The following is a 57671-nucleotide window of genomic DNA, read 5'->3' as shown; positions in this document are numbered from 1 at the left end:
TGGAAATTGTATGATGGGAAGGAATGCCGTATTCAAATTTACCATATTTTTTTAACCAAACCATTCGCTCATTGCCGAAGTCTTCAATTTCTTCCCAGCCTTCGCAACCTGCAATGACTGCACAAATGACTAAGAGCAGAATATCAGCAAGTTTATGATCTATTTTCCATTGCTGACGTGCGTCATAAATAACAGATAGCCTATTCATTAAATCAAATGCATTCATTTTCAGAACATCCAAATCTTTTTATATAAGACACTGGATGTGTATTTTGCTCTATAAGGGGATGTCCTTATAGCCATTGAGCCCAATGGCTTCGGGGGCTTTCATGATTTTTTCCTAAAGAAAGATTAACTACTTATCACTTACAATGTGTCAGAAGTGATCTCTTAAGCTAGCGCCATTTAGATCATAAATACTTTTTATTCACACATTAACAGGCAGAGCACCCTTGATTAGAGCGCAGCCACTGCAATAACTCTCTCTGACTCTCACTTAACCGCCCGACCTTGCCTGAGAGATTGTTTTCAAGTCTCTTGAGATCTTCAGCCGCGTCCACATCCTGCTCCTTTGGCAAGTAGTGAATATCCCTGCCTTCCAAACGAGAGACCAGTTCGTTAAATGTTGTGTCCTTGCTGTAGGTTACGCTTTCCCAGACTTTCCTGAGTACGGGGCGTCCGGTGCCGAAGAAGTAAAAACCTCCATCCTCCGCTGGTCCAACTACGCATAAATCTGGATCATGCCTCATCTGTGCAATGGCACTGACCAGGTGCCCGCTGCAAAGTTGAGGGCTGTCCGATCCAATCATCACAACGCCATCATAGTCATCGAACAGTCTCTCAGAGATCGTCGCGAGCCTTGCTCCAAGATCACCCTCCCCCGTCCACAATGCGGGATACCCCCGTCCATCAAACTGCACTGGTCCATCTTCTTCAGCGAGCGCCCAATGCGGAAACACCTCGACTTTGCTGGTCGCTACAACAGACAACATCATGTCGTGAGTACAGGCAATGCTCCGCGAGTAGAATGCTTCAGCCAACTCCACGCCGACAGTTGAGGCAAGCCGCGACTTAACCGGCGAGAGGCCAATCGTCTTGGCAAAAATAGCAACGGCTATTTTCATCGGAATACTCGCATCAGCTGCCGCCGTTTCAGCTCCAGCCAATTGGGCACAGCCTGCACAATGGTCAGCCAGACGTGCTTCACCGTAACAGATAACCAGCCACCCTTCTGGTACTTGCGAGCTGACGTGTAAACCGGTGCAGGGAGCCGAATAACCGGGTATCCCTCCTGCCTTACCTTCCAGACAAAGACGTGGTCTTCGCCATAAGCCAAGTCTTCACGATATCCGCCCAGCTTGGAAAAGAGAACCTTCGGTATTAAGAACCCCTGATCACCAAACGGAATCTTCATCCACCCTGCTCTCCAGCGAACCGCCCTTTCATTCCAGCCCATTGCTTTCGGTCCATCATCCAGGAACTTCAGATCAAAGAAGTAGAGGGCTTCGGCTTTCCTGGCTATCCCATGACCAAGTTGCTTAAGTGTTTCCTGATTAATCCGCGAATCCCCATGCAAAAACCAGATCATGTCGTGTGTTGCCATATGAACGCCCGCATTCATCTGCCCCGCCCGTCCTTGCCCTTCGCGGCAAACAGTGAGCCTGACGTTTTCGGAAATACCAGATACATCCGGGTTAAAATTCTGTTCGCCAGGACAAATAACAATCTCGCTATTTTCCGGCAATTGAAGCTGCGGAATGAGGTCGGCCCAGGCATCATCACTGGGAGCAACTGGGATGATGACCGAAACGGGCATATCTGAAACTAAGCTCGCAGGACTTCCAGCATTGCCAGCTGCTCTTCATTCAATGCGCTGTCAGGGGTGAGCACCGCCATTTCAAGTGCTTTACGGTAGTCTTCATCAATGGTCGGCAAGGGCAAAGCCAACAGCGCCATCAGCAGTTCCCTGGCCTTCGCAAGGCTTGCGTTAAACCGTTCTATCACCGCCTGAACCGTCACATGTTGATCAGGATCATCAAGCCAGCAATCATAATCGGTGGCGATGCAGATGGTTGCGTAAGAGAGCTGCGCCTCACGGGCGAGGAACACTTCCGGAACATTGGTCATGCCGACAAGATCGCATCCAGCTCGCCGCATGAAAAAGCTCTCGGCCTTTGTACCAAGGCGCGGCCCCTCAACGCAGGCGTAGGTCTTATCCATATGCAACTTGACGGCTTTTTCCTGTGCTACCTGCTTCACCCAGCCGGACAGTGCAGGGCACGTTGGTACCGCAGTGGAAACGTGCGCAGCAATGCCATTACCGAAGAAGGTACCCTCGCGCTTACCTTTGGTAAGGTCGAGATATTGAGAGGGAATGGAAAAATCACCAGGCGCAATTTCTTCGCGCAGACTGCCAACCGCTGAGAACCCCAATACCATTCGCGCACCGGCCTGCTTTAGCGCATACATATTTGCCCGGTAATTGATCTCGTGGGGCAGGAAGGAATGCCCCTTACCATGGCGAGGTAAGAACAGAATTTCCCGGTCGCCTGTTTTCAGTGTGCAAAGCGGGGCAGATGGCGTGCCGAACGGTGTATCGACTTCTTCTTCTGATACCAGTTCCAGACCTTCAACGTCGTAAAGACCTGTTCCCCCAATAATTGCCAGCATTTGTCAGTTACCCGAGAATTTCTAATCTTTTACGCTGCAAGCGCCGCCGCCGAGCACGCAGAACTTTGCGCAGAACACATGATTGAGCGAAACCGGTTTCGACGCTTCTACAAGCGTTGGTCCCAGATCAAACTGCCGGTCATAGGCAAGTAGTGTACACGACTGAACCGTTGGGCGATCATCGCCCTTGTGCTTCACTACCATGCGGGAGGATGAGCACATCATGTCGGACGGATCGACATTCAAAATGCCCCAGCAATCGGTGGTGATCTCGGGAACATCCTCAGCAGGTTCCATTTCAGGAAACAGGACCAGTTGCTTGCGATCGAACGCATTGATCTTGATGTTGTTGTTGGCAAAGAACCTGGCAAATCCAGACCTTAGTTTCTCTTCTTCCTCGCCCCAGCGGGTGCGTCCGCCAATATCGATGGTAAACTCGTTGTCAGACAGCCATTTAAGCCCCAGCATCATTGGCTTCCAGCTGTTTTTGCCGCGCTCATCCTCATGCAGTTCCGGTTGGAAATGATCGACCGAAACCCGCAGTGTCATCTTCGCTCCGAATTTATGATTAAGCCGTAGCAGATCATCTGCGCATTTCATCATCGGCCTCATGGCATTGGTCAGTACCAGCAACGCAAAGCCTCGCTCCAGCACACTCTCCATGATCGGAATGATGTCCGGGTTCATGAAAGGCTCGCCGCCGGTGATGCCAATTTCGGTCGTGCCTAAATCCTGATCCCTGATCTCGTTGAGATAGGTGACCACTTCCGCATGGGAGATGTAAACCAGCCGGTCATTCCTGGGCGTGGATTCAATATAGCAATTCTTGCATGCCAGATTGCATAGGGTTCCGGTATTGAACCATAAGGTCGACAAGTGCTTCAGGCCGACTTTGGCACGGGGCTCGCCTTTTTCTGTCCAGTCAGGGTTTGAAAACTTGCCCGACTTTTCAAGCGCTTCTTTATTGATAATCAAGTTCATGCAGTTCATTCCGGTTGGCGAGACGCCTTAGCCCCTCATAAACCCAGCCCAGGCTGATTTTCAAATAGCGCTTTTTGCCTGGTCATTCGTGAACCAAATAACCATATTTGCGCCTCAGGGTCTGCCTGATATATCACCTTTCTAATAGCGTTTTGCTCTTCGGTCGTGAGTCTCAATGTTGTCTAATCTAATTTAGAAACGCTGTGAAGAGACAGTGCAGGTCTTTTATTTTTCATAATCAATGTCGTTTAATCACTAACCAGGCCTGACCCCTTGTCTGGCAATCTCATGAATGGCCAGCGCTTCATGCCGGGTATCATGAATCAGAACATCCACTTTCAATTCACATTACTCTATAATACGGATATAACTCTTCAAAGCCTCTTCCTGGGCGCTGGTCACCATGTCAATAAATCGCCCGTAGTCCTTTTGGGTATGCGCTTTATCCAGAGCCTCATAATAGGCCAGACGGTTTTCCTTGCGGATAATGACCGGCAAGTAACCACTGCCCATCAAATCAAAGTTCATTAACAGCCGGGCGGTTCGGCCATTGCCATCAACAAAGGGATGAATACCCACAAAATCCACATGCAGCCGGGCAGACCGCTCCAGGGGGTGACAGCTCTGCTGCTGGTACCATTCAACCAAATCATTCATCAGCTGCGGCAAGTGGTAATGCTCGGGAGGTGTGTGCTCGGCACCAGCAATAACAACATTCTCCTGCCGGTAGCGACCTGCATTGCCATCATCTATGTTTTTCAATACTAACTGGTGAATACTTTTTACCAGTCTTTCGCTGAATGGCTCATCCCTTTCTACTACCGACTCCACCCATTCAATAGCCTCACGGTGATTAATGGCCTCAAAATGCTCCCGAAGGGATTTACCGCCAACAGTAATACCCTCAAACACTACCTTCGTTTCTTTCAGGCTCAGGGTATTGCCCTCAATCGCATTTGAGTGGTAGGTCCATTCCAGTACCAGAGCCTCATGGAGTGACCGGACCGTTTCTTTCGGCAGAGGCCTTAAGGTATCAAGCTGGTGCTTAAGTGCATCAATCTTGTCAAATCGGTTTGTGTTATTCATTTGACCTCAGGCTCTGCCTGTTAAATCACCTTTCAGGACTAATCTATCTTTTGCTGGTTACAACGCTCAATGCTTCAGATTTGAAGACCTGGCAGAAACGTCGCTCTAAATTTCCGACTATATTGAGGAATTTTATAAGAGAGGCAGTAAAAAGAAAGGTAAACAGCAGTTTTATAAGTTGCTCAGCGATACAAACCAACCGAAAAGTACGCTACCGCCCATCGACTTAAGCATATGCCGAAACAGCTGCGCGGAAAACAACCAATCTACTCGAGCAAAAGTTGCATCAGCGTAAAATTTTTTGTGTGACTCCCTAACGTAATAAGGCCTGTTTAAGGCCTTATTGTTTTAGTAGCTTTACAAGAGAGGGGATTCTACACGACAGCCACGAAGTAATCACGACCGGAAAAGCACTTATTCGTAATTTTTTATGAGGGGCATGATCAAAGCACCAAATATCCGAGGATCACCAACCTGCCGGCAAACCCCGCTGTGATTGCAGCCTCACTGGCACCGCCAGAGCACCTGGTGGCTTGCACCTATGCCCTCACGAAAACTATCGGGAATACTGTGCCAGGCAAGTGCCTGCACAATAATGGGGATATTGGAGTCTCGCAAAGTTTCGAGAAACAGGCTCAACTGCTCATAGTCTGTCATCTTGTCCTGATCCGGGGGAAAGTGCACAACCAAATCCAGATCACTGGTGTCATGATTAGTCCCCTTGACCCGGCTACCGTATGCCCAGATTTCAGTGCCCGGGGCAAATATCTGTTCAGCAATAGCACAGATTGCCTTGCGGTCCTTATCCCTGAGATCAATCATTGTCCGCTTGCTCTGAATGCTGTTTTATGGATTTTTCCAGGGCCTGTGCATCCGCCATGAAGTCCGGCAATAATTTCAAGGTGTATTCTGCAAATTTTTTCCCATAGTCATGGGCGGTATTGTTGCGATTATCGCGGTAAGACAACCAGCGCTCTGCCTGTTCCAGTGACAGCAAATCATGCTGAGCAGCTTGCCGAAAGACCTCTTTGAATACCATTCGGTCAACCGCTTTGGGGCTATGCATATAATCCTTTAAACATTTACGCAACAACTTGCCAGCCTGTTCAAGGATGATCTCAAACTCTTTCACACAGGCAGATCGGTACATCTCATAATCGATACTGCCATCTTCAGCCTGGACAACTTTTTCATAGGCCATATCAAGAGTCTTGATACAGCGACTGAAGAACGTTGTATCTATTGTCATAAGTTTTCCTGAATTTGTCTCTACAGAAAGCCTCAAGCGTCACCTTAAGCCCGAGGCCTATTATGGAACATAGCGAACCAGTATACCCTCAAGCCCTAACTCTTTCATGATGGTAACCTTTAGCTGCTGAAGTTCATCCGGCCTTACTTCCGGCCCTATGTAGACCCGATAAAAAACCTTGCCTGTCTCTGTAGAAATTTTCTTCTGAAAAGCACTATACCCTTTAGTCTTTAGCTGTTTTTCCAGGTTGCGGGCATTGTTTTTATCCGCAAAGGTTGCCAACTGGAGAGACCAGGCTTTCAGGTGCCCTGATTCGTCCACACCTGTGGCTTTTTCAGTACGATCACTTTCTGGCTCGAACACAGTTTCAGTGGAGGAAGGCACCACTTCAACAACATCCGGGGGAATATCCAGCTGGTCAACAAATGCAGGCACTGGAGGGGATTCAAGCTTAGGGGCTTCCGGGGAAGGTCTGGAGGTGACCAGCGGATGAGTCTCCCCTCCCCTGAAAAGCGCGGGCGCGAGAATGATCAATAAGGCCAGCAATACCACAGCACCTATTAGTCTTTGCTTAAGTCCCTCGCCCAAGATACGCTCCATAATGATAGATAAACAGTGTTCATCCCTGCACAGATGGCGGGAAGTCAATTAAAGGTTAATTCCTGAAACTCATTGCATCTTAAGCGAATTCCAACTAAACCTACAACAATTAAGCGCGCAATACCGAAGGGACTTATCAGTATGACTGAACCATTATACGAAGCGGATTTTTACAGTTGGACACAGCAGCAGGCAGAACTTATTCGTCAGGGCAGACTGGGAGAACTGGATTTGGACAATATCCTTGAGGAAATTGAAAGCATGGGCAGAAGCGAATACCGGCAATTGAGTCACCGGCTGGATATTCTGCTGATGCATCTGCTTCAGTGGGTCTATCAACCTGGACACCGTAGCAGTAGCTGGCAGGGATCTATTGAAGAGCAGCGATTTCGCATTCGGAAATTGATTAAAGAAAGCCCTGGGTTAAAGCCAAAGATTAATGATGCGATGGTCGATGCCTATCCGGCGGCACGGATTTCTGCCTTTAAGGAAACCGGCATCAGCAAGGAACATTTTCCAGACTCATGCCCATGGACCTACGAACAGATTATGGATGAACAATTCTGGCCTGATATTTGAGCAATTACACTGAAACCTTGTACTCAGTGGCTGCTGGTCAAGGCAGCAGATACCGTCATAAACGATCCCGTAACCAGCACCCTGTCTCCAGAAGTTGAGCTTGCTAAAGCATGATGCAGTGCTTCAGCAACATTGTGATAGCGATTAACTGAATACCCTCGATCAACCAACTTCTGCGCCAGCTCTTGTTCAGGCAACGCCCTTGGAGACTCAAACTGAGCAACGTACCACTCATCGACATTGTCACTCACGCAGTCAACAACCGCCATATAATCCTTATCTTTACACATGGCAAACACTGCTCGTGTCTTACCTTCTGCCGGAGACTCATCCAGACGCTGCCCGAGCATTTCTGCAGCCTGAGGATTGTGGGCAACATCCAGCACCACATCGATTGACTCACCTGACGCATTTTCCATCATCAGCTTCTGGAACCGTCCGGTAACCGATACCTGTGACAAGCCTTTTCGAATAGCCTCAATGGCAATAGGTTCTGGCATAAATTGCAGCGCCTGCAATGCCGTCGCTGCATTATCAATCACCACATTGGGAACAGGCAGATTTTCCAGCTTTTGATTTTCACTACCTGACCAATGCCATGTATTACCCGACCTTGCCAGGTTAAACGCCTCTCCCCTGCAATACAGGGCACTACCAAGACGCTCAGCCATGTCAGTGATTGCCTGCGGCACTGGCCAATCCCCAAAAATTGCAGGTTTACCGGCACGAAATATTCCTGACTTCTCTTTGGCAATCGCTTCAATGCTAAAACCAAGGTATTCCTGATGATCGAGCGCCACCGTGGTAATTACCGACACATCCGGGTCAATCACATTGGTAGCATCCAGTCGCCCACCCAGGCCAACTTCCATCAGCGCCACATCCACCTCCGCCCTTTTAAAGCAGTCCACGGCGGCCAGGGTGGCAAATTCAAAATAGGTTAGCCATGTCGTTTTTCGACCTTCATTTATCTTCTCAAAAGCATCACATAGCCAGTCATCACTGACTTGTTCGCCATTAATGCGAATTCTTTCGTTAAACTTGAGAAAATGAGGTGATGTAAATAGACCTACCTTGTAACCAGCAGCCAGCAGAACAGCTTCAAGAACAGCCAGCGTCGAGCCTTTGCCATTGGTGCCGCCCACGGTAATAACGAACGGCGCGGGTTTGAGCAAATCCAATCGGTCACCCACCAGCCGAATCCGGTCCAGCCCAAAGTCGATTTCATGCTCCGGACGAGTTTCTTCCATCCAGGTTAACCACTGTGCAAGGCTTTTTTCTTTCTTTTCAACAGAGGACAACGTCACATCTCCAGACGTATGCATTCCCACGCAGGACCCTCAGGGCCTGACAGCGTGGGAATGAGAGAGATAAAAATAAGGTGGGATCAGGCAACTTCTTCTGCAGGATCAGCAAGTTCCACATCAGCATCCGGCCTGCCCTGCATTTTCCGGCAAAGCCTGGCGATAGTGGATCGCAAATCAGAACGGGAAACAATCATATCAATAGCACCGTGATCCAGCAGGAATTCACTGCGCTGGAAGCCTTCCGGCAGCTTTTCCCGGACGGTCTGTTCAATCACCCTGGGACCGGCAAAACCTATCAGGGCACCGGGCTCAGCCATATTGATATCACCGAGCATGGCCAGACTGGCAGAAACACCACCGTACACCGGATCAGTCATCACAGAGATATAAGGAATACCCGCCTGGCGCATTCTTTCCAGGGCCGCACTGGTTTTCGCCATCTGCATCAGGGAAAACAGGGCTTCCTGCATTCGTGCACCGCCACTGGCTGAAAAACAGATCAGCGGCATCTTCTCTGCCAGGCACAACTCGGCAGCACGGGCAAACTTTTCCCCGACCACCGACCCCATGGAGCCACCCATAAAAGAAAACTCAAAGGCAACGGCAGCAACCGGAATCTCCTCGACGGTACCACGCATGGCAACCAGGGCATCTTTTTCGCCGGTCTGCTTTTGCGCCGTTGCCAGTCGATCACGGTACTTTTTAGTGTCGCGAAACTTCAAGCGGTCATTGGGCTCAAGGTCAGCAAACAGCTCTGCCTTTCCTTCCTTGTCAAGAAAGTAATCCAGTCGCGTGCGGGCACTGATTCGCATATGATGCTGGCATTTGGGACAAACACCCAGGTTTCTATCCAACTCGGGGCGATAGAGAAAGGCCTCACACTTCACGCACTTGCGCCAAAGCCCTTCTGGCACACTGCTGCTTTTCTGCGCAATAGTAGCGCGTGATAACGATGGAATCAGTTTATCGACTAACCAGTTGCTCATTCATTCGTCCTGTCATCGTCCATAGCTGAGCGCATTTCGGCAATTCGGCTGGCAACGCGGTCAATGGAGGCCTGTCCCTCATTGCCATACTGAGCCAGCTCAGAGACCAGCACACTGCCCGCAATAACGCCGTCTGCCATTCGCCCAATGGCGGCAGCCGAGGCACCATCACGGATACCAAAGCCAACACACACCGGAACATCAGCAAAACGCCGGATGTGGTTGACCCGCTCTTCAACTTCTGCCGTATTCAAGGTTGCCGCACCGGTTACCCCTTTCAGGGATACATAATAGAGATAACCACTGGCAACTCGGCAGATCTTGGCAATTCGTTCATCGGATGTGGTCGGGGTAATCAGGTTGATCATGTCAATACCACGGTCATGCAGCATATCCAGTAAATCACCTGCGGCTTCCGGTGGCAGATCCACCATCAGCACACCGTCAACACCCGCCTGACTGGCCAACTCAACAAACCGCTGGTAGCCCATAATCTCTACCGGATTGAGATAGCCCATCAGGATAATCGGTGTGTCATTATCCCTTTCCCGGAATTCAGAAACCATTGCAAAAACGTCATGCAATGTAACACCTTGTGATACCGCCCGCTCATGGGCCTGGGCAATCACCGGTCCATCCGCCACCGGGTCCGAGAAGGGAAAGCCCAGCTCAATCATATCCGCCCCATGGTCCACCAGCTGGTGCATGACCTCGACGGTCTTGCCCGGAGGGTCACCGGCAAGAATGTAGGGTATCAGTGCTTTACGTTCACGCCCCTGCAAGGTTTCAAAGCGGGCTTTGATTCTGTTTATTTCACGACTCATGCTGTGCCCACCTTATACTTCGAGGCCACTTTCTATCCCGTCAAGGGCAGCAACCGTATGAATATCCTTATCACCACGACCAGACAGGTTACAGATAATGATCTGGTCTTTGTCCATCGTGGGTGCCAGTTTATCAATCCAGGCCAGGGCATGGGCACTTTCCAGCGCTGGCATAATGCCTTCCAGGCGGGTCAGCTTGCGAAAGGCCGCCAGGGCCTCTTCATCCGTTGCCGCCGGGTATTGTGCACGGCCGATATCTTTCAGGTAACTATGTTCTGGCCCAACCCCCGGATAGTCCAATCCGGCCGACACAGAGTGGCTCTCAATAATCTGGCCATGTTCGTTGGTCATCAGATAGGTTCTTGCGCCCTGCAGAACGCCCGGGCGGCCGGAACTCATCCGGGCCGCATGCTTATCGGTATCCACACCGTGCCCTGCCGCTTCAACACCGTACAGCTTAACGTCTGTATCCTGGATAAATTCGTGGAACAGCCCCATGGCATTGGAACCACCACCCACACAGGCAACCAGGGCATCCGGCAGGCGTCCTTCCTTTTCCAGAATCTGCCGACGGGCTTCCCGGCCAATAATACTCTGCAGATTACGCACCATTTCAGGATAGGGTGAAGGGCCACAAACTGTGCCCAACAGATAGAAGGTATCTTCAGGACGTGCTACCCAATCCCTGAGCGCTTCATTAATCGCGTCTTTCAGCGTCTGGGACCCGGTTTCTACCGGCACCACGGTAGCTCCCAAAAGTTTCATGCGATAGACGTTCAATGCCTGACGTTTTACGTCCTTGGCCCCCATATAAACCACACACTCCAACCCAAGGCGGGCGGCCACCGTCGCCGAGGCAACACCGTGCTGACCGGCACCGGTTTCGGCAATAATCCGGGTTTTCCCCATATGTTTGGCCAGCAGCGCCTGGCCAACCGCGTGATTGATTTTGTGGGCACCGGTATGATTGAGGTCTTCACGCTTCAGGTAGATCTTTGCGCCACCCAGCGCCTGAGTCCATCGCTCAGCAAAATAGAGCGGTGAAGGACGGCCAACAAAGTCAGCCAGGTCACGATCAAAATCTTCCTGAAAGGTCTTGTCCTGCCAGAGCTCACGCCAGGTGCGGTCAAGGTCTTCCAGCGCACCCATCAGGGTTTCGGCCACGAAACGTCCACCGTAACGGCCAAAATGCCCCATTAAATCCGGTTGATCGTACTTGTGTTCTTCAGAAGAAAGAACGGGGGACTCAGAAATTTCTTGATCGACCATCATCTTCCTGCCGCCTTGATAAAGGCTTTGATTTTATCGTGATCCTTAATGCCAGGCTGACTCTCTACGCCACTGCTGACATCAACTCCATAGGGTCGAACCCTGTTCACTGCCTGAGCAATATTGTCAGGACTCAGACCTCCGGCCAGCACCATCGGTTTATTCAGCTCATGGGGTATCAAATCCCAGTCAAAAGACTCACCGGTACCACCCACCTCCCCGGGCTTATAACTGTCCAGCAGGTAGCCACAGGCACTGGTATAGGGGGCCACCATGTCGGCCACGGCAATATCCGGACGAACACGGAAAGCCTTCATATAACGTACCCCCCAGCGGGCGCACTCGATTTCCGGTTCAGTGCCATGAAATTGCAGAAGTGAAAGAGGAACCGCGTCCAGAACCGATTGAATCAGCTCATCAGAGGCGTCGACAAACAGCCCAACCACTGAGACAAACGGCGGCAGAGCCCGGACAATCTCCACGGCCTGCTCAACCGTGACGCAACGACGGCTTTTCCGGTAAAACACCAGACCGATGGCATCCGCCCCGCTGTCAGCGGCGATCAGACCATCGTCAACACGGGTAATTCCGCAGATTTTTATACGAGGAGATACTTCCATTTCCCGGTGTTCTCTTTCCCACGCCCTGCGTCTGGAAACGAACACAGAGCCAACCACAGGGTAAGGGCTTGAAGGTGCTTTCACACTGTACTGCCGAAGATCAATGCGAAAGGATAGGCAACCCCTGAGCGATCGTTGATCTTATCAGAACATTTCGGTGATTACTGCACTTGATTCCGGAAAAGGTGCCAATTCACAACGGAATTAATGGCGCAATAAAGTGCGGGTTCGATTCACTGGCCGGCAGTCCAAACACCTTATCGTATCCGGCATCGACAAAATAAAGCCCACAGGGCGAAGCGGTTACCCCACCCTGGGCACGATCCCGGGCATCCAGCACCTCTTTTGCCCAGCCGGGCTCACGTTTGCCGCAACCCACCGCCATTAACACCCCGGCAAAATTACGAATCATATGATGCAAAAACGCATTGGCCTGCACATCAATAACAATCAGCGGTCCGTGCCGAGAGATATCCAGCCGGGTCACATGCCTGACCGGGTTCTTTGCCTGACACTGAATCGCACGATAAGAGGTAAAATCATGTTCGCCCACCAGGCACTCTGCCGCCGCCTTCATGCGCTCAACATCCAGCGGCCGATAGTTCCAGGTCACCCCTTTGGAGAGATGTGCTGGCCGAATGGGATGGTTATAAATAACGTAACGATAACGTCGCCACAGGGCAGAAAAGCGGGCATGAAAGTCATCAGAAACCGGCTTCACCCAGTTTACGGCCACGTCATCCGGCAAATTGGCATTAGCACCATAAGCCCAGCCCCGCTCTGTACGAACGGCATCCGTATCAAAATGAATAATCTGGTTACAGCCATGAACCCGGGCATCGGTTCTTCCTGCACAGACAACGGCAACAGGATGGTTAGCCACTTTTGACAGTGCAGCTTCTACAGCAGCCTGCACAGTAGGCAAACCGGTTTTAAGAATTTGCCAACCAAAAAAACGGGAGCCATCGTATTGAACACTGGCAGCATAACGGGGCATGAAAGAAAAACACCTATAGAAAAAAGTCAGACACAGGTTTTAAGCAGGTAGATTACCACCAAGAGATGCTACCGGGTTAGTACAGACATGCTCTGGTATAGATACACAGACACCTCGTCCCCAAGACTGTTATACAAATTCAGTCTTCTAAGGATTTGTTGCGAAATAACTTCCTCTTTTTGCCACGGAGACACGGAGTCACAGAGGAAAAGATTTTTTCTTTTCTCCGTGCCTCCGTGTCTCCGTGGCAAGGTTTTTCTCTTTACCGGGCAACATTGGAAATGTGGAAATTATTTCAGGACAATTCCTTAACCACTCCTGTCAGCCATTGAACACCGGCACTCTCCCCAACATGGAGAGAAAATGAAACGCAGCGGTTAACACCCCGAACGCCACGGTCAAATAAATCATCACTGAGCCTCCCGGTGCTTTATAGCCTGTGCCCTGCTCAAGTCTTTTCCGGGATTTATGCACCAGCAATGCCGGAATAATGCAAGTCCATACCGTTGCAGCAGCGCCAGCGTAGCCAATGGCAATCACAAAGCCAAAGGGAAACAACAGCGACAGCAGCAGGGGGGGGATAAAGGTCACCAGCCAGCTTTTCGTGCGCCCTGTGCTGGTATCCTCAAACCCGAAAAGATCTGCCAGAAAATCAAATAAACCAAGGCCAACGCCAACAAATGAAGAGATAATGGCCGCCATTGAGAAAACATTGAGGGCACTGGTGACGTTTTGGGAGACAGTCGCTGAGCCCAGGGCGTTTAACAGCACATCCACATTCCCGCCCTGTGCAATCACAGCACCGAAATCAGAGCGAAGCAAGTTGCCAAAAATGCTGATCAGCCAAAACACATAGAGCGCAAGGGCGATGGAGGTACCACCGAGAATGGCATATCCGGCCTTGCTCTCGTCACCATAATAGGCCCGTATGGACGACACCGAGTGATGATAACCAAAGGAAGTGAGGGCCACAGGCAGCAGGGCCATGGCGTAAGGGGCATAACGGTCATCTGTACCGAGTGAGTCAAAAAGAACGGCCATATCCACATTGGCAGCCAAGCCGGAAACCCCATAGGTAAAACTCAATACCATCAGTGTGACCAGGAACACAGAGATACGGTCAACGGCCCGTGTGGAGTGCCAGACCAGGGCAGAAAAAAGAAGTACAAATATAATGGCAGCGATTTTGCTGTTCAGGCCCAGCAGCTTATGAAAAACAAGTCCTGAAGACGTGATGTAGGCATAGAGAAGGATACCGGCAACGAAGTAAACGGTAATATTGTTGATAACGTTAACTTTTCTCCCCAACAGGTCCCGGGTAACGCTGTTAAAGGAGACTTTCAGGTCATAGTGTTTGAATGCCTCCAGTAACATCCAGCCGGAGACGGTCATGACCAGCATGGTAATAATAATGGTCAGAATCGACCAGAACGTCCAGGCACCAGCCCCGGCAATTGGCAGCCCCAGCATTCCGGCCCCGACACAGACACTGGCAATGATACAGGCACCACCGAACAGGGACGGGTCTCTGTTGTCGGTTGGCAGCGAATCAGGCCGTCCCGAATCAATCAGCGTTTTGTTGGCAGGTGAACTCTTACTCACTTTACTTTTCTGAGGTTTTAAATGGTATGTTGAATTGTGGCTATAACCTCGTTGATCTCGTCGGCTGTATTGTAGATATGGGGCGAAAGTCGCATGCCCATGGACCGGACATCAAACTGCACCCGGGCTGACTTCAGTGCTTCCGACACCTGCGCCTGGTTAGCAAAGTCAAGCACCAGGGTCCCCCCCCTGTTCTCTGCCTCCAGGGGAGTGACGACACTGCTCTCAGGAACACTTTCCATGATGCTCCGGGTCAGCGCCAGGTTATGTGTCCGGATCTGCCCCACTCCGATTTCATTCAGTGTGCGAATGCCGCTGGTAGCGACAATATAGGGCAGAACCGAGGGCGTCCCGCCCCAGAATCGCGAAGCATTGTCGGCATATTGAAAGTGTTTAATGTTAAATTCAAAAGGGTTCTGATGGGAAAACCAACCCACATCCATGGGGTTCAGGTGATCAAGAATCTCATCATTAATCCACAGAAACCCGGCACCAGGGCCACCGCACAGCCACTTCACGCAGGAACCCAGAACCACATCGGTCTGCCATATGGCCAGGTCTATCGGTACCACCCCGGCGGACTGGGAAATGTCCACAATGGCAAGGATTTCCCGTTCTCTGGCCAGTGCCGTGATTGCGGCCACGGGCGTCAGTCGGCCAGTATTATAGTGGGCATGAGTCACCAGGACGGCGCACACATCGCCGGTCATGAAATCGGACCATTGATCAATGTCCAGCGGATTCACCGACTTAGGCATAAAGCGCACCCGGTACCCGGCACGCTCAGCCTGCTGCATCACAAACCCCATGGATGGAAAGTCATTTTCTGTCAGCAACAGGGTGTTTCGCGGGCCCGGTTCAGGCAGGCTCATCAGTAACTTGGACAATCCGCTGGACAGATTTACCTGGGGACAGAACTGATCCTCCCTGCCATTCAACAGGGTGGCCAACTCGCCACGGAATTGATCAAACACCGTTATCCAGTCACCCCAGGCATCCGGTTCACCCTGTTCCCACGCTGCAAAAAAGTGACGTTCAACCGCACTTCGGGTTGTAACCGGCAAACGCCCGACAGAGTGGTTTAACAGATAGATACCCTGTGCCGGAGCAAACCGCTGGTTATGCATGGCTCCCTCCGGCAACAGTGGTTAACGAGGAGAGCAGAGTTTGCACGTCCTGGTAACGGGTTGCAATATCGTCCCTGTTGGCCGCAGTGCGCAGGTCGTGGAGTTTTTTCAGCGCCGCGATCAATACCTGCAGTGGCGGCCCGCTGGCGGTTATATCCTGTTTTTCACTCAGGGCGTTGTCGTTGGCGGGCTTGACGACGAAGTGTTTTACCAATTGTTCATGGTGCTGAATGGCCGTTTTTCCATGGGCTTCGCAAACGGCGAGAAACTCACCGAGGTTATCCTGATACCACTGTTCGTGATGGCTGGATTGCGGGGTCGCCAGGAATTCATCCATCAGACTCCTGCGGCGCATGCAGTCCCGCAACAATAACTGATCTTCCGGGCGCATAAACAGAAACTTGTCCACCAACAGTTGCGAATAATATGGGTCATCCGCCCGACAGACACCCAGTAGCAGATCGATCACATTAATTCCGGCAAAATCCCCCGCATTGGCCCCACGGTATTCGTTTCTGCCGACCCGGTGAGTTTTGTAATAGGGGCGCACACAATAAAAGAAACGATCGACGTCTAACACATTAAACAGGGCAGTGTTGTTGTCAAGAACGTCATCCAGTGCCTGGCGGGCAGCCACGAAAAGATCCCGGGTGACTGGGTGGGAGATGCCCAGCGGCAGGCTGTGCAACAGGGCTTCAGAGGCCCTGATATAGGCAAATACGCCCCGGGTATTGTAATCCAGAAAACACCGTTCATCCTCCAGTGACGTGAAGGTTCTGTAAACCCCGTCAATGGCTTTGTTGTGGGTTTCGAGATGGGCGGAGGCAAATCGGGGGTGCACGCCCAGGGATGCCCCCAGTTGCATTGCCAGTGCTGATGCATCCTTCAGGGAGGTGTCTGAGGTATCCATAATACCGGGCAGTTCATGTCGGCGGCAGGCCGCAAGGAAGAAACCGACACTTCCCAGCAGATCGAAACCATTGTCAAAACCTTCATCGGTATTGCCTTCACGCAGTAACTGGCGGATAAAATCATTACCCTGCTGAACAAGCTCGCTTTTCAAGTGACAACCAACACCCTGCACAATTTCCCTGTGTTCCCGGGCAAAATAAAGATGCTCAAGTTCAGTATTTAAGGCTTTGAACTCATTTCTGATCCACCGATCAAAACGTTGCGATAACGCTGTTCCCACCAAATTTCTCCGAGGTTGCTAACCACTGTTCTGTTCCATTATAGATATTAACTGACCGTTGTAGATATTAACTCAGTATACGGACAGTCTATGAAAGTGAGTTGCAGATCTTCTCTTTTGACTGTTACAGACAAAGGGCGAATCATTCGATTCGCCCATGTTAAAAACGAAAGCCCGTTTAAATTAACACCATCATCTCTGGTAATCAGCACAGTACTCGACCGCAGTCGTGTTTTTCCATCACTGGCCGGAAAGCTGATGGCCGTATGCTGGATATTAACCCACATGGCTTTGCATCGGGCATGGGGTCACAGCGGTGATTTCACACCCTCTCGACCCAGTCAGAAAGCGTTTCACTTCTGCAGTGACCGGATCGCAGCAGAGCATCTGATTGGTGCCCATATTGATGTTGCCAGTGGATAAACCGGTTTTAAGAATTTGCCAACCCGGACTCATTCCCATGGTCCCGAGGTTGTCGCAAAACCGGTTCTACAGGATTGAATCGTAACAGATTCATTACCCGCTGCTGAAGCACTCTTATCCTTTGGTTCCGTCTGGTGATCTTTGCTATATCATCTACCTGGTACATCATTTCAATGAGATTGAACGTGTACCATCTCCGTTCATCCTGAGCGGAGTCGAAGGGTGTTTGGCACGATCTATCATGGCCAGGAGTTTGCGCCCTTCGAAAGGCTTCAGGACGAACGGAGTGCCAAGGCTTATGATAACGACAACCCGTCAAACTCATTGAAACCATGTACTAGCCAGTTAACTCAGCTGGGATTATTCCTGGTCTGTTCGTCAGGGCTCCCGCCCACAGTGGTTGTCAAACCAAGACGTTCTGCAGCCATTCCGGCACCGGAAAAGGCTGCTTTTGTTGTATAGTCCAGCGCTTTTCCCACCAGGTACCCGACACCTCCACCAACCACGACGGAGCCTGTGCCAGACAGGATTCGGTTCAAAGCACCAGGATGATTCGCACGTATGGCCGCATGTTTTTCTGGTGGCCCCAGTAGCATTAATGGACTTGTGATGGCATTACTGCAACCCAGACCACAGAGCGCTCCTGCGTAGGTACACGCCTGGACAATATGAGAATCCTGCTGAATGAAGGGAGTGATACCAAGGTGATTCATATACGTGGATACGGCATCACGAATTTTCACAGAAGCATGCCAGAAGGCGGTACAACCGTGATAGACCACTTGCCCGAGGAGGTTTCCCGCAAAGCCATAAGCGCCCGTATATAAGACGCGATTCAGAAAATTGTCGTCGACCGAGATGCGGGCTGTATAAAGGCCGAAAGCCAGCCCTGTCATGGTACCAGCCAAAGCAAGAGAATCCTTCATTACTGAGGCAGAAACAATAATGTTGTTCGTTGAGCCTGTACCAGAGTTGATAGCCATTGTTAAGTCCCTCTCAGATATAAGAACGTGACGTTTTACGTAAGGCGACCATGTAGATGCTCAAGTCAGGAAAAGGTTCCTGCTGGCAGGTAATGAAAGTATTTTCAGCGCGTGCACAGCTACACCCGTGCCAGGTGGCTGTCTACCTGTTCAGCGACCAGTGGCTATCGATCTAAGGCATTCAGCCGCCATTCTGGCACCGGAAAAGGCGGCTTTTGCCGTATAGTCCAGCGTTTTTCCCACCAGATATCCGACACCGGCACCGAGCATGACCGAGCCTGAGCCAGACTTGATTCGCTTCATAGCATCAGGAGGAACCAGGCAAGGAGGAGGCTCATAATTGCGTCCCCAGTGCCCACGTCTTTCTATTTCTATTGCCTCTTCTGATAGGATCAGTAATGGAGCTTCGAGGGCACTACTGCAACACAGGCCATACCACGCTCCGGCGCAGGTAAATGCCTGGACAATATGAGAATCCGGACTGAAGGGGGTAATACCAAGGTTATTCATACACGTGGATACGGTAGCACGAATAACCTCAGAGCCTTTCCAGAAGGCGGCACAACCGTGATAGGCATTTTGTGCAATGAGGTATCCAGCAGTGCCACAACCGCCCAAATATGCGCGATGAGTCAGCACATTGTCGTCGTCCGAGAACATAGATACAAAAGAGCCAAAAGCAAGCCCTGACAGGGTACCTGCCACAGACAAAGTATCCTTGATTACAGAGGTAGAAATAACAAAGTCGGTTGTCGAACCTGCACCTGAATTGGTATTCACAGTTGAGCCGCTATCCCGGGCAATATGAGAATCCTGACTGGTGGGGGTAACATCAGGGTTATTGATATGTGTGGATACTGTATCAGGAATTTCCACAGCTCGTTGCCAGAAGGCGGCACAACTGTGATAGGCAGTTTTGGCGATGAGGTGCCCCGCAACGCTACAAGCGCCGACATATGAGGCGCGATTCAGAAAACTGTCGTCGACCGGGAAGCGGGTTATAAGAAAACCGAAAGCAAGCCCTGACAGGGTACCTGCCAAGGTCAAAGTATCCTTCGCTACAGAGGAAGAAATAACAACGTTGGTCGTCGAACCTGCACCTGAGTTGATATTCATAGTTAAGCCATTATCGGATGGAAGAATCTTCTGCAGCCATTCCGGCACCGGAAAAGGCTGCTTTTGCTGTATAGTCCAGCCCTTTACCCACCAGGTAGCCAACACCTCCACCGACCACGACCGAGCCTGTGCCAGACAGGACCCGGTTCAAAGCATCAGGATGATTCGCACGTATGGACTCTTCTTCTTCTGGTGGACCCAGTACCAGTAATGGCATTGTGAGGGCACTACTGCAACCCAGGCCACAGAGCGCTCCTGCATAGGTACACGCCTGGACAATATGAGAATCCTGCTGAATGAAGGGGGTGATACCAAGGTGATCCATATACGTGGATACGGTATCACGAATTTCCACAGCAGCTTGCCAGAAGGCGGTACAACCGTGGTAGGCACCTTGTGCGAGGAGGTATCCCATAGTGCCAGAAGCGCCCACATATAAGGCGCGATTCAGAAAATTGTCGTCGACCGTGATCTCGAATACAGTAAAGCCGAAAGCAAGTCCTGTTATGGTACCTGCCAAAGACAGAGTATCCTTCATCACAGAGGTGGGAATAATAACGTTGGTCGTTGAGCCTGTACCTGAGTTGATATCCATTGTTAAGTCCCTCTCAGATATAAGAATGTGACGTTTTACGTAAGGCGACCATGTAGATGCACAAGCCAGGAAAAGGTTACTGCTGGCATTACAGGGGTTTTGTCAGCAAAAGGGGGCTGTCTACCTGTTCAGCGGCCAGTGGTTATCGATCTAAGGCATTCAGCCGCCATTCTGGCACCGGAAAAGGCTGCTTTTGCCGTATAGTCCAGCGCTTTTCCCACCAGATATCCGGCACCGGCACCGAGCATGACCGAGCTTGGGCCAGACTTGATTCGGTCCATAACACCAGGAGGAGGCCAGCAAGGAGGAGGATCATAGCGACCAGAGTGCGCACGTCTTGCCATTTCTATTGACTCTACTGATTGAATGAATAATGGAGCTTCGAGGACACGACTGTAACGCAGGCTATAGCAGGCTCCGGCGTAGGTAAATGCCTGGACAATATGAGAATCCTGACTGAAGGGGGGAATACCAAGGTTATTCATATACGTGGATACGGTAGCACGAATGACCTCAGCGCCTTTCCACAAGGCGGTACAACCGTGACAGGCACTTTGTGCGAAGAGGTATCCAGCAGTGCCACAAGCGCCCAAATATAAGCCACGATTCAGAAAATTATCTTTGTTCGAGACAACAAATACAAGATAGCCAAAAGCAAGCCCTGACAGGGTACTTGCCAAAGACAAAGTATCCTTCATTACAGAGGTAGAAATAACAACGTTGGTCGTCGAACCTGCATCTGAATTGGTATTCAAAGTTAAGCCGCTATCCCGGGCAATATGAGAATCCTGACTGGTGGGGGTAATATCAGGGTTATTGATATACGTGGATACGGTATCACGAATTTCCACAGCACGTTGCCAGAAGGCGGAACAACTGTGATAGGCAGTTTTGGCGATGAGGTGCCCCGCAACGCTACAAGCGCCGACATATAAGGCGCGATTCAGAAAATTTTCGTCGTCCGGGAGGCGGGTTACAAGAAAGCCGAAAGCAAGCCCTGACAGGGTACTTGCCAAGGTCAAAGTATCCTTCGCTACAGAAGAAGAAATAACAACGTTGGTCGTCGAACCTGCACCTGAGTTGATATTCATAGTTAAGCCGCTATCGGATGGAAAAATCTGACGTTTAACGTGAGGTAACCCTGTAGATGCCCAAGCCAGAAAAAAGTTCCTGCTGGCAGGTAATAAAGGCCTTTTTCTGCACCGCCGGTCGAAGACAAGGAGGCGAATCAGTGGATTCGCCCTTTTTATTACGCAACGCGGTTCAATTAAGTTCCAATCACCCCACCGTCATCCCTGGTAATCAGCACAGTACTAGACCGGGGTCGTGTAATTCCATCACTGGCCGGAAAGCTGATGGCTGGATGCTGGATATTAACCCACATGGCTTTGCCATCGGGCGTGGTGGTCACACCAGTGATTTCACACCCTCTCGGGCCTGTCAGAAAGCGTTTCACTTCTGCGGTGACCGGATCGCAGCAGAGCATCTGATTGGTGCCCATATTGCTGTTGCGTTCCTCATCGTCACCGTAATCGGTCTGAATCCAGAGACGCCCCTGGTAATCAAACCAGATACCATCCGGCGAAGAGAAAATATCGCCCTTGATATCTCCCACGAAGTGTTCAGGTACCGGGCTGCCATCCGCCAGTGTCGCTCCGGGACGATCACCGGCCAGCAGAAACATCTCCCAGTTGAAATGGGTGGCCGTGGGATCTGCGTTTGCCTCGGTAAAGCGAACGATCTGGCCATGGCGGTTATCTTGCCGCGGGTTGGCGGCATTGGTTTGTTGATCCTCTTTTTGGCCCCGGTGCTTATTATTGGTCAGCGTGACATAGACTTCCCGGGTCTGCGGATGCACGGCAACCCATTCCGGGCGATCCATGGTTGTCGCCCCCAGAATATCCGCGGCCCGACGGGCGTGCACCAGAACATCGGCCTGACTGGTAAAGCCATTGCGCCGGGTGAGGCCATGGTGACCAAACACCAGTGGCCGCCACTCGCCACGACCATCATCATGGAACACCGCTACATAAAGGGTGCCATTGTCCAGAATATCCCGGTTAGCCGCTGGATTACCCGGCTCATAGGCCTGATCCGGCACAAACTTATAAACGTATTCGCCACGGGTATCATCGCCAAAATAGAAGGCCATACGACCATCATCACCCAGCGAAAGTGTTGAACACTCTCTGACCAGTCGCCCCATGGAGGTGCGCTTTTTCGGGGTACTGTCCGGCGAAAAAGGGTCAATTTCCACTACCCAGCCGAAACGGTTGGGTTCGTTAACATAACCGCCATGAGCGGCATGGTGGTCAGGCGTCGCATTAAAACGGGGTTCTACTGACTCCCAGGCATAGTATTTACTGTTCTTGTCCTGGGCCACACCATAACGCTGGTGAGCTGGGCGTTGCTGATAATCTTCAGCATCACGGTTAACAAAGTAGTTCTTCCAGTTCTCTTCACAGGTGAGATAAGTCCCCCAGGGTGTTACGCCCATGGCGCAGTTATTCAAAGTGCCCAGCACCTCAAGACCAGCGGGGTCTGCCACGGTTTTCAGAAAATCAGTACCGGCCACTTCACCGGTCAGATCCATGGGGGTAAACCCGGTGATCCTGCGGTTATAGCGGGAATCTTTGACTTTTTGCCAGTGACCATCCGACTGCTTGCGAACTTCGATAATACTGACACCGTGGGCCGCCATCTCCTTTTTCACTTCATGCGCCGGGCGCTGTTTAAACCCCTGCTGGTTTTCAGTGATGGTGAGACCATTGGGATGAAGCGTGGGATTAATGTATTCATGATTCATGACCAACAGGCCATGGTCGTCCGGCTGGTCCGCAAATGGGAAGAACCAGATCCCATCGTGATTCTGGCCTGCCTGCTTCATCTGCTCCCGCCAGCTGTTGCTGCCATCTGGCCGCCAGGGTCTGGCACCTTTCTCTACCGGATCACCCCATGAAAAAAAGACGCTGGCCGTATAGCCTTCAGGCACATTAATGGCATCGAACATGGGGTCCTGTTCAATGGGAATTGGCTTGAATCCGATGTCTGGCTGTCGCAGATTACCCGCAGAACTGCCACGGAGACTATGATGGCTCTGCCCTGTGGTACCCATACAGCCGCCAAGAAAGCCTGCCATGGCCAGACCCAGGCCACCTTTCATAAAGTTCCGCCGACTTTTTTCTACCACCTCATCCAGAGCACGGTTGCCGGAGACATTATCCGGCTGATCGTCCAGCGACTCCAGCTGTTCATGAAAATCACGATGGTTCTGTAACTTTGAAGTTCCGGCTTCCATGATTATCCCTCATCGTCAGGTAAACGCATTGTTATTAAAACGTTATTGGCAAACAGAGATTAGGTGATCGCTGTTACAGTTTTATTGCGCAATCCGGTTAAATCAGCTCAATATCCGGTTACGTGGTCAATTACATTGCCAGACCTGCCGTTGCAGTCATCGACTTTTTCTGCTCAGCCTGCACATGGCTGAGCCATTGCCGGGCTGAGTTATGCACCCATGCCTTTCCCCGGTCACGGGCATTGATAAAGGCCGACTCAGCGCTGGCATAGTCCCCTTGGTGGAACCTTGCCATGCCCAGCAGTAGCCATACTTCGGAGTCTTTGTTGCCCTGGTTATCAAGCACCCGTTGTAAACGGGTTGCCGCACTCTCCCAATCACCCATGGACAGAAAGGTCCTGGCCAGCAAAAGATCGTTTTTTTTATCGTTATGGAGCGACGATGCCCTGACCAGAACCTTGATGGCATTGTCATTATTCCGGGCCCGGAGCCAGGCCTGTGCCAGAAGACGCAGATTCTCTGCGGACGCTTCAAGGTGGTTGCTGTCGATGCCATAACCCAGCACCGCAGCAGCTTTTGCTGGCATGCCCTGCTGAACATAGAGAATGCCCAGGGCTTTCAGATGAGAAGCACTGGTCAGCTGTTGTTTTTCATAGAGACTTTCCAGCAGGCTGATCTGCCTGGCCTGTTGCCCAAGCTGACTGTAGGTTGCCGACAGTGCCAGGAAATAGTCCGGTTTGCCAAAAAGTTCTACCATAGTCTCAAGCACTCGGGCGGTTTTTTCATAATCATTCTGAGCCTGATAGCTGGCTCTTAATAGTTGCAGCCAGCTTTCTTCGGGTTGACCGGCTTGCTCAATAACTGATGAAATCAAGGCAGCAGACCTGCGATAGTCAGACAACTGATAATGACAGTGAGCCATCAGGACCTGAAGGCTGCTATCAACATGACGGCTATCCGCTGCAACATCAGCAGACCGGATTTGCTCAGCATACGACAGTGCCTTACGGTACCCGGCTTCCATAAACCAGAGTTGTGCCAGTGTCCGATGGGTGCTGATCAGCAAAGACTCAGGAATATCTACCTGTTGCAACACCACCTCATAGGCGCTGATCGCCCGGGGAATGAATCCACGGAGGTAATCCACATAGCCTGCCAGATTCCATACCTGTGCTTTTTCATAGGCTGACAGCGAGTCGTCTTTTTGCAGGCTGGCGATCAGCTGGCCCGCCTCAGCATAGGCACCATTGAGCGTATGGGCCCGGGCCACTTCCAGAGTTTTATACACTGGCTGAGAAAGTGCGTGAGTATTTTCGGGGCTGGCCTCAATCGGAAAAACTGCAGACAACAGCCCGACAAAACAGCAAAGCCTGAGCCAGAACATGACTGTTGTGTGTTTTACATGCGGTGGTAAATCCCATTTCATGGTCATCACTGTATCCGGTAGGTAAACTGATTACGAAGCCCAAAGACCTCCACCGCCTGACCATCAACCATTCTGGGTTGATATCGAAAACGAATGGCAGCCTGAACAGAAGGCCTGTGAAACAACCAGCTGTCACACAGAGACTCAATCACGGCGACATCACGAACCGAGCCATCCCGGTTCACGGTATATTCAACGGTACACTGCCCTTCGATGCCACGGTTCAGGGCACGCTCGGGGTAGACCGGTGCCACTTTAACAATGGGCAGGTAGTCCGCTTCTTCCATAGCACCCAGATTAAACCCAAGATCATTCATGGCGATACCGGGCGCTACTGTGGGCGATGGCAGGGGGATGTGCTCAAGCGCTGGCAACTCACTGGTAAAGGCAGGCATGGGTGGTGATGGAGGGATGACCGGCGCTTCGGGTGGTGCTGCCTTCTGTTTTTTTTCCACTGTTTTTTCAACGGTTTTAACGCGCACAAAATCCAGCATATCCCTGGCCGGCGGTCGATCAAGATGACTTTCCGAAGGGGAAATCAGTGCTTTCATCCCCAAAAAAAGTAATAAGGCAATAAGTGCTGCCAGAACCAGGGCAAAAAAACGGGTCGATAGATTCAATAACCCGCTGCCTCGCTGGATGACCTGCTGGTGAAACATCAGGAACCGGCCTCCCGCGTAGCAATGGCCAGGTTCTCAACCCCGGCAGCACGTGCCGCATCCATAACCGTAATCAATGCCTCATTACGGGACATTCTGTCGGCTTGAATCACCAGGGTGCCCTGGGGATTCTCACTGTGCAATCGCTCGATATTGGCCCGGATGCTATGGCTCTCGACCTGACGCCCATCAATCCAGAAAGTGTCGTCTGCCCCAAGTGCCACCAGTATGGCGGCACTTTCCTGTTGCTTCCCGGTTGAGGCCTGTGGGCGATTCACCTCAATACCGGTTTCCCTGATAAAACTGGCTGTCACTATAAAAAATATCAGCAGGATAAACACAACATCCAGCATGGGGGTCATGTCGATATTGAGTTCCTGATCCTCCTCCTGCTGCCAGGCAAACTTTCTCATCTCGTTTCTCTCCCTTGGTCAGTCACACGCAAGCCTGTGCCCATCGCTGGTACAGAGCCCTGGTTCTGCGACAGACTCAGCTGCCGGTTAAGGTAGTCCCGCTCTTTATTGCAACGCTGCTTTAACCAGAGCATCGCCAGCAGCCCCGACAGCGCCACCACCATACCGGCCATGGTGGGAATGGTGGCCCTGGAAACACCGGCAGCCATCGCTCTTGCATTGCCGGTACCTGCTACTGACATGACTTCAAACACTTCCACCATACCGGTCACTGTCCCCAGCAGACCCAGCAGGGGGCAAACGGCAATGATCGTTTTTATCAATGGCATATTTCTGTCAACCCGGCCCATAGTGCACCGGGTCAGGCGACGGCGAAGCGGCTGCTCGCTTTTCGGCAAACCCCGTGTGTGCTCATGCCAGCCAGCAATCACCTGCTGTACCATGGCACGGTGATATTTTTTCAGATAGAGCACCCGGTCCAGAATCAGGCTCCAAAGAAAGACAGTGACCGTGCCAATCACCATCAGCACCGGGCCACCCTGGTCAAGAAAATCCTGAAGCATCGACCATGGCATATCGAACATCCGTGACCTCCTCAGGCAAATTCTTCAGAATAACGACGGCTGGGCTGTTCATTACCGGCGCGTTTGACCAAAGACTCACCAGTCGCCGACACCGGACGGTCAGAAACCCCGGTAATCAGGCTGGCCGCCTGCTCTTCCATAATCTGGGCCAGCGCTTTTGCCCTGCCACTGACCAGGGCGTGCAGTAGCATGGTGGGAATGGCAACGGTCAAGCCCAGTACCGTGGTAACCAACGCCTGGGAAATGCCGCCGGCCATCAGCCTGGGATCCCCGGTCCCAAACAGGGTAATGGCCTGAAAGGTAATGATCATGCCGGTGACTGTGCCAAGCAGGCCCATCAATGGGGTAATGACCGCAATGGTTTTCAGCAGAACCAGCCGACGATTCAGTGCCGGTATCTCATAGGTCAGAATCTCACTGAGCCCCAGCTCCAGCGCCTCGGCAGAGTGTTGACCATAGCGACTGAAGCCCAGCAGCAGGCGTCCAAGGGGATTGTCAGCCACCGGGGTTTCCCTGTGGCGCAGTTGCCAGTTGACTTTTCTCCCCAGCCAGAAAAACGACACAAACCGTTCAAGGCTGATGATCAGCGCCAGCAGCCCAAGGGCAAGAATGCCATAACCAATAGCCCCCCCCTGCCCGATGCGATCCACCAGCCCCGGCACATCAACCAGCATCGTCAGCAGCTGCCCACGGGTGGGATCAATGGCAATATTGAGCGGCAATGGTTGAGCACCGTCCAGACTGGACAGCTTGTCCAGATAGCGGTCATCGGGCTGGCGGGGCAAAGTCATCAACTGGCCTGTTTCCGGGGCATAGGCGAGGTAGCTGCCGTTATGAACCAGATTGAACAATCCGATACGGGTCACTGACTCGACGGATTGACCACTATCCGGCAGATTAACGGTAGTATCAAAACGCACCACTTTACCCGACTCGACCATCTCCCTTTGCAACTCAAACCAGAGCCGCTCAAGCTCATGCAAGTCTGGCAGGCGGGTAGCACTGCCCATCTTTTCAGAAAATGCTTTGAGAAAACCATCCCGTTCAGGAAACTGGGCCTGGGTCAGAGAGTCAGCAAAGTCTGCACGGGTTTCATTGGCTACCTGCTGAAGCGAGCCAAACAATGCCTTCATTGCTCCCAGCTTCAACGACAGTGTGTCATTAAGCGTCGCCAGTTGTTGACTGTTCTGGTCAAACTCTGCTTCCAGGGTTCGCCCCTGTTTCTCAACCGCAGTGACCTCCTGTTGCAGCAGCCGAAGTTTTTCCTGCTGCAGTGCTCTGTCATTTCTGAATTGCAACAACCGCTGCTGGTTAAGCTGACGATCATTTTGCATACCCTGTTGTAATTGCTGTAACAACGCCTCCATGGTTAATGGCTGAGTCTGAACAGGCTGTCCATTATGATTGGCAGTGGTTTCGGCGATAGCCGCCTTTGATAGCAACAACGGTGCCAGCACTATTAATGTAATGGTTAGCAATCTACGGATCATGATTGACCTCCAGCAGAGGCTTTGACAGACTCAATCTGAAAAACCGGTACTTCCAGCAAGTCCGGAGCGGTCTGTTTGCGGGCGATCTGTAACCCCTTGTGCATCTGTCGGCGGTATTCAGAAGGGTTCAGGGAGACCCATTGGCGCAGCCCGGGATTCCAGGCTCCCATCCGGTCCTTTGCGGGCGTCTGATAAAGCAGCGCAACTCGCCCGATTCTCAGAAACTCCACCGGGAGTGTTTGATTATCCAGCACCATTTCCCCCCGATAGGCCTCGATGGTCCTGCCGTATTTATTCTCTTCCCGGTAGGCCGCAAAGACATTCGCCAGTTTATCAGCGGTAGCGACATCCGGGTCATTCAACATGGATTTCAGGTTATCCAGTCGCTGACGCCTTTCTAACGGCAGAAAAGGGACATCCAGTCGGATAAACTGCTCCAAACCTGTGATCATACGATCAATCAGGGGGATGACCTGTCGCTCAATATCCACGGCCCGTTCAATCGACGCATTGATTTCGGCCATTTCCCGCTGTTGTTCATCCACCTGATTCAGCAGAATCCGGTTATAAACCTTAAGCCCCTCCAGCTGTTTCATCTGTTGCAACCACCGGGTTTCCATCCTGTCCGTCTCATCATCGATAGCCTCAATGGTTTTCTGTGCCTGTTGATTGGCTTCAATCCGTTGCTGCCCCAATGCGGTCAGATCATTCACTGATGAACTGGCCAGCGTGTTGCCCCAGACGCCCAGGGCCAACAGCATGGCGGGCAGGTAACGGGTTGGCTGTATCCTGCTGATGCCAGCAACAGCGGACTTCCTTTTTCTGCGCTTTCCTGCAAGAAGGTCTCTCACGGCTTACTCCAGGTTTAATACGGTTTGAATGGACTGCCACGGGATATATTTGAAGTTCTGTGTCGCCTCCGGCATTCGGTTACGGCCATCCTGAACCACCAGCATTCCCCGGGAAAAATGCATACCCAGCCCGGCACTGGTGACGTCCAGTCCATCGGTCTCTGAAGCACCATCAATGCCTGCCCGGGCGTTAATCCCAACGCGGAATGATCCCCTGACCTGATAGGGTGCGTTGGCATCGAGGACCAGATAACTGTCGTTTCCCTGACTGGAGACAATCAGATAGGCGTTGCCCGGTTGCTCATAGACGGCAATGCCCTCCACGTCGTCTTGCAGCAGACTTCCTGTCTTAACCACCGGAGAGAGAACCGTTCCTGCCGAGGCATCGGCCCCGATAGTCCAGACCCCCTCACTCTCCTCACCAACAAACAACACCCTCTGTCGGTCAAACGCCACACAGCCTTCCGGTTGAGAGGCGACGCGGAAGCTGCGAACCTTCCGTCCGTTAATTTTCTGTCCCTGCAGATAGAGTTCGTATTGCTGATAACGACCGTCCTTATCATTGACAAAAACATGCATCGCACCGGGCTCTGGCTGATACATGCAAAGTCCATAGATTTCAGACAAGTCAGTTGGTACAAGACCGGCCTCGGACACTTCGCCACTGTCCGGGTGAATACTGAATAGCGCAATGCTGTTACTGGAACGGTTACTGGCTGCGGCAAGATCAATCAGCCCAACAGCAGTGGAGAAACCGTATCGAACATCGACATTGTTCAACCGGCCACTGGCAAAGAACTGCAACTCATTGCCGCTCAGGTCATAGATATGCAGCCCCTGTTTCTTATTGGTGCCAATGACACGGCTGTTTGCCGGGTCTGCCCGGTTTACCCAGATCGCAGGATCATCCGCAACGTCACCATGCACCCCGACGGGCCTGGTCTGAACGACAGGTTCAATAGTGGCCATGACAGGTGCGGCTTCAGGGGTTTTCTTAAAAATGGCCTCAGGCCAGGTCAGGGAAGCGTGAAAGTACTGATCCGTTTCATCGTCGTATAAACCAAGATAAAAAACCGACTCAGTTTGTTGATCGCTTGCAGGTTGATAAACCGACAGCTGCTCCGGGGTGGCAATACCAGACAGTGAGCGGCGGGAGCTTTCCACCACATTGGCATCAGCATCCAACAGAAAGCGGTAAACTGTTTTTTGTTCCGGATCTATGGCCAGCAATCCATTCGGGATGGCAGCAAGCCCCGTGACCATAGTATGAGACAGTGATAGCGGCTTCCTGGTTGCCCCGGACTCCGGATCCGCTGGATAAATCCATATGCCGCGCTCTTCTTCCAGCACAAACAATCGGGAATTGGCATCATCCACCGTGCAGGATGAGCTGCCAGGTGGCAGACTGAACTCCCTGATTTTTCGCGGCACAACTGTCTGGCTGGCACTATCCAGCACCAGCCACTGCTGGCCACGCCCCGCGCCATCCACCAGAAACAGATGGATTAATTGCTGTCGATCCCGAAACAGACAGATATCTTCTATTTCAAAGTCTGGAGCGGGCAGTAACGCTTCCCTTTTCAGTCGGGCCTGCTGGCCATTCACCGACACTATCATTGGTCGATTAGCCGCCGTGTCCACCGTGGCGGCAAGGGATACAGAGGCTCCTGCCAGTTTCACGCCGTGCCGGACATCAAGATGCTCCGTCTCACCCGGGAGGTCATCCAGATGGACGCCCTGACGGTCCAGCAGCAGCGTTCCCTGTTGTTCACTGGTCGCCAGCCACATTTCGGGCCCCTGATCACCAACCTTTAAGGGGATAATGGTTTCCCCCGACAGGTTTGACGTATTACTCATGGCTCTGGCAAGAATGACATCATCCGACCCGGTCAAAGCCGCACAACCAGCAAGCAGGCTGATCATGACAGCCCCACCAACAGCTCTGATAACACCGTTGATAGCAATACAGTTTTCCATTGTTATTCCACCTATCAAAAATTGCTCAGGGTCAGACCCAGTTTGTAGGTGCGACCATACGCTTCATACTGGGCGTTATAGGCAGAGCTGCCGGTGTATTTATAAAAGGCGGCGTCATTCAGGTTAGTCACCTGGAAGAAAACCTGTACCTGATCGTCTACCTGGTAACGGCTGGTTAAATCAATCTGCGTATGGTCATCCACATAAAGGTCATAGCGTGAATCAGATACCCGGGTTATTTCATCCAGGTAGTGGGACTTGTAATTGGCTGCCAGACGCAAACTGAAGCGGTCCATGTCATAACCCAGCTCCACATTGGCCGTAATATCTGACTGACCGGGTAATTTCACATTGCGGGTAACCAGGTTGCCACCATCGACGCCTGCGACATCAGCACTGGAATCAGTAAACGTGGCGTTGGTATTCAGCAGCAATCCATTCCAGGGCGAAGGCAGCTCGGAAAACTGTTTAGAGTAAGCCAGCTCAAGTCCATACACCTTACCCGAATCACCGTTGACCGCGACCCTGGCCTCGGAATAGGCCGCGTATTCGCCCGTCCCGCCCAGATCCGTGGTATAGATGAAATTCCTGAGATCCTTATAGAACACAAACGCTGAAAATACTCCGGCCCGTCCCAGGTAAGTCTCTATGCCGAGATCCAGGTTACTGGACTCCGTGGGATTGAGCGCCGGGTTACCAAACTCTGCCTTATCTCCCAGCTCCACCACATACCCTGGCCTGGCCTGTTCAAAGGTTGGCCGGACTACCGAGTTGGTCCAGGCTGCTCTTATCAGCTGATGGTCGTTTATACGATAACGGGCGTGGAAGGCAGGCAGCCAATGTCGATAGCTTTTATCGCTGGTTTTGGCTATGGCCACACTGTTGTCTTTGTCATAGCCAAAACCACGGGAGGTAAACTCTGTTCCTTCATAGCGAATGCCGGTCAGGAAACGCCACCGGTCAATATCCACTTTCCCCATGACATACGCTGCATCAATGTCTTCCGTAATCTGGTAGTCTCCGATGGCGGATTTTTCCTCATCCAGCACTGCAGGAAGACCACTGATGACATCCCTTACGGCATCGGGATTAACCGACGGACCAAAGTTACTCAATGAATAATCCACACCACCATTGACGAAACCGGTCATCGGCTGATTAATATTTTCCACCAGCCAGACATCTTCCGAAGCTTTTTTGTCACGACGACTGACCTTGCCACCAAACTTCACCATGGCCGGATGATTCTGCCAGTGGAAGTCTTTGGAAAGATCCAGCTTCACACTGACAATCTGGTCATCGGTCTCGGCGGTGGATTTTTCAGCTTCCGTAAATGTGTAACCGGATGCCCGGTAAAAGTCATCGGGCCCGACGACAACCGGTTGGCTTCCATCGGTATAGCTGAAGTTGCCGGTAATGCCTGTTGCTTCAAAAACAGACTCGACACTGTCTGGCTTTTTCTCTTCGGCATGGCTGAAGCTGGCACTGTATTCCATGGTCCACTCCCGGTGACGGGAGCTGCCCCCAACCACAGCAGAGACAATCTGCTGGATCTCTTCCCGATCTTTCAGCTCCCGTTGCGCTTCACCACCATCAAGAGCGCCTGTAACCCCTTCTGCCAGACCGCCAGCAAACGCCATTGTCACCCGATCCCTCAGTTCAGTGTCTTTAAACTCGCTGTACAGGGTTCTCAGGTAGAGGTCATTATCGTTATCCGGCCGGTAATCAACATTCAGCGTGGCTCCCAGCCGTTCACGTTCAATGTCGTAGTTCCTCAGCTCAACTTCATCGAGTAACGGCGGCGTGTTATCAAAATTCCATGCCCCACCGGTCTCTATATTTTCAGAACCGAATTGACGCTTATTCCAGCTGAAGGCTCCTGCCACGCCAAAATTATCCTGACCCTCTCCCACACTGAAAATATCACTGACAGTGGCCGCCAGCCCCGGGCTATTCTGCCCGGTGTCCCCATGGTGGGATCCATCACCACTGACTTTGTAAAAAAAGCCATCCCGGTCAAAAGCAGACAGGCTTTTGATATTCACAGTGCCACCAATGGCGTCAGCGTCCATATCCGGAGTCAGGGTTTTGATGACCTGAAGAGACTCCAGCAACTCCGACGACACAACATCGAGATTAACGGCACGGTCACCGCTGTCTGGTGAGGGCACCATCACCCCATTGATAGAAACCGAGTTAAGGTCAGGTGACAATCCTCGAATACTGACCTTACGTCCTTCACCCTGATCCATTTCAACCGAGACACCGGACACCCGACGCAAGGCTTCTGCCACGTTGGCATCGGGAAGCTGTCCGATAGCATCGGCATTAACGGCACTGATAATCCCATCGGCAACTCTCTGCTGGTTCAGGGCCCGGTTCAGGTTAGCGGCATGACCTACAACCAGCACTTCCTCGGTTGCACCGGCCATGGCCAGCTCAAATATCTCGCTTGATGTCTGATCATCTTTCACCGTCACTGTCCTGGCCAGGGTTTCTGCTCCCAGGTATTGAACCGTTAAGGTGTACTTACCCGCTTTAACAACAGGGAACGTAAACGTTCCTTCACGATTGGTTGATGTCTCCAGGTTTAATTCTTCCAGACGGACTGAAGCTCCCTGCAATGCCACCTGACGCCCTTCAGTCATTAACCGCCCTGCAACCTTGCCAGCCGCTTCAGCAACCATTGGGTATATTGACGAGCTGATCGCCAGAGCCAGCACAGCAGGCCTGAACAGGTTGTTATTCATTGAACATGATTTCATGAATCGCCCCGGTAAATTCCATTTGTTTTTTTGTAAGTCTTATGGAGGCTTACCCTAGGACGATCAATTGACAGTTTTATTACAGAGGTTTTTCACACCCTTGATAAAGGCTATTCCGATAACGGTTCAATGCCATTTTTGGGCCGATATGACTGGCACACCCTACTGGCAATATAGAGAGCCATGACAGTTTTATTAAGCTCTGACAGGTCGATGAATGATTCCATCATCCTCTTGCAATATTTTTCTCACTATTTCGCTTTATCTTACTGAGCTGATTTGACTGGCAATCCATATCAAGCCTGAGCAATCAAACCTTCATCAATCTGTAACAAATTATTAATAATTGCCCTGTGTAATTGCTGTCATCAGCTTTTAATAACAATAAAAACCCGTGGACAGAAAACCAGGTATCACTCCTCTTAACCGGACTGACCTGCGAGCCGGGCGCAGCCCAGATCAATCAGTTTTCCTGACCGGGTAAAAAATGGATGTAGCCAACAGTAATATGGAGATACAACGACAAAAGCAGTGGCTGGAAAACGACAGTCGATTTATAAAAGCGCACCAGCAACCGGCGGTATTGATTGATCTGGCAAGCAGTCGGGGTGTCGAAAAGCATCGGTTACTGCGGCATACCGGGCTATTTTACGAGGATATTATTACCGGCAATGAGATAATCAGTCCTGAGCAGTTTCTTCAGCTTATCAGCAATACCAGAAAGCTGCTCAAAAGTGATGATATCAGTTTTCTATTTGGCCACCGGCTGTTTCCCGGAAACTACGGCAACTTGACCGAAGCCCTGCTCTGCTCAGGCAATCTCTATCAAGCGCTGAAAATGCTCTGTTGCGATTCCCTGACCTCCTCTCCGTTACTGGCCATGCATATGCAAATGGATGACCAGTTTTGCCACATCCGTTTCTTTGACACCTGTGGTCTGCAGGAGAACGACCGGTTTGTACTGGAAACCATGATGGCAGCCATCAGCCAGCTAAGCCGCTGGCTGTCAGGTAATAAACCGGTCTGGAAATACAACATCAGCCAATCACCGCCTGAATATATCGAGCAGTTCCATGTTCATCTTGGCGAAAACATAACCTTTAATGCCCAGGCAGATTCGATCGTCATCCCAAAAGACTGCCTTTTTCAGGCCTGGCCCAATGGCAAGGCAACCGCTTATGAAGTGGCAAAACAGCGATGTGAGGCTGGATCTGAACAAAATGGCAGCCTGTTCATTGCTGCCGTCGTTGATTTCCTGTACCGGGAAGTCAGACACTCTCCCTCACTTGAGCAAACAGCATCAGCCTTCTGTATGAGTCCGGCCACGTTGAAAAGGAAACTGAAGAAACACCGCACCCATTTCCAGGCATTACAGGATATTGTGCGCAAACAGGTGGCTGTCTATCTGTTCAACTACCGGGGCTACAGCAATGAGCAGGTAGCTGAATGGTTAAATTTCAGTGACACGAGTAACTTTCGCAGGGCCTTCATCCGATGGACAGGCATCACACCAACGTTGCTAAAAGCCTCCTGATTCTAATCAACAACTTCAAACTTGACCTCAGCATCTTTTTCCAGCCGCTCAATAAGCCGGTCACCAAACAGGGTGGACGTTGTCCAGAAACCACCCGCCTTACCGCTTTTCTGCCGGTTATCGTGAAAGTCCAGGGCCAATCCTGCTGCCACCTGTCCCAGCATTCTGGCGGTAGAGCCATAGCCCGGATCGCCCTGGCCGACAACACGGGTGCGAATCTCCTGGCCATCTGCCGTTTTGCCCAGAAAGCGAATATCATAAAACCCGGTTTTCTGGACTTTGGGAGAAGGGCCCTCACCCGGTTTTGGCAAGACAAATCGCTCCATAAACCAGCGGGTTGGCTTAATCATCATGGCAAGCATAAACAGCCCCAGCCCGGCGACCACAACATTGGACCGCAGACGACCCTTGAAACCAGCCCCCATAAGCATGGCTTCGCTGTACCTGAAATCCCTGCCATAAGGGTATTCTGCCAATGCATTGGAACGAAGGACCACCCGGGAATTAATGCCAGCCATAATGAAAGGTGCCAACCAGGCCCCAAAGCCGGAATCATACGTCGGTGTTTTGACAACTTCCTGCCTGGCCTTCAAGCCTTCATTTTCTGGGCAGAGCAGGTAAGGGTTGGCCAACTGTCGGCGTAATGCCGGGTTGTTTGCCGCCTCACGGGTGAGGTTAGTCATACTGGCCAGCGTGCCACCGGATATACCACCCCTGGCGGCTTTCACCCGCATGCTGATATCTGAACAGAATGAACCCAACACTTCCCTGGCTTTTTTCTGGGTAAAGTACACGCCCATATCAGAAGGTATTGAGTCAAAACCACTGCAATGGACAATGCGTGCACCACTGTTTCGTGCCGTTTCCTCATACCGGTCCAACATCTGTCGGATCCATTGCACCTCTCCGGTCAGGTCGCAATAATCAGTACCACTTTCTGCACAAGTCTTGACCAGTGATTCGCCGTAAAGTGCGTAAGGTCCCACTGTCGAAACAATGACCCGGGTTTGCTGGCACAATGCTTTCAATGCAGTCTCATCAGCAGCGTCAGCCAGCAGCACAGGTAGCTCAGGCTGTTGTAATTTCTGCTTTAACTGAGCCAGTTTGGCTTGAGAGCGCCCTGCTATCGCCCAATTAAGGCGCTCCTGGTCATTGTCGTTAAACCTGTCAACCAGGTACTGGCAAAGTAGTTGTCCAACGAAGCTGGTCGCTCCGAATACAATCACATCAAATTGATTATTCATAAACTCAGGAGATCTCTGTACTTTGTCGTTTTTATAAGAGACATACAGCCTACAGAATTGAGTATGAAAATGGAAAAGATAAAAGCGATATAGTCAAGGATCATCCACTCGATAACGACGGGCACCAGGAATATCTTTGGAATAATTCTGCGTAAATGGCCTGATTACTCACCACCTTTATTGGGAAGCTGACGAGACTTTTCTGTCTTGGATACTCACTTTCGTGACCACCGAAACAGGAGGTCATCCCTGCTCATCTTGTTATGGATCAGTAGTTGTACGGCACCGGGCTTTCCTATTTCCAACGCCGGGAGATTATCATTTTGAACTTATGAGTCATGAATGGGTCTCTTTATGACCATTTAAATTAAATTAAAAAGTTGGTTGACTTTATGAATCCAGGTTTCCCTCACCAGACAAGCAGTATTTATTACCCGACAAGCTCCGCGCCAAAGCAAACAGCTTATGGTCAATCTGCTACCAATGGCACAGATCCAAACGGAGCCGTTCAACATGAACGGATTAAAATCACCAGAACCATTCGAACAGAAGGCCTGAAGCCCGATCTGCATTGCTGTCATTCAGAACAACCTTCAAGCAACCCGTTACAGCCCGGTAGAGTTAAAGCTGACTATGCACACCAGCCATATTTTAATCAGCAGCCCCTGAACTACCCGGCAACCAACCGATACAGTAACACCTCCCTGACCTCACCCAGCCAGTCCTACCAGCCCATAGCAGCCCATCAGATTACTCGCTCTGACAGCCATCTGGACAGGGCACTATGTAACCAGGTGTCGGCAAAACCCACAACAGATCTACAAACACAAAACGAAATTACTGACCTCCTGAGTGAGATTTGTGACAAACCATCCGTTCCACCACAAAATCAAATGGGCAAGACCGGCTCATCCTTTACGACTTACCAGCCTGCGAACATTTATGCCAGTCATTCTATTTATCCGGGCACGTGGTTTTCAGACACGAAAGAGCCAGCCTTCTGGCACTTTTCGCAGGGCAATCAAGCCTTTCATACTTCGTACCCTGGATTCGGAGCAGGCGCAAATGCCAGTATCATGGGCTACGGACAGCAGCCCCTCACACCAACAATCACACAATCAAAAAACTTTATACCAAACCCTCTCCTTTCACCCTCAAGAAAGCGTCTGCTAAATCAGGACTTGAGTCATCAGGCAAAATTTGGTGCGTTTACTCCCACAAAACCTTATCTCAACACCATGGCTGACAACAGCAATTCATCCACAAACTCAAATGGTGCCAATTACCAAAACTCATTTACTGCGAACCAAATGAACCATTGGATGTACTCAAACGAACTGCAACGTTTTCCGAATACCCAGCTTGCTTACTCAGCGGCCAGTAGTGATTATTTCCAGCAGCAAATGGCTCAGACCACAGCCTGGAAAAGCTATATGACGCAAAACCTCCCAACACCACATGTACAAAATCGTGCCGCCAGACCTTTACCTCCCGGACAGTCAACAAGGCCTGAGCACTCGGCAAACAGTTATCCTGTTCCGGTTTCGTCACATTCCGCTGATCAACCAGGCTCATCATCCCTGAATGCTCCCGCGAACAAATCAGCAACACAAGATTCCAATACTTTGCTACAAAGCACGGATTACGCTGATACCCAGACCAAAAATACCAGTAAAGAAACACACACCCCGTCACCGGAAAGTAAAGCATCTGATGACAGTGACAATGAGGTTGATTTTAATTGCAAAGCTCCTGAGTTTGACAGGGAGTCTGACGAAATTGTGTCATTAATCCACGGGACCGAAAACCTATTGGGTATACAAAAACTGGATTTGCCCTGGATTACCACCGCACAAGCATTGATTATTGCCGCAGATGCCATTGACGGCAACATAACCGAAGCCACGATGCATATATTGCGATTAGGCCTTTTAATGGACCAGCCAAATGAGCCAGACAATCCACTTGAGGATGTCAACCCGGAGATGGCCAGGCTAGTCAACGACTGGTATGAGCAAAGCGAAGAAGACAAAATAGAATCTGAATACTTTGAATTGCTGAATTCCATTAATAGATATAGACGAACGAAAGGTGAACCAACATTGCAGAAAAGCACTTCTTATAGCAGCGTTCTTGAAATAGCTAATGAAATATTACAGTCTGAAAGAAACGCAATGGGTAGAGATTGTTTACCACCAAAGCGTGACAGAGCCTTCCTGCCTGAATACATCCAAACTGCCTTGAAATACATTCAAGGTGACTTAGAAGGAAGCAGAACTGCAAGTAACGAGTCAAGAGAAAAGTAACTGAACTGCCAAAAAGCTATTGCCCAATTGATCAGCACCTTCCCGGGTTGAAATACCTGGGCATATCTTGAACCTGCAAGCACTCAAATGCCGAGCTACGTCTTCATGAGAAAGGAAAGAACTCAGCCACTCCGACATTAAGATGACAATGCCAGATGTTATATTCAACAGGAAACATTTAAACGTCACAGTTAGAGTAAATCCATAAATCAATATGGAGATATCCATGACAACAAAGAAGCAATAGAAAAATTTTTAGAAAAAACAAAGGAGATATGGCGGTGAGGGAGGGATTCGAACCCTCGATACGGCTACAAACCGTATACTCCCTTAGCAGGGGAGCGCCTTCAGCCGCTCGGCCACCTCACCGGGAACGATGGCTATGTTACCCTGAGCACTTTGAAAAGCAAGTCTTTTTTTAACCAGGGAAAATTTTCTAACCATCTTCCAAAGCCTCAGGTATGTGCTGTTTCCTGACCCGAAGTTGCAGGAATCTTCCAGACTAAAACAGTACTGAAATTTGAATCATCGGCAGGATCCCTTTGCTCATTGAAGCAGTAGATAAATAAATGATCACCGTCGGGGCTAAACTTGACCATTCCAACGTTATGATCCAGTATTACCTTGTCTTTTTCTACCCAATTGCCGTCATCATCGATACCCCAAAGTTGCACAAGGCCTGGCTGGTGCTGGTCCTCCCTGTCTAGTTTGTTGCCATAGGTCAGAAAATGGTTTTCCGGACCATTAAAATGGGCTCCTTCGATGCAGTAAACACCAGGGGTCGAGTTCGTCTGCGCCAGCTTGATCCATTCACCATTCATTTCACGCCCCAGAATACAGGCGGTGCCCAAACTAATGCTATAGGCAAGGCTCCCTGAGTGGGAAAACTGGGCATCAAAAATATAATCTGAATGTTGAACCACCAGCAGTTGTTCCTGCAGTTTTCCCTGACTGTCAAGGCCCTGAATTTTGACGTTCTTGCCAAAATCAAGGGTCAGTACACTGTCCTCCTGAGCGTTGAAGGCAGCACGGGAAATCCCCGTCTGATAATTACCTGCCCTTGCTTTCTCAACAAGATTACCTGCCCCATCATCACCCCAAATGCAGGCATAATTCGAACTAAAGCCATAGCTCAAAAGCAGGTTCTCTGAGGGGCTGAAGCTGATATCGCTACTGCCTGCGTGCTCAAGGGTTTGAGCTTTCAGCCTGCTGCAGTCGAAGACTTTATAGTTGACATTGGTCGGACTATAGATGGTTTCGCTGTTGCTGCCCTCTGGTTTATAAAGACTTGCCCGTAACTTACGCCCGGAGGGACTGAATCGTGCATAGGCACAATCCTGCAATTCAGTTTTTACTACCCAGGCACCGTCATCATCGTAGCCAGAAATCAAGGCTTTACGATCTTTATCAAGAGTCAGCGTGTGTTGGCCGGTGGCATTAATGGACGCATAAACTACGCTTCCCTCATGTTCGTTGAGGTGATTTAACCTACCTTCAGGATGACTGATTTCCCCAATCTGCAACCAATTGCCATCAGCATCGCATCCCACAAAGACTACCTCGTTACACTCGGTCAAGATCAGGGCATGCCGCTCATCATCACTGAACTGGACGCTTGAAATCTTGCTGTTGCACTCAATGGTCTTTATTTCCTCCAGACACTTGTTCTCATCATTACAGCTCCAAAAGGTCGCTGTTCTGCCCTCGCAAGTCAGTAAACAGTTGCTCCTGGCCCCGAAGCACATTTGAACAGAATCCTTCATCGGCCAGTGACGGATCTCTTTATTCTGGGTCAGAGGGGTCCAACGGCCATTGATATCCTCCCCCCATACACTGATTTTACCGGTTTGAACATCCCTGGTTATGATCTTGTCCTGCAAGGGGCGGAAGCCTGCCATCTCTTTAGGGCTTTCTTCATTTCCGGGGGTGTGCTCAAGCGCCACCTCCTCCTGACCAGGATCAATATCTTTACTCTTTCTCACCAGGACACTGCCATCGTGGTTGTCACTCAGGATTGTGAGTCCCGGCTTGTTGAGCTGGTAACGCATGACAGCATCAGGAGCCAGGGACTTCCAATTGTGTTCATCCAGCCATTTGCCATCCGTTCCCGGTCGCCAGATACCAAGGCGATAATCATCCCTGGAGCAGCAATGGATAACCAGGGACTCACTCGCCGGGCTGAAACTGGCATCAAAAACACCGTAACTAAAGCCGAACTTAGCTTTTAATCGCAGATAATCTGTCTGGCAGTGGAAGATATCTTCCACCATTGGGTCAATTGTGTCCGGCTGCCTGTTATTGACCGCAACATCCTGTAACTGTTGATGCTGTTGCATTGCACCGGACAAACCATCTTCTGATGATCGCTGCCTCATGGAAATATGCAGCCCGCCAATCTTGCGTTCACTGATAGTAGTTATGATGAGTCCAGGTGGTAGATCTTGTGTCAACCGTTTCAGCGATGTCTCCTGATACGATTTAGGGGCTTGCGCGATGAGTTTGTTAAAGGCCGCCGCTGCTCCATGCAGATTTTTCAGCCCCTCAAGTACCTGCTGCCCACTGTCTTCTAATCTGCCCGCAGGAGCATTGCTTGCTGCTGTTGGTTGCATGATAAATAACTCCGGTCATATTGACAAAAAGGGGATTAATCAAAGATGCAATGAGTCAGAAACACCCTTTATTGACTGTCTGACCATTCAGCTTCTGAACTGTAGATCAGCGCATTTGACAAAAGTTCCTGCCTTAAGAGATTTTTTAGTTCAGGGTCATAATCATGCTGTCTAGCCCCCTTGATTGAGCAGAATAGCTCCTTAAGACATGGCGGTGCGAACAATCAGTCGATACCATTTGGACAAATACAGATACAAAAAAGCCTGACAAACTGTCAGGCTTTTTGAAACTGTCTGCGGGGATTAAAGGGAAACCCTTAATCAAATCAGAGATATAAACGACAGTTTAATAATTATCAGTAAGACTCGTAAGATTCAGACTCGTATCCGGTCTCATAACCTTCATCTTCTTCATAAGAGCGACCAGTTCCGCCTTTCTTGTGCTCTTTTTCTTTTTGAATTCTCTGATAAATTTCTTCCCGGTGAACTGCAACCTCTTTTGGTGCGTTAACACCGATACGAACCTGGTTACCTTTAACACCCAGAACAGTGACAGTGACCTCGTCCCCTACCATCAGTGTCTCTCCTACGCGGCGAGTCAGAATCAGCATTTCAATCTCCTTATTTACATCTCTGTTAAGTCAACAACCGTCAATTCTGAGCACGCTGGTGCATTGGTTAGAAGCTGATGAAATCACCCAAAATGATCGCGTGAGATTACACGACACCAACCCCAGTACAGACATTATTTCACCTTAAAATTGCCTGACCTTTAAACTGCTTTAGTACTCAGTTCAAAGTAATGAAGTATATGCCAGCTCAACCGTTCATGCTTAAGAATTATTCAGCAAAACCAGTCTAGTCACCAAGTTCAAGATTTCCATTCGTATTTCTACCTGCCGGAAATGATTTGTGGGCTTGATCACTCTACGCTCTTTACTTTTGACTGTTTTTAAATACTTGTTGCTCTTTCCACCCTTGCTATTTCAGGTGGGTTTGGAGCAGAAGAGCCCCCTTACGAGGCTCACGGTTTTTAATATACTGATGGTTTAGACTCCATTATCTTCCATTGGTTCCCTGTCCAGCTGAAAAGCCGAGTGGAGCGCCCGAACAGCGAGCTCCAGATATTTCTCTGCAATGATAACGGAAACCTTGATTTCGGACGTTGAGATGATCTGAATATTAATCCCTTCAGCCGCCAGCGCTTCAAACATCTTGGTGGCTACCCCCGCATGGGAGCGCATGCCAACGCCAACGATGGAAACCTTGGCGATTTTCATATCACCGTGGTATTCACGGGCTTCCAGCTCTTTAACAATCTGCTCAACCACCACTTTTGCCCGCTCATAATCATTACGATGAACGGTAAAGGTGAAATCGGTGGTTTTGTCCTCAGCCGTATTCTGGACAATCATATCCACTTCAATATTGGCCCGGCTGACCGGGCCCAGTATCCGGGATGCCACACCGGGAATATCGGGTACGCCCTTAATCGTCAGCTTGGCTTCATCTCGGTTGAATGCGATGCCGGAAACTACCGGTGACTCCATGGCGATACCCTCATCCAGTGTAATCAGTGTTCCAGGGCCATCCTGGAAGGTATGCAGAACTCTCAGGTTAACATTGTATTTGCCAGCAAACTCGACGGCCCTGATCTGCAGGACCTTGGAGCCCAGACTGGCCATTTCCAGCATTTCTTCAAAGGTGATCTTGTCCAGACGACGGGCTCCCTCAACCACTCGCGGGTCAGTGGTGTAAACACCATCGACATCCGTGTATATCTGGCATTCATCAGCCTTCAGGGCCGCCGCCAGCGCTACTGCCGTGGTATCCGAACCTCCCCGCCCCAGGGTGGTGATATTATTTTCTTCGTCACGCCCCTGGAAACCGGCCACCACAACCACACGCCCCAACTCCAGGTCCCTGACGATACGCTCGGTATCAATGCGCTGGATGCGGGCCTTGGTATGGGCACTGTCAGTCACAATAGCTACCTGACTACCGGTATAGGACGTTGCAGGACAGCCCCGCTCATTGAGGGCCATACTCAAAAGACCGATGGTCACTTGCTCGCCCGTCGAGAGGATAACATCCATCTCCCGTGGCGTCGGCTGTGACTGCATGGATCGGGCAAGCTCCACCAGTCGGTTGGTTTCACCACTCATGGCGGAAACCACAACGACCACGTCGTGCCCCTGTTCGCGGAACCCTTTGACCTTATCAGCAACACCCTGAATGCGTTCAGTGGTGCCTACTGAGGTGCCGCCAAATTTCTGTACTATTAGCGCCATTTTATTCGTTCTACTTCAATCAGCCATGACCCGGAGGCTGACCGGGAATAGAGATTTTACTGCGAACACTATTCCCGGGCAGCCTCCTGATGATCAAGCTTCCCTGTACCAGCTTCCTGCTGCAACGGCCCAACACAATTTACAGAATACAGACATTCAGAAGCCGGACAGCAAAAGCTGCCATCTCTATCATTCAGTGGATGGCAGAATGTACCATGAATCACCTCCCGGGTGTATGCCTCAAAGTAATAAAAAGCGGGCTGCCCCACAGGGAACAGCCCGTTTTTACACTGACTTGTCAGAATAGCTAACCATCCTGACAACACCGCTTACCACTGCGCTTCCAGCCACCCTTTAATAGACGACAGCGCTTTTTCAAGATTCTCAGGCTGAGAACCGCCACCCTGGGCAAAATCAGGACGACCACCGCCTTTGCCACCCAGCTGCTCAGCCACCATCTTCAGCAGATCACCCGCCTTGACACGTCCGGTCAGATCTTTGGTCACACCGGCAGCCAGAGGCACCTTGCCATCCGCTTTGGTGGCCAGGAAAACGATACCTGAGCCCAGTTTGTTCTTCAGCTGGTCAACCATGTCGCGCAATGATTTGGGGTCAACACCCTCAAGCTCCGTCGCCAGCAGCTTAACGCCATTTACCTCAACCGCCTGAGAAACCAGGTCAGAACTGCCAGCGCTGGCCAGCTTCTGCTTCAGCTGCTGCAGCTCTTTTTCCAGATTCTTGCTCTGGGTAACCAGCGCCTGCAATTTGGCGTCGAGACTTTCCGGTTTGGCTTTCATCACACGACAAGCGTTGTTCAGCTCGGCAAAGCGCGTCTGCACAAAAGCTTCAGCACCCGCACCGGTCACCGCCTCGATACGACGCACACCGGCGGCAATACCACTTTCCGCAACAATTCGGAACGCACCAATATCACCGGTGCGACTGGCGTGAATGCCGCCACACAGTTCGATGGAGAAGTTGTCGGTGCCCATGGTCAGTACTCGCACTTCGTCAGCGTACTTTTCACCAAACAATGCCATGGCTCCCTTTGCCCTGGCTGCGTCCATATCCATCAGTTCAGTCTGTACCGGAGTGTTGGCACGGATCTGTTCATTCACCAGCGTTTCAATGGTTTTTAACTCTTCCGGCTTCACCGCTTCAAGGTGAGAGAAGTCAAAGCGCAGACGCTCCGGATCAACCAGAGAACCTTTCTGGGTTACATGATCACCCAGCACCTGTCTCAGGGCCGCGTGCAGCAGGTGCGTTGCCGAGTGATTCAGTGAGGTAGCATGGCGCTTGTCTGCATCAACATCGGCGGATACTTCATCGCCAGGCTTAAGTTCACCAGATACCACTTCGACAATATGGAGGTGGTGATCACCCTGCTTCCGGGTATCCACTACACGGACAGAGCCGGTGGCAAAATTCAGCAGGCCGGTATCACCCACCTGGCCGCCAGACTCTGCATAGAATGGCGTCTGTTCGAGAATAACCGTTGCCTGCAGGCCTTCAGCAATCTGCTCTACCTGCTCACCACCAACAAACAGGGAGTGAACCCGAGCCTGACCCGCCGTGTTCTCGTAGCCGGTAAAAGTGGTTGAGCCTTCGATCACCAGCTGGTCGTTGTAATCAACACCAAACTTGCTGGATGCACGGGCACGTTCACGCTGAGCCTCCAGTGCTTGTTCAAAACCCTCAATATCCACTTTCAGCTCACGCTCACGGGCAATGTCTTCCGTCAGATCCACCGGGAAACCGTAGGTATCATACAAGGTGAACAGTGTTTCACCGGAGATCACATCTCCCTGCCCACTGGCCTTCAGAGCAGCAATGCTCTCTTCCAGCAGTTTCATCCCTTTATCCAGGGTACGGGTAAACTGTTCCTCTTCCTGCAGCAGAACCCGCTCGATGTGCGCCTGGTTCTTCGCCAGATCCGGATAAGCGCCACCCATCAACTGCACCAGTGAAGCCACCAGCTTATAAAAGAAGGATTCTTTGGCCCCCAGCTTGTGGCCATGACGGCAGGCACGACGGATAATCCGGCGCAGCGTGTAGCCCCGACCTTCATTGGAGGGCATAACGCCATCACTGATCAGGAAACTGCAGGAGCGGATATGGTCAGCAATAACCCGCAGGGACGCTTCCGTGGTGGCAACGCCACCGATAATCCCGGAAGCATCGTTCAGCAGAGACTGGAACAGATCAATCTCGTAGTTGCTGTTGACATGCTGCATCACTGCGGCAATACGCTCCAGGCCCATGCCGGTATCAACCGATGGCCTGGGCAGTGGTTGCATGTCACCGTCGGCCTGACGGTTGTACTGCATAAATACGATATTCCAGATTTCAATAAAGCGATCACCGTCTTCTTCTGGCGTACCCGGACGGCCACCCCAGATATGGTCACCGTGATCATAGAAAATTTCGGTGCAGGGACCACAGGGGCCCGTATCGCCCATCTGCCAGAAGTTATCGGAAGCGTAAGGCGCTCCCTTGTTATCACCAATACGGATAATATCCTCAGCGGCGATACCAATGTCGTTTAACCAGATATTGCAGGCTTCATCGTCAGAGGCATAGATGGTGACGCAAAGACGCTCTTTAGGCAGTTTCAGCGTGCCGGTCAGAAAGTTCCAGGCAAAGTGGATCGCTTCTTTCTTGAAGTAATCGCCAAAGCTGAAATTACCCAGCATTTCAAAGAAGGTGTGGTGACGGGCGGTATAACCGACGTTATCCAGGTCATTGTGCTTGCCCCCGGCACGCACACACTTCTGGGAAGTGGCGGCACGGTTGTAGTCACGCGGCTCACGACCCAGAAAAGTGTCTTTGAACTGGTTCATCCCGGCATTGGTAAACAGCAGGGTTGGGTCGTCATGGGGTACCAGAGAGCTACTGGCAACCACTTCATGGCCGTTTTCCCTGAAGTATTCCAGAAAAGCAGAACGTATTTCGTTAGTCTTCATATACAGTTCCCACCGGGGGAGTTATCTCTTGACAGCCATGAGCGGAAAAGCCGCTCACTCCCAAACACAAAAATGGCAGCACAATCACAATGAGCAGCCTTTTCATAGTAAATTTACGCAAACCGGGGATTATATAGGAATGGCGGGAAAAAATGATCACCTCGCCCCATCATTAACAGGCTTTTTACCGGGCTTTTTTCACTGACGGTCTATTGAGCGCCAGAGCGGTACTGTTCAAGTATGCGCAGAGAGCGCGAATCCTCATCCCTTCGCTGGCCTTTGCGTGCCCATAGATAGCGGTCGCAATAGACTTGAACCAGGGCTTCCATCAGCTGGCGATTGGTGTTTTCGCCCAGCTCGCCAAGCGCTCTTGCTGCCACTTCAGCGGTACACAAGTGCTGCTCCTGACGATTGCGTCGGAGACGGTAGATGGATGGTTCTTCAGGCTGCAAGCTCAGCAAATTCAAACCATGCAGCCAGGGGCTTTGACGATACATTTTCCTGGCCTGTTGCCAGGTTGCATCAATTATAATGAAGGCAACCTTACGTTCACCCCCGGAATTATCATGCCATTGCCTTGTATTACTCTGGGCTGCATATTCCTTCGGAAACAACAGCACTGGCAACCAGTCCGGATCGTCCAGCAGTTCCAACAACACCTTATCCGGGGAGGTCCGGCTCCAGTTAAATATGCGGGTTCCGGGTATCGCCGCCTGAATCAATTTGCCCGTATTGGTTGGCTTATCAAACTCTTTATCGTGGGTAATCAGCCAGAAGCAGGCAGCAGACTCAGCCTTTGGGATTAACTGGCAGATACAGGCATACTCCGGCAAACGGCACTGATGACAATCACCCTTCGCAGCAGGCATTAGGTTAAGACACCTTCTTTGCCGTGAAAAATATTTTGCGTAACCATTTTCATTCCTGGGGGTGGCGCAAAATATTTTCACGCGCCATGGGCATTTGTGAGATTGGTGGTTATGAAGAAGAGAAAGCGGAGTATATCTGGCTCATGGAAAAGCCACGCTGGGCCAGAAATCGGGTCTGCCGGGCTTTTTCTTTATGGTCCCGGGGTGCAGAGGCACCAAACTTTCGCTCTTTTACCGTTTTTGCCAGTTCATCCCAGTGATCGTCCTGCTCCAGCAGGTATTGACCGATCAACTCGCTATCAACCCCTTTCTGAAACAGTTCCGATTTAATACGAACCGGACCGTAGCCCCGCTGTTGACGACTGTAGACAAAACTTTCAACAAAGCGGTCATCACTTTGCAACCGTTCTTCCCGCAAGCGGGTAAGCGCATCAAATACCAGTTCCCGGGGAAAACGGCCCGAGAGTTTTCGGGCCAGTTCGGTAAAACCATGTTCCCGCCGGGCCAGTAGATCCATGGCAGCCCGGCGGACATCGTTTACCGATTGAATGACATCAGCAGACATTCAATTACTCAGCCAGCAGCTCGTCCTGCTGTACACTTGCCGCTGCATCGTCGTCGCCTTTTTTGTCAGCACCTTTTTTGTCAGCACCTTTTCCGGCGTCAGCTTCGGCTTTTTTTGCAGCGTCCTTCTCCGGGGTGCTCATTAACTCAGCACGGATCTGGGATTCGATTTCAGCCGCCACTTCGGGGTTATCAGAAAGATACTGGGCAGCATTGGCTTTACCCTGACCAATCTTGGTTCCCTTATAGGCATACCAGGCACCGGATTTGTCCACCAGTTTCAGCTTGACACCCAGATCAATCACTTCGCCCATATGGTAGATGCCCTGGCCATAGAGAATCTGGAATTCAGCCTGACGGAATGGTGGCGATACCTTGTTCTTCACCACTTTAACGCGAGTTTCGTTACCGATCACCTCGTCGCCCTGCTTCACCGAACCGGTACGACGAATATCAAGACGTACAGAAGAGTAGAATTTCAGTGCGTTACCGCCGGTAGTGGTTTCCGGGTTGCCGAACATAACACCGATCTTCATACGAATCTGGTTAATGAAGATGACCATGCAGTTGGTCTGTTTGATGGAACCGGTCAGCTTACGCAGTGCCTGGGACATCAGACGGGCCTGCAGACCAACATGGGAGTCCCCCATATCACCTTCAATTTCAGCCTTGGGTACCAGGGCAGCGACGGAGTCAACAACGATGACATCGACAGCACCGGAACGGACCAGCATATCGGTGATTTCCAGCGCCTGCTCACCGGTATCCGGCTGGGAGACGTACAGGTCATCCACATTTACACCCAGCTTGCCGGCGTACTGTGGGTCCAGGGCATGTTCTGCATCAACAAAGGCACAGGTGGCACCGTGCTTCTGGGCCTGGGCAATAACGCTCAGGGTCAGCGTGGTTTTACCGGAAGATTCAGGACCGAAAATTTCAATAACACGGCCTTTCGGCAGGCCACCAATGCCCAGGGCAATGTCCAGTTGCAGAGAACCGGTAGAAATTGCGGGAATTGCTTCCTGCTTCTGATCCCCCATCCGCATGATGGCACCTTTACCAAACTGTCGGTCAATCTGGCCAAGTGCTGCTGCCAACGCTTTTTTTCTGTTATCATCCATTTTTTCACGCCCTCAGTTCGATTCTGATTTCATCAGGAACAGCTCAATAATTAATACTGTATATTTAAACAGATACTGGGTATTTGTCCAGTATATTTATTCGCTTCGACAGGAAGGAATCTTTTTTCAGGTTAACTTGCCTCAGGTCAACAGGGTCAGAACACCCAGCAACGCCTGAACAACCGTTTGCGCCCTGATCTGATCACGATCACCCTCAAGATGGAAGTGCCTTGCAGCGGTTTCCTGGCCGGTACTCCAGGCAATCCAGACGGTTCCCACAGGTTTTTCCGGTGTTGCGCCCCCCGGTCCGGCAACGCCGGTCACGGCTATGGAGATATCCGTTGCCAACAGCTTGCGGACCCCCCGGGCCATGGCGATAGCCACCTGCTCACTGACCGCACCGTATTTATTCAGCAATAATGTCGGCACATGCAGGAGATTGGCCTTTACGCCATTGGCATAGCAGATGACACCACCTTCAAACCAGGCCGAGCTTCCCGGCAACACAGTCAGGGCATGACCTATACCACCACCGGTACACGATTCAGCGGTAGACAGGGTCCAGCCCCTGGACATCAGAAGTTCAGCAATTTCACTGACAATGGGGGACGTAGCAGAATGCAGTGTGGGTTCCATGGTCACTCGCCAGTACGGTTATCAGAGGAGCCAGTCGAGATAGGATGTTATAACACGATTGGGGGAAGTCTTCACAAGTTATCATTAAATGCCCCATTACACGGCACTGTTGTCGGGGAAACATGCTTTACCCCGGAGCATCAGGGCAAAGCATTCTCTCTCTATTCAAACTCCTTCAAACTCTCCACCGTTATGGCATAGACAACGTCGGTGTACTCGGAGGTATTGTTTTCAACCCTGATCACTCCTTCCAGCCAGTAAGGGGTGTAGCCCGCTTCTGTGACTTTTATGCCCTGGTCATAGCGGACAAAAATGGTCTGGTTGGGTGGCGGTGGCGGTACATGAATACAGGCTCCCAGGGTTGGCACCAGCAACAGCTCTGTGGCTGATTGATCCTTGCCAATATTCAGCGGCACCAGGTAACCGGGAATTTTAACCCGTTGCTGATTCATGCTTTCTACCGGAATCTTGCCCAGCTCATCAATATACTCAATAGCCTCTTCCTGACTGATTTCACCCGCCTCATATTTACGGACAATTTCCTCATCCACCGGCGGCATCAGGTCATCCCAGTTGATCTCTTTGATCGCAGGCTTTTCAGGGCTTGCAGCCATGGCAAAATCCACCGGCATAAAAGCCAGCATAAGCACCACGGCCATCCAGCCAGGGTGTTGTCTTCCAGCTATCATTATTTGTCTCCTACAGCCTGACCGTCAGACCATCCGCCAATGAATGTTTATAGGCCCGCCAGGCAGGCACTGCACCCAGTATGGTCGCCGAGATAACAATGGCGGCCGCCAGAATCCACTCAAACATCCCCGGTAACGCAATGGTAATGTGCAAACCCAGCTGCATTTGCAATACCGGTTGAATGGCGAACAGCATTCCATACATCAGCAGGAAGCCCAACAGTGTACCAGTGATGGCATAGATCAGGGACTCGGTCATCATCAGGGTAAAGATATGCCAGGGCCGGGCCCCTACTGAACGGAGAATGGCCATCTCTCTGCGCCGCTCATTAAGCGACGTCAGAATGGTGGTCAGCATGCCAACCAATCCCGCAATCACCACCATCACGGAAACCGCCAGCAATGCCTTTTCCGCTGAACCCACCAACTGCCAGAGCTCGCCGAGGGCAACACCCGGTAAAATAGCCGTCAGCGCTTCCTGGCGATACTCATTCACTGCCCGCTGATACCGAAAAGCTGCCACCCGGGACTTCAAACCAACAAAATAGGCGGTAATGCTGGACGGTTGCAAATCCATGGCCCGTGCCCTGTCGGCAGAAACCGAGAACAGTGCATTAGGTGCCGCCCCATTGACCCAGTCAATGTGCAACGCCTCAATCCCCTCCAGAGAGATCATTACCACTCGATCCATAGGGGTGCCGGTGGGCTTTAACACACCAGAAATCCTGAAGGGTTTATCCTGATGCGTCTGCAGGCTCCGGCTTTCAACACCGTGACTGAGCACTATTTCCTGGTCAACCTGATAGCCAAGAACCGCTGCCACTTCAGAACCAATCACCGCATCATAGAGATCATCAAATGGCTTACCATTTTTGAAACTGATGGGCTGATCACCACCAAAACGGAAGTGTTCAAACAGGGTTTGAGCAGTACCCACCACACGATAGCCTTGATGAGAGTCCCCCAGGGCAATAGGAATAGTCCAGGCGACGGCCTTATTGGAGGAGAGTTCCTGGTAGGTTTCCCAGGTAATGTTATTGGTTGCATTACCCAGATGGAACACCGAATAGAGCAGCAGATTAAGCGAACTGCTGCGGGCACCGACCACAAGATCGGTACCGGACACGGTACTGGTAAAACTGTTCCGGGCCTCAACCCGCACTCTTTCCACACCCAGCAACAAAGCCACGCTGATGGCAATGGAGAAAATGGTCAGCAATGCCGTGGTTTTGCGATTACTCAGGCTTTTCACCGCCAGATGAAGTATTGACATTACACCACCTCCGGCGGGTCTAAAGGCCGATGTTGACTGGCCCGGTTAATTTCATTCAAGGCCACAGAGCGATCAAACAAGGCTTCCAGGGCAGAGTCATGGCTGACAAAAACCAGCGTACTGCCAGCAGCCTCACACTCAGCAAACAGCAGACGAATAAATGCCTCACGGGTATCGCTGTCCAACGCCGAGGTGGGCTCATCTGCGATCACCAGATCAGGACGGCCAATCAACGCTCTGGCTGCCGCCACTCTCTGCTGCTGGCCAATACTGAGTTCCGTCACTGGCCTTTGCAGCAACTGCGTATCGCTCAGCTCCAGATGGTTTAGCAGTCGAATCGCTTCCTGTCTGGCATCAACGCCCATGGATTGCACGTTTTCACGGCGCTTGCTGGCAAACCCCAGCGGCAGTGTGACATTGTCAACTACAGAAAGGTAAGGGATCAGGTTAAACATCTGAAAGATAAAACCGATATGATTTGCCCGGAAATGATCCCGGCGTGCCGGGGAGAAACGACCAATGTCGTTTCTCAGCACAGCGACAGAACCGGCAACCGGTGTGAGCACACCACCCAGAAGCCCCAACAGCGTCGTTTTACCCGACCCTGAAGGCCCCCGGATAAACACCTTCTCACCCTGATTGATCAACAGCTCCGGTATATCCAGAACCATTGTCCCCGGCTGCCAGCCAAACTGGACATCCTTTAGATAAATCACCTGAATCACCGGTTGACCGAGACTACTCATATCAGAAGCGCACCTCTGGTCGCTCACGGCTCATCTGACCGGCTATCTGGCCAGAATCGGTAAAGCCCTGAACCTTCAACTGTTCACTGTTTGCAAACCGCTGAAACAATCGGGTAGAGATGCTGTTGAGCCCGGTAATATTGGCACACTCATAAACATAAGTAGCGGCAATATCCATATGCGCTGACTCATGGTGACCATCGCCATGGTGGTCCTCGTGCCCATGACTGTGATGGTGGTCATCTGCATGGTGGTCATCATGTCCATGTTTGTCATGGTGGGAATCATAGTGTCCATCTGCATCCCCATAATGGTCTTCTCCATGCTCACCATTGGCCGAAACCGATGCCGTTTTCAACCTGCAAGACGCCGCTGGTGTAAAAGACCATAAATCGTCTTTTTCCAGTTCTTGCAGGGCATCTTTAAGTTGCCTGCGCTGAGCGTCCGAATGGATGGATTCAAAGCCAAGAATATCGAACCCCGGCGTTTCCAGTTCAATATGAACCTGACGACCTTCAATGGCAAAGTTCAAATGACCGGCTCCATGTACATGGGCACCGGCATGACGATGCCCATCAGCGGAAACACCTGCTGATATCAGGGCACAGGCAACAGCGGCCACTTTTGCAACACAACGCATACACAATTCCTGAAAGAAAGAAAAAATAAGTGATGAACCATTAAACTTCAGACCTGGTAAGCAGGTGGTGCGCGCGTATGTCTTTTGGTTGGCGTGGAAGAATGGATTGATAAGCGATAGGGACGGTCGTTAAGTACCGCAGCAAACCGCACCTTTACTTTGCACCAATGAACGGGTGAAGCGGCTTGAGACACCAGCATACAGGCCGATGAATGTGGGTGCTCATTGTGCTGGTGATCACTGGCATCATCGACCATCGAAATAACTGGATGCTGCCAGAATATTTCAGATTGCTGATTTTCCTCCAAAGCCGTATGAACGTGACTCAGTGTGTAGTGCACCACCAGCAGATAGACAACCACCATAAGAGCAGACAGCAATTGTTTGCTGTCTTTTCCACGGGCTGTCCGGCAAAGGCTGATGATCATCTTCTGCGATTCCTTTCGGTATTGCCCTCACCCTGTTCCGGAGGGATCAGCACCCAATCTCAAAATGCAAATCGTTATAACATAACGTACATCAAATCACCAAAATATAATGCCAGAGTACTGTAATTGGTCAGGCATCAGGATCGCAGCAGCATCCGGTCATTTTGCCCGGTGAACCAAATATCTGATTTGTTGTCAATAAGTCCCAATGACGGAGGGCGTATGCCCTGACGGTCATTTTACAGATTTATTCTTTTCAAGGTTTTTTTAATGCCTGACCAGAGGAGTTGGTGTATATGTTTTTTTATCCTGCCCATTCCACTCCCGTTGACTCTGGCAAGGTTGAGCCACCGCCGCTCAATACTGAGGGCAAAGATAAAGCCCCTGCTCACCGGTCATCCGAAGAAAAAACTTCAATATTATTCCGAACCACCAGTGGTGCCTGCTTCAGGTGCAGGCCAGCTGACGCTGATCTGTTGCCACAGCTGTATTGCTTCCCGTGTTCAAATTTAACCAGTAAGTCACTCAAGACGCGAGACTCAACTAAAATTTATGATCCTTCCCATGTTATTGAAAGCGCACCCTTCCCGCCGGAGAGCGCTCAGGGTGATCAGCATTGCGGGGTCATAGACCTGGCCAGGCAGTCGCCATCTACGGCACCTGACCAAGACGACAGTGATGTCTTGCCCCTGCCCGCTGACATTCGATGTGCCAGAAAATTTTGTCCTGACATTAATCAGTTTGCACAGTGCCAGGTGTTGACTGAGTTGTCGAAAAGCCTGGAGGTTGCCTGTGCCAGAGGTGTCATGCTGAATAATTTGCAGGGCGCTGAAGATTCTCCTCCGGGCATCGAATGCGGCCAGTGGCTGTCTCTGCATGAACTGCCTGCCCATTACCATAATGATGGTGAACATCCCGCCCGGACGTTGGCATCTGTTTTCAATAAGCCCGGGGTCAACCCGCTGATACTGCCTGAGCCAACCACTGCAACCAGCGAGACTGAAGGAGCATCAGCAGGGGTACTGGCAACTCCGACCATAGCCTATGCCCAGTACGAAGCCATGGTTAAACAGTTTGGGGAGGTACTCAATGGCTTTGCCGGGCTAAGGCGTGCCTGTCAAAACCAGGCCGATAGCATCGATGAACTGTGCAGAGCCATTGTTAGCCAGCAATCACAAATACAAAAGCTTGAGCTGGAACTACAAATCCACAAAGCAACCACCGGCAACGGCGTTTTACTCTGGAAGATACCCGGTTTCAAAAATGAGCTGGATAAGATCAGGAGTGGTGATAGTCAACAACTCATCAGTCCCTTGTTTCATTCAATTAAAGGACATGCATTGTATGCACGAATTTATCTTACTGGTGATAGCGCAGATCAGGATCGGGATATCGGTCTGTCCATAGGGCTTATGCCATCGCTTTATGATCCGATTCAGACTCAGCAATTCTCCGGATCTATTTTATTTGAAATCCTTGGCAGGAGGGGTGGGGTGATACACAGTGATGTCATTTTTATTGCCGAAAACGTCATCAAGCATCCGAACCCGGAAGATAATCCAAAGACTTTTGTCAATTGTATTTCTATAAGCCAGAAAAAGATGATGGACGAATGCCTGGTAGACGACGACCTCTTTATCAGATGCAGGCTTTAGCAATAAAATCCCCATGACCGGCAAAGCTGGTCATGGGGATTTGTAGCAAAGATTATATAGGCCGGTTGCCTGTCAAAATGAGCGCCGGTCAATAAACGGCAGAGGATCGTCTGTTTTACTCAGACCATTTTTCATGGCAATGCGCTGATTTTTACGCCCCAGCAGGCGTGCCTGAACCCAACGCTCCCAGCGCAGGGCTTTCCAGGTGTCGGCCTTCCAGGTTTTTCTGAACAGGTATTTGGCTGCGGCAACGGCATCCGGCGATTGCCTGCAAATCGTTTGGGCAAGCTGTTCTGCTGCCGCCATCGGGTCATCAGCCAACCGGCTGACCAAACCGAACCCGTGCCCCTCCCGGGCAGTGAATTTACGCCCGGTCATGGTCAGCTCCTGGGCAATATCAATACGGGTCAGCCGGGAGAGTGTAACCATACCACTCATATCAGGAATCAGGCCCCACTTCATCTCCATAATGGCAAGGCTGGCATCCGCCCTGGCAATACGATAATCCGTGGCCAGGATAATCTGCATCCCACCACCAAAGCAGTTACCGTGAATAACGGAGATAACCGGGACCGGCAGGTCTCGCCAGCAATGGGCTATCTCCTGGGCAATATTCTGTTTGGTCCACGGCAATTTAAGAAAGACTTTTGCCACTATGCCCGGGTCTTTGTTGACGGCCTGAAAATCCAGTCCTGAGCAAAAAGACGAGCCATTTCCGGAGAGAATGACACAGCGAATCGAGCGATCCTTCCGGATTTTTTTTGCGGTGGCAATCATGTCACGAAACATGGCCATATCCAGGCCGTTATGCTTCTCAGGACGGTTCATGGTGACGTAGGCAATGTGATCTTTCACTGCAAAGAGCACACGGGGTTGATCAGACATGGGAACCTCAACAGCAGCCGGTAATTATTATTATCGGAGTGAATCATTCCATAAATCGGCTGCTGCCGCAAAATCACATGATCCGCCGATCAGACATGAAACCTGTCAGTGGTCACAGAATAGCCCGGGAATGGGTGCCTGGGTAATGTTGTATTTTCCCTCAAGATCACGATAGACAATAGCACTCCAGATCGTGCCATTTTCCAACTGGAACTCCAGCGCGTAATTCACCCCATTAACAATCTGAGAGTGCACCGCCAGCATTTTTTTCAGTTTGGCCGACTTCTCCATTCCCTTGAACACCAGCTTGACCGCCTTCAGAACCTCTGGAGTTACTTCAGATTTTGTCCAGCCACCGGGCAGGTTGTCTTTGGCCTGACAGATGGCTTCAGCAGTTTTATTATCGACCACCGGCTTGTCATACGGTGGTTCACATCCCATAAGCAGGATTGCTGCATACAGCGCACAGATCATTTTTACTTTCATTGGCAACACCCCATATTGACCATGACTGAAACAGTTTACTGCACAAATAGCGATAATGTGTTGTCCTTTATCACCGCTGGAAACCGGATTACCGATGAAACAGAAGCCGATGAAGGTGATGAACAGTGGTAATCGGAAAATGATTTGTTGTAGTATGCGCCACCAGTTTTTTCCGGGTAACAGCGCTTGATTACTGCCTCTTCAAATGCCTTGTATACAGATCTTTCCTGCTATTACGACTTAATGTGTGCCGACATTAACTACCAGGTCCAGAGTGACTATGTGCATCGGCTGCATCAGCTATTTGGTAATAAAGGCACAAAGCATCTGGACCTTGCCTGTGGCACAGGCCCACATGTCCGTCACTTTATTGATATGGGTTATCAGAGTTGCGGGCTGGATATCAATCAGCCCATGCTGGATATTGCCGAACTTCGTTGCCCGGAAGCCGATTTTGTCTTACAGGATATGTGTGACTTTGTGGCCAGGCAGCCTGTGGATCTGATTACCTGCTTTCTCTATTCCATTCATTACAGCGATGGCATTGAAAGACTAAGGTCGTGTATTGCCAGTGCCCATGCAGCACTGAATAAGGGCGGCCTGTTTTGCTTTAATGCCGTTGACAAGACCAAGATCAGTAACAGCTCAGTGGTGAGCCACACGGCTTATTCTGACAACAGCCATTTCGTCTTCAGTTCCGGCTGGAATTATTGTGGCACCGGGGATAAACAGTCACTGAAATTGAGTATTGAAAAGAATACGGTAGAAAAGCGGCAGTTCTGGCAGGATGAGCACCCTATGGTCGCCATCCGCTTTAACGAGCTTGAAAGTTTATTGTGCCCTCTCTTTGAGGTTTACACGTTTGAGCATGACTATGAAAAAATAATCCCGCTGTCAGCAAACGCAGGCAACGCTATTTTTGCCTGCGTAAAAATCTGAAGGTTTGCTGCATCAGGCTCGCCCCTTGCCACCACAACCTTCGATCGAGATCAGGCATTGATGATAACGATGACACAGCTGCCGGTCATCCTAATACCAGTTAAACGTTTCCGGGCTGCCTATG

Annotated in this window: 54 protein-coding genes, 1 tRNA gene and 1 pseudogene (2 of these 56 cut by a window edge); 7 read left to right on the top strand and 49 right to left on the bottom strand. The window is 50.9% G+C overall.

Annotated features, from left to right (window positions below; all coding sequences use genetic code 11):
* The 9 genes and pseudogenes from J7438_RS05610 to J7438_RS05570 form a co-directional block, all read right to left on the bottom strand.
* Positions 1–226 (bottom strand): annotated as a pseudogene (locus tag J7438_RS05610) (ISAs1 family transposase); it reaches 716 nt to the left of the window's first position.
* A gap of 208 nt (positions 227–434) precedes the next feature.
* Entirely contained in the window at positions 435–1166 is a 732-nt protein-coding gene (locus J7438_RS05605; RefSeq protein WP_209275760.1) for a TIGR04282 family arsenosugar biosynthesis glycosyltransferase, read from the bottom strand.
* Positions 1121–1816: a TIGR04283 family arsenosugar biosynthesis glycosyltransferase gene (locus J7438_RS05600; protein ID WP_209275759.1), complete on the bottom strand. Its 696-nt coding sequence runs from the start codon at positions 1814–1816 to the stop codon at positions 1121–1123. The genes J7438_RS05605 and J7438_RS05600 overlap by 46 nt, the downstream gene beginning before the upstream one ends.
* Positions 1817–1824: 8 nt before the next feature.
* Positions 1825–2670 carry an S-methyl-5'-thioadenosine phosphorylase gene (gene mtnP / locus J7438_RS05595; RefSeq protein ID WP_209275758.1) on the bottom strand — a complete coding sequence of 282 codons (846 nt, stop codon included), beginning with the start codon at positions 2668–2670 and terminating at the stop codon, positions 1825–1827.
* A 21-nt stretch (positions 2671–2691) separates the two neighbouring features.
* On the bottom strand, positions 2692–3651 hold the full coding sequence (locus tag J7438_RS05590) for a radical SAM protein (protein ID WP_209275757.1): 960 nt from the start codon (positions 3649–3651) through the stop codon (positions 2692–2694).
* 348 nt (positions 3652–3999) lie between these two features.
* Positions 4000–4737 (bottom strand): Fic family protein, encoded by a 738-nt coding sequence (locus tag J7438_RS05585; RefSeq protein WP_209275756.1) that lies wholly within the window; start codon positions 4735–4737, stop codon positions 4000–4002.
* A gap of 504 nt (positions 4738–5241) precedes the next feature.
* A complete protein-coding gene (locus tag J7438_RS05580) occupies positions 5242–5559 on the bottom strand; it encodes a nucleotidyltransferase family protein (RefSeq protein ID WP_209275755.1) in 318 nt (105 codons plus the stop codon).
* Positions 5552–5986: a nucleotidyltransferase substrate binding protein gene (locus tag J7438_RS05575; protein ID WP_209275754.1), complete on the bottom strand. Its 435-nt coding sequence runs from the start codon at positions 5984–5986 to the stop codon at positions 5552–5554. The genes J7438_RS05580 and J7438_RS05575 overlap by 8 nt, the downstream gene beginning before the upstream one ends.
* A 60-nt stretch (positions 5987–6046) precedes the next feature.
* Positions 6047–6586: an SPOR domain-containing protein gene (locus J7438_RS05570; RefSeq protein ID WP_209275753.1), complete on the bottom strand. Its 540-nt coding sequence runs from the start codon at positions 6584–6586 to the stop codon at positions 6047–6049.
* Between the two features lie 141 nt (positions 6587–6727).
* Here J7438_RS05570 and J7438_RS05565 point away from each other — a divergent pair, with 141 nt between their 5' ends.
* On the top strand, positions 6728–7165 hold the full coding sequence (locus J7438_RS05565) for a DUF29 domain-containing protein (protein ID WP_209275752.1): 438 nt from the start codon (positions 6728–6730) through the stop codon (positions 7163–7165).
* Between the two features lie 23 nt (positions 7166–7188).
* Here the strand turns inward: J7438_RS05565 and folC are convergent, their stop codons facing one another.
* From folC to J7438_RS05520, 9 genes are all read right to left on the bottom strand, one after another.
* Positions 7189–8490: a bifunctional tetrahydrofolate synthase/dihydrofolate synthase gene (folC, locus tag J7438_RS05560; protein ID WP_209275751.1), complete on the bottom strand. Its 1302-nt coding sequence runs from the start codon at positions 8488–8490 to the stop codon at positions 7189–7191.
* A gap of 62 nt (positions 8491–8552) precedes the next feature.
* Entirely contained in the window at positions 8553–9458 is a 906-nt protein-coding gene (accD, locus tag J7438_RS05555) for an acetyl-CoA carboxylase, carboxyltransferase subunit beta (protein ID WP_209275750.1), read from the bottom strand.
* Complete coding sequence (gene trpA, locus J7438_RS05550) at positions 9455–10282, bottom strand: tryptophan synthase subunit alpha (protein WP_286196422.1); 828 nt, start codon at positions 10280–10282, stop codon at positions 9455–9457. The genes accD and trpA overlap by 4 nt, the downstream gene beginning before the upstream one ends.
* Positions 10283–10294: 12 nt before the next feature.
* The gene (gene trpB / locus J7438_RS05545) at positions 10295–11479 is read right to left on the bottom strand and encodes a tryptophan synthase subunit beta (protein WP_286196429.1); all 1185 of its coding nucleotides are present in this window, start codon (positions 11477–11479) and stop codon (positions 10295–10297) included.
* Positions 11480–11550: 71 nt separating this feature from the next.
* Positions 11551–12255, bottom strand: coding sequence for a phosphoribosylanthranilate isomerase (locus J7438_RS05540; protein ID WP_353620096.1), 705 nt, complete (start codon positions 12253–12255; stop codon positions 11551–11553).
* A gap of 109 nt (positions 12256–12364) precedes the next feature.
* On the bottom strand, positions 12365–13168 hold the full coding sequence (truA, locus tag J7438_RS05535; RefSeq protein WP_209200121.1) for a tRNA pseudouridine(38-40) synthase TruA: 804 nt from the start codon (positions 13166–13168) through the stop codon (positions 12365–12367).
* Positions 13169–13489: 321 nt separating this feature from the next.
* Positions 13490–14770, bottom strand: a complete 1281-nt coding sequence (locus J7438_RS05530; protein ID WP_209275749.1) for an aromatic amino acid transporter — start codon at positions 14768–14770, stop codon at positions 13490–13492.
* A gap of 17 nt (positions 14771–14787) precedes the next feature.
* Positions 14788–15897, bottom strand: a complete 1110-nt coding sequence (locus J7438_RS05525) for an aminotransferase class V-fold PLP-dependent enzyme (RefSeq protein WP_209275748.1) — start codon at positions 15895–15897, stop codon at positions 14788–14790.
* A complete protein-coding gene (locus tag J7438_RS05520; protein ID WP_209200118.1) occupies positions 15890–17089 on the bottom strand; it encodes a PrnB family protein in 1200 nt (399 codons plus the stop codon). Before J7438_RS05520 ends, J7438_RS05525 begins: the two co-directional genes overlap by 8 nt.
* A gap of 117 nt (positions 17090–17206) precedes the next feature.
* Between J7438_RS05520 and J7438_RS05515 the strand changes: the two genes are divergently transcribed.
* Positions 17207–17512, top strand: coding sequence for a hypothetical protein (locus J7438_RS05515; protein ID WP_209275747.1), 306 nt, complete (start codon positions 17207–17209; stop codon positions 17510–17512).
* Between the two features lie 350 nt (positions 17513–17862).
* On the opposite strand, the gene J7438_RS05510 is transcribed toward J7438_RS05515, so the two are convergent.
* The 13 genes from J7438_RS05510 to J7438_RS05450 all read right to left on the bottom strand — a co-directional run bounded on the left by J7438_RS05510 (position 17863) and on the right by J7438_RS05450 (position 33654).
* Positions 17863–18495, bottom strand: a complete 633-nt coding sequence (locus J7438_RS05510; RefSeq protein ID WP_209275746.1) for a hypothetical protein — start codon at positions 18493–18495, stop codon at positions 17863–17865.
* Positions 18496–18645: 150 nt separating this feature from the next.
* Entirely contained in the window at positions 18646–19611 is a 966-nt protein-coding gene (locus J7438_RS05505; RefSeq protein WP_209275745.1) for a hypothetical protein, read from the bottom strand.
* Between the two features lie 10 nt (positions 19612–19621).
* A complete protein-coding gene (locus tag J7438_RS05500) occupies positions 19622–20206 on the bottom strand; it encodes a hypothetical protein (RefSeq protein WP_209275744.1) in 585 nt (194 codons plus the stop codon).
* 128 nt (positions 20207–20334) lie between these two features.
* A complete protein-coding gene (locus J7438_RS05495; protein ID WP_209275743.1) occupies positions 20335–21297 on the bottom strand; it encodes a hypothetical protein in 963 nt (320 codons plus the stop codon).
* Between the two features lie 176 nt (positions 21298–21473).
* A complete protein-coding gene (locus J7438_RS05490; RefSeq protein WP_209275742.1) occupies positions 21474–23504 on the bottom strand; it encodes a PhoX family protein in 2031 nt (676 codons plus the stop codon).
* A 130-nt stretch (positions 23505–23634) separates the two neighbouring features.
* Entirely contained in the window at positions 23635–24936 is a 1302-nt protein-coding gene (locus J7438_RS05485) for a tetratricopeptide repeat protein (RefSeq protein WP_209275741.1), read from the bottom strand.
* A complete protein-coding gene (locus J7438_RS05480) occupies positions 24936–25589 on the bottom strand; it encodes an energy transducer TonB (protein ID WP_209275740.1) in 654 nt (217 codons plus the stop codon). The genes J7438_RS05485 and J7438_RS05480 overlap by 1 nt, the downstream gene beginning before the upstream one ends.
* On the bottom strand, positions 25589–26002 hold the full coding sequence (locus J7438_RS05475) for an ExbD/TolR family protein (protein WP_209200111.1): 414 nt from the start codon (positions 26000–26002) through the stop codon (positions 25589–25591). The genes J7438_RS05480 and J7438_RS05475 overlap by 1 nt, the downstream gene beginning before the upstream one ends.
* Positions 25999–26586: a MotA/TolQ/ExbB proton channel family protein gene (locus J7438_RS05470; RefSeq protein ID WP_209275739.1), complete on the bottom strand. Its 588-nt coding sequence runs from the start codon at positions 26584–26586 to the stop codon at positions 25999–26001. Before J7438_RS05470 ends, J7438_RS05475 begins: the two co-directional genes overlap by 4 nt.
* Before the next feature lie 11 nt (positions 26587–26597).
* A complete protein-coding gene (locus J7438_RS05465; protein ID WP_209275738.1) occupies positions 26598–28076 on the bottom strand; it encodes a MotA/TolQ/ExbB proton channel family protein in 1479 nt (492 codons plus the stop codon).
* Complete coding sequence (locus J7438_RS05460) at positions 28073–28927, bottom strand: DUF3450 domain-containing protein (protein WP_209275737.1); 855 nt, start codon at positions 28925–28927, stop codon at positions 28073–28075. The genes J7438_RS05465 and J7438_RS05460 overlap by 4 nt, the downstream gene beginning before the upstream one ends.
* Positions 28928–28930: 3 nt before the next feature.
* Entirely contained in the window at positions 28931–30904 is a 1974-nt protein-coding gene (locus J7438_RS05455; RefSeq protein WP_209275736.1) for a phytase, read from the bottom strand.
* 14 nt (positions 30905–30918) lie between these two features.
* The gene (locus J7438_RS05450) at positions 30919–33654 is read right to left on the bottom strand and encodes a TonB-dependent receptor (RefSeq protein ID WP_209275735.1); all 2736 of its coding nucleotides are present in this window, start codon (positions 33652–33654) and stop codon (positions 30919–30921) included.
* A 502-nt stretch (positions 33655–34156) separates the two neighbouring features.
* Between J7438_RS05450 and J7438_RS05445 the strand changes: the two genes are divergently transcribed.
* Positions 34157–35203, top strand: a complete 1047-nt coding sequence (locus tag J7438_RS05445; RefSeq protein WP_209275734.1) for an AraC family transcriptional regulator — start codon at positions 34157–34159, stop codon at positions 35201–35203.
* Between the two features lie 2 nt (positions 35204–35205).
* Here J7438_RS05445 and J7438_RS05440 read toward each other — a convergent pair whose 3' ends face one another.
* Positions 35206–36447: a saccharopine dehydrogenase family protein gene (locus J7438_RS05440; RefSeq protein WP_209275733.1), complete on the bottom strand. Its 1242-nt coding sequence runs from the start codon at positions 36445–36447 to the stop codon at positions 35206–35208.
* 392 nt (positions 36448–36839) lie between these two features.
* On the opposite strand from J7438_RS05440, the gene J7438_RS05435 reads away from it, so the two are divergent.
* A complete protein-coding gene (locus J7438_RS05435) occupies positions 36840–38753 on the top strand; it encodes a hypothetical protein (RefSeq protein WP_209275732.1) in 1914 nt (637 codons plus the stop codon).
* A 276-nt stretch (positions 38754–39029) separates the two neighbouring features.
* On the opposite strand, the gene J7438_RS05430 is transcribed toward J7438_RS05435, so the two are convergent.
* The 5 genes from J7438_RS05430 to alaS all read right to left on the bottom strand — a co-directional run bounded on the left by J7438_RS05430 (position 39030) and on the right by alaS (position 46622).
* Positions 39030–39122, bottom strand: a tRNA-Ser gene (locus tag J7438_RS05430).
* 86 nt (positions 39123–39208) lie between these two features.
* The gene (locus tag J7438_RS05425; protein WP_209275731.1) at positions 39209–41362 is read right to left on the bottom strand and encodes a WD40 repeat domain-containing protein; all 2154 of its coding nucleotides are present in this window, start codon (positions 41360–41362) and stop codon (positions 39209–39211) included.
* A 356-nt stretch (positions 41363–41718) separates the two neighbouring features.
* The gene (gene csrA, locus J7438_RS05420; protein ID WP_286196421.1) at positions 41719–41973 is read right to left on the bottom strand and encodes a carbon storage regulator CsrA; all 255 of its coding nucleotides are present in this window, start codon (positions 41971–41973) and stop codon (positions 41719–41721) included.
* Between the two features lie 438 nt (positions 41974–42411).
* Positions 42412–43653 carry an aspartate kinase gene (locus tag J7438_RS05415; protein ID WP_209275730.1) on the bottom strand — a complete coding sequence of 414 codons (1242 nt, stop codon included), beginning with the start codon at positions 43651–43653 and terminating at the stop codon, positions 42412–42414.
* Positions 43654–43982: 329 nt separating this feature from the next.
* The gene (gene alaS, locus J7438_RS05410; protein ID WP_503003888.1) at positions 43983–46622 is read right to left on the bottom strand and encodes an alanine--tRNA ligase; all 2640 of its coding nucleotides are present in this window, start codon (positions 46620–46622) and stop codon (positions 43983–43985) included.
* 22 nt (positions 46623–46644) lie between these two features.
* On the opposite strand from alaS, the gene J7438_RS05405 reads away from it, so the two are divergent.
* Positions 46645–46821 carry a hypothetical protein gene (locus J7438_RS05405; RefSeq protein WP_209275728.1) on the top strand — a complete coding sequence of 59 codons (177 nt, stop codon included), beginning with the start codon at positions 46645–46647 and terminating at the stop codon, positions 46819–46821.
* A gap of 4 nt (positions 46822–46825) precedes the next feature.
* Here J7438_RS05405 and J7438_RS05400 read toward each other — a convergent pair whose 3' ends face one another.
* The 9 genes from J7438_RS05400 to J7438_RS05360 all read right to left on the bottom strand — a co-directional run bounded on the left by J7438_RS05400 (position 46826) and on the right by J7438_RS05360 (position 53582).
* Entirely contained in the window at positions 46826–47485 is a 660-nt protein-coding gene (locus J7438_RS05400) for a tRNA-uridine aminocarboxypropyltransferase (protein WP_209275727.1), read from the bottom strand.
* A 109-nt stretch (positions 47486–47594) separates the two neighbouring features.
* Positions 47595–48050 carry a regulatory protein RecX gene (locus J7438_RS05395; RefSeq protein WP_209200100.1) on the bottom strand — a complete coding sequence of 152 codons (456 nt, stop codon included), beginning with the start codon at positions 48048–48050 and terminating at the stop codon, positions 47595–47597.
* A 4-nt stretch (positions 48051–48054) separates the two neighbouring features.
* Positions 48055–49170 (bottom strand): recombinase RecA, encoded by a 1116-nt coding sequence (recA, locus tag J7438_RS05390; RefSeq protein WP_209200099.1) that lies wholly within the window; start codon positions 49168–49170, stop codon positions 48055–48057.
* Between the two features lie 141 nt (positions 49171–49311).
* The gene (locus J7438_RS05385) at positions 49312–49806 is read right to left on the bottom strand and encodes a CinA family protein (RefSeq protein ID WP_209200098.1); all 495 of its coding nucleotides are present in this window, start codon (positions 49804–49806) and stop codon (positions 49312–49314) included.
* 161 nt (positions 49807–49967) lie between these two features.
* Positions 49968–50495 (bottom strand): DUF3299 domain-containing protein, encoded by a 528-nt coding sequence (locus J7438_RS05380; protein WP_209200097.1) that lies wholly within the window; start codon positions 50493–50495, stop codon positions 49968–49970.
* A gap of 10 nt (positions 50496–50505) precedes the next feature.
* Positions 50506–51768 carry an ABC transporter permease gene (locus J7438_RS05375; RefSeq protein ID WP_209275726.1) on the bottom strand — a complete coding sequence of 421 codons (1263 nt, stop codon included), beginning with the start codon at positions 51766–51768 and terminating at the stop codon, positions 50506–50508.
* Positions 51768–52514 carry an ATP-binding cassette domain-containing protein gene (locus tag J7438_RS05370; protein WP_286196420.1) on the bottom strand — a complete coding sequence of 249 codons (747 nt, stop codon included), beginning with the start codon at positions 52512–52514 and terminating at the stop codon, positions 51768–51770. The genes J7438_RS05375 and J7438_RS05370 overlap by 1 nt, the downstream gene beginning before the upstream one ends.
* 1 nt (position 52515) lies before the next feature.
* The gene (locus J7438_RS05365) at positions 52516–53154 is read right to left on the bottom strand and encodes a ZrgA family zinc uptake protein (protein WP_209275725.1); all 639 of its coding nucleotides are present in this window, start codon (positions 53152–53154) and stop codon (positions 52516–52518) included.
* Between the two features lie 47 nt (positions 53155–53201).
* The gene (locus tag J7438_RS05360) at positions 53202–53582 is read right to left on the bottom strand and encodes a hypothetical protein (RefSeq protein WP_209275724.1); all 381 of its coding nucleotides are present in this window, start codon (positions 53580–53582) and stop codon (positions 53202–53204) included.
* A 296-nt stretch (positions 53583–53878) separates the two neighbouring features.
* On the opposite strand from J7438_RS05360, the gene J7438_RS05355 reads away from it, so the two are divergent.
* Positions 53879–55237: an MATH domain-containing protein gene (locus tag J7438_RS05355; protein WP_209275723.1), complete on the top strand. Its 1359-nt coding sequence runs from the start codon at positions 53879–53881 to the stop codon at positions 55235–55237.
* Between the two features lie 72 nt (positions 55238–55309).
* Here J7438_RS05355 and J7438_RS05350 read toward each other — a convergent pair whose 3' ends face one another.
* Positions 55310–56122 (bottom strand): crotonase/enoyl-CoA hydratase family protein, encoded by an 813-nt coding sequence (locus tag J7438_RS05350; RefSeq protein ID WP_209275722.1) that lies wholly within the window; start codon positions 56120–56122, stop codon positions 55310–55312.
* A 105-nt stretch (positions 56123–56227) separates the two neighbouring features.
* On the bottom strand, positions 56228–56608 hold the full coding sequence (locus tag J7438_RS05345) for a hypothetical protein (RefSeq protein ID WP_209275721.1): 381 nt from the start codon (positions 56606–56608) through the stop codon (positions 56228–56230).
* A 243-nt stretch (positions 56609–56851) separates the two neighbouring features.
* Between J7438_RS05345 and J7438_RS05340 the strand changes: the two genes are divergently transcribed.
* Positions 56852–57547: a class I SAM-dependent DNA methyltransferase gene (locus J7438_RS05340; protein WP_209275786.1), complete on the top strand. Its 696-nt coding sequence runs from the start codon at positions 56852–56854 to the stop codon at positions 57545–57547.
* 119 nt (positions 57548–57666) lie between these two features.
* On the opposite strand, the gene J7438_RS05335 is transcribed toward J7438_RS05340, so the two are convergent.
* Positions 57667–57671: the 3' end of a hypothetical protein gene (locus tag J7438_RS05335; protein ID WP_209275720.1), read on the bottom strand. Its footprint extends 1096 nt past the window's final position; 5 of the gene's 1101 nt are visible here — the last part of the coding sequence; its start codon lies off the right edge, out of view; its stop codon occupies positions 57667–57669.

The organism is Thalassotalea sp. G20_0 (assembly GCF_017744175.1).
Taxonomy (GTDB): domain Bacteria; phylum Pseudomonadota; class Gammaproteobacteria; order Pseudomonadales; family Endozoicomonadaceae; genus Endozoicomonas.
This window is presented reverse-complemented; position numbering and strand designations above follow the sequence as displayed.

Excerpts from the sequence above, each read along its gene's own strand:
- J7438_RS05600 (WP_209275759.1), bottom strand. The coding sequence starts at position 1,816 with ATGCCCGTTTCGGTCATCATCCCAGTTGCTCCCAGTGATGATGCCTGG.
- mtnP (WP_209275758.1), bottom strand. The coding sequence starts at position 2,670 with ATGCTGGCAATTATTGGGGGAACAGGTCTTTACGACGTTGAAGGTCTG.
- J7438_RS05590 (WP_209275757.1), bottom strand. The coding sequence starts at position 3,651 with ATGAACTTGATTATCAATAAAGAAGCGCTTGAAAAGTCGGGCAAGTTT.
- J7438_RS05585 (WP_209275756.1), bottom strand. The coding sequence starts at position 4,737 with ATGAATAACACAAACCGATTTGACAAGATTGATGCACTTAAGCACCAG.
- J7438_RS05580 (WP_209275755.1), bottom strand. The coding sequence starts at position 5,559 with ATGATTGATCTCAGGGATAAGGACCGCAAGGCAATCTGTGCTATTGCT.
- J7438_RS05575 (WP_209275754.1), bottom strand. The coding sequence starts at position 5,986 with ATGACAATAGATACAACGTTCTTCAGTCGCTGTATCAAGACTCTTGAT.
- J7438_RS05570 (WP_209275753.1), bottom strand. The coding sequence starts at position 6,586 with ATGGAGCGTATCTTGGGCGAGGGACTTAAGCAAAGACTAATAGGTGCT.
- J7438_RS05565 (WP_209275752.1), top strand. The coding sequence starts at position 6,728 with ATGACTGAACCATTATACGAAGCGGATTTTTACAGTTGGACACAGCAG.
- folC (WP_209275751.1), bottom strand. The coding sequence starts at position 8,490 with ATGCATACGTCTGGAGATGTGACGTTGTCCTCTGTTGAAAAGAAAGAA.
- accD (WP_209275750.1), bottom strand. The coding sequence starts at position 9,458 with ATGAGCAACTGGTTAGTCGATAAACTGATTCCATCGTTATCACGCGCT.
- trpA (WP_286196422.1), bottom strand. The coding sequence starts at position 10,282 with ATGAGTCGTGAAATAAACAGAATCAAAGCCCGCTTTGAAACCTTGCAG.
- trpB (WP_286196429.1), bottom strand. The coding sequence starts at position 11,479 with ATGGGGCATTTTGGCCGTTACGGTGGACGTTTCGTGGCCGAAACCCTG.
- truA (WP_209200121.1), bottom strand. The coding sequence starts at position 13,168 with ATGCCCCGTTATGCTGCCAGTGTTCAATACGATGGCTCCCGTTTTTTT.
- J7438_RS05525 (WP_209275748.1), bottom strand. The coding sequence starts at position 15,897 with ATGCATAACCAGCGGTTTGCTCCGGCACAGGGTATCTATCTGTTAAAC.
- J7438_RS05510 (WP_209275746.1), bottom strand. The coding sequence starts at position 18,495 with ATGGCTATCAACTCTGGTACAGGCTCAACGAACAACATTATTGTTTCT.
- J7438_RS05505 (WP_209275745.1), bottom strand. The coding sequence starts at position 19,611 with ATGAATATCAACTCAGGTGCAGGTTCGACGACCAACGTTGTTATTTCT.
- J7438_RS05500 (WP_209275744.1), bottom strand. The coding sequence starts at position 20,206 with ATGGATATCAACTCAGGTACAGGCTCAACGACCAACGTTATTATTCCC.
- J7438_RS05495 (WP_209275743.1), bottom strand. The coding sequence starts at position 21,297 with ATGAATATCAACTCAGGTGCAGGTTCGACGACCAACGTTGTTATTTCT.
- J7438_RS05490 (WP_209275742.1), bottom strand. The coding sequence starts at position 23,504 with ATGGAAGCCGGAACTTCAAAGTTACAGAACCATCGTGATTTTCATGAA.
- J7438_RS05485 (WP_209275741.1), bottom strand. The coding sequence starts at position 24,936 with ATGACCATGAAATGGGATTTACCACCGCATGTAAAACACACAACAGTC.
- J7438_RS05480 (WP_209275740.1), bottom strand. The coding sequence starts at position 25,589 with ATGTTTCACCAGCAGGTCATCCAGCGAGGCAGCGGGTTATTGAATCTA.
- J7438_RS05475 (WP_209200111.1), bottom strand. The coding sequence starts at position 26,002 with ATGAGAAAGTTTGCCTGGCAGCAGGAGGAGGATCAGGAACTCAATATC.
- J7438_RS05470 (WP_209275739.1), bottom strand. The coding sequence starts at position 26,586 with ATGTTCGATATGCCATGGTCGATGCTTCAGGATTTTCTTGACCAGGGT.
- J7438_RS05465 (WP_209275738.1), bottom strand. The coding sequence starts at position 28,076 with ATGATCCGTAGATTGCTAACCATTACATTAATAGTGCTGGCACCGTTG.
- J7438_RS05455 (WP_209275736.1), bottom strand. The coding sequence starts at position 30,904 with ATGGAAAACTGTATTGCTATCAACGGTGTTATCAGAGCTGTTGGTGGG.
- J7438_RS05450 (WP_209275735.1), bottom strand. The coding sequence starts at position 33,654 with ATGAATAACAACCTGTTCAGGCCTGCTGTGCTGGCTCTGGCGATCAGC.
- J7438_RS05445 (WP_209275734.1), top strand. The coding sequence starts at position 34,157 with ATGGATGTAGCCAACAGTAATATGGAGATACAACGACAAAAGCAGTGG.
- J7438_RS05440 (WP_209275733.1), bottom strand. The coding sequence starts at position 36,447 with ATGAATAATCAATTTGATGTGATTGTATTCGGAGCGACCAGCTTCGTT.
- J7438_RS05435 (WP_209275732.1), top strand. The coding sequence starts at position 36,840 with ATGAATCCAGGTTTCCCTCACCAGACAAGCAGTATTTATTACCCGACA.
- J7438_RS05425 (WP_209275731.1), bottom strand. The coding sequence starts at position 41,362 with ATGCAACCAACAGCAGCAAGCAATGCTCCTGCGGGCAGATTAGAAGAC.
- csrA (WP_286196421.1), bottom strand. The coding sequence starts at position 41,973 with ATGCTGATTCTGACTCGCCGCGTAGGAGAGACACTGATGGTAGGGGAC.
- J7438_RS05415 (WP_209275730.1), bottom strand. The coding sequence starts at position 43,653 with ATGGCGCTAATAGTACAGAAATTTGGCGGCACCTCAGTAGGCACCACT.
- J7438_RS05400 (WP_209275727.1), bottom strand. The coding sequence starts at position 47,485 with ATGCCTGCTGCGAAGGGTGATTGTCATCAGTGCCGTTTGCCGGAGTAT.
- J7438_RS05395 (WP_209200100.1), bottom strand. The coding sequence starts at position 48,050 with ATGTCTGCTGATGTCATTCAATCGGTAAACGATGTCCGCCGGGCTGCC.
- recA (WP_209200099.1), bottom strand. The coding sequence starts at position 49,170 with ATGGATGATAACAGAAAAAAAGCGTTGGCAGCAGCACTTGGCCAGATT.
- J7438_RS05385 (WP_209200098.1), bottom strand. The coding sequence starts at position 49,806 with ATGGAACCCACACTGCATTCTGCTACGTCCCCCATTGTCAGTGAAATT.
- J7438_RS05380 (WP_209200097.1), bottom strand. The coding sequence starts at position 50,495 with ATGATAGCTGGAAGACAACACCCTGGCTGGATGGCCGTGGTGCTTATG.
- J7438_RS05375 (WP_209275726.1), bottom strand. The coding sequence starts at position 51,768 with ATGTCAATACTTCATCTGGCGGTGAAAAGCCTGAGTAATCGCAAAACC.
- J7438_RS05370 (WP_286196420.1), bottom strand. The coding sequence starts at position 52,514 with ATGAGTAGTCTCGGTCAACCGGTGATTCAGGTGATTTATCTAAAGGAT.
- J7438_RS05365 (WP_209275725.1), bottom strand. The coding sequence starts at position 53,154 with ATGCGTTGTGTTGCAAAAGTGGCCGCTGTTGCCTGTGCCCTGATATCA.
- J7438_RS05360 (WP_209275724.1), bottom strand. The coding sequence starts at position 53,582 with ATGATCATCAGCCTTTGCCGGACAGCCCGTGGAAAAGACAGCAAACAA.
- J7438_RS05355 (WP_209275723.1), top strand. The coding sequence starts at position 53,879 with ATGTTTTTTTATCCTGCCCATTCCACTCCCGTTGACTCTGGCAAGGTT.
- J7438_RS05350 (WP_209275722.1), bottom strand. The coding sequence starts at position 56,122 with ATGTCTGATCAACCCCGTGTGCTCTTTGCAGTGAAAGATCACATTGCC.
- J7438_RS05345 (WP_209275721.1), bottom strand. The coding sequence starts at position 56,608 with ATGAAAGTAAAAATGATCTGTGCGCTGTATGCAGCAATCCTGCTTATG.
- J7438_RS05340 (WP_209275786.1), top strand. The coding sequence starts at position 56,852 with ATGTGTGCCGACATTAACTACCAGGTCCAGAGTGACTATGTGCATCGG.